Origin of the sequence: Gillisia hiemivivida, from assembly GCF_007997295.1 — a bacterium.
Taxonomy (GTDB): domain Bacteria; phylum Bacteroidota; class Bacteroidia; order Flavobacteriales; family Flavobacteriaceae; genus Gillisia; species Gillisia hiemivivida.
Window position 1 is genome coordinate 1 of record NZ_VORY01000022.1, and the last position, 54,353, is coordinate 54,353.

42 protein-coding genes, 1 tRNA gene and 2 pseudogenes are annotated in these 54,353 nt (G+C 35.6%); 20 read left to right on the top strand and 25 right to left on the bottom strand.

Translation table 11 applies throughout. The annotated features are described in order from the left end of the window. From ES724_RS16535 to ES724_RS14010, 9 genes and pseudogenes are all read left to right on the top strand, one after another. Positions 1-212, top strand: a pseudogene (locus ES724_RS16535) (hypothetical protein); the annotation flags it as partial. A gap of 428 nt (positions 213-640) precedes the next feature. After that, on the top strand, positions 641-2,158 hold the full coding sequence (gene kaiC / locus ES724_RS13975) for a circadian clock protein KaiC (RefSeq protein WP_146933927.1): 1,518 nt from the start codon (positions 641-643) through the stop codon (positions 2,156-2,158). Positions 2,159-2,164: 6 nt separating this feature from the next. Continuing rightward, positions 2,165-2,740 carry a chemotaxis protein CheB gene (locus ES724_RS13980; protein ID WP_146933929.1) on the top strand — a complete coding sequence of 192 codons (576 nt, stop codon included), beginning with the start codon at positions 2,165-2,167 and terminating at the stop codon, positions 2,738-2,740. Between the two features lie 237 nt (positions 2,741-2,977). After that, the gene (locus tag ES724_RS13985; protein ID WP_146933931.1) at positions 2,978-4,003 is read left to right on the top strand and encodes a chemotaxis protein CheB; all 1,026 of its coding nucleotides are present in this window, start codon (positions 2,978-2,980) and stop codon (positions 4,001-4,003) included. Between the two features lie 1,604 nt (positions 4,004-5,607). Next, positions 5,608-5,775, top strand: a complete 168-nt coding sequence (locus ES724_RS13990; RefSeq protein ID WP_146933932.1) for a BLUF domain-containing protein — start codon at positions 5,608-5,610, stop codon at positions 5,773-5,775. 518 nt (positions 5,776-6,293) lie between these two features. After that, complete coding sequence (locus tag ES724_RS13995) at positions 6,294-7,478, top strand: sensor histidine kinase (RefSeq protein ID WP_146933934.1); 1,185 nt, start codon at positions 6,294-6,296, stop codon at positions 7,476-7,478. Between the two features lie 17 nt (positions 7,479-7,495). Beyond that, a complete protein-coding gene (locus ES724_RS14000) occupies positions 7,496-7,936 on the top strand; it encodes a response regulator (RefSeq protein ID WP_146933936.1) in 441 nt (146 codons plus the stop codon). 22 nt (positions 7,937-7,958) lie between these two features. After that, positions 7,959-12,488, top strand: coding sequence for a PAS domain S-box protein (locus tag ES724_RS14005; protein ID WP_146933938.1), 4,530 nt, complete (start codon positions 7,959-7,961; stop codon positions 12,486-12,488). An 11-nt stretch (positions 12,489-12,499) separates the two neighbouring features. Next, positions 12,500-12,916: a response regulator gene (locus tag ES724_RS14010; RefSeq protein ID WP_146933940.1), complete on the top strand. Its 417-nt coding sequence runs from the start codon at positions 12,500-12,502 to the stop codon at positions 12,914-12,916. 507 nt (positions 12,917-13,423) lie between these two features. Here ES724_RS14010 and ES724_RS14015 read toward each other — a convergent pair. From ES724_RS14015 to ES724_RS14040, 6 genes are all read right to left on the bottom strand, one after another. Next, complete coding sequence (locus ES724_RS14015; protein WP_146933942.1) at positions 13,424-14,602, bottom strand: proline dehydrogenase family protein; 1,179 nt, start codon at positions 14,600-14,602, stop codon at positions 13,424-13,426. Further along, entirely contained in the window at positions 14,586-15,884 is a 1,299-nt protein-coding gene (locus ES724_RS14020; protein WP_170249904.1) for a cytosine permease, read from the bottom strand. Before ES724_RS14020 ends, ES724_RS14015 begins: the two co-directional genes overlap by 17 nt. 176 nt (positions 15,885-16,060) lie before the next feature. Then, positions 16,061-16,372 carry a cupin domain-containing protein gene (locus ES724_RS14025; protein ID WP_146933946.1) on the bottom strand — a complete coding sequence of 104 codons (312 nt, stop codon included), beginning with the start codon at positions 16,370-16,372 and terminating at the stop codon, positions 16,061-16,063. Between the two features lie 15 nt (positions 16,373-16,387). Beyond that, a complete protein-coding gene (locus ES724_RS14030; protein ID WP_146933948.1) occupies positions 16,388-18,067 on the bottom strand; it encodes a hydantoinase B/oxoprolinase family protein in 1,680 nt (559 codons plus the stop codon). A 2-nt stretch (positions 18,068-18,069) separates the two neighbouring features. Beyond that, on the bottom strand, positions 18,070-20,130 hold the full coding sequence (locus tag ES724_RS14035) for a hydantoinase/oxoprolinase family protein (RefSeq protein WP_146933950.1): 2,061 nt from the start codon (positions 20,128-20,130) through the stop codon (positions 18,070-18,072). A 241-nt stretch (positions 20,131-20,371) separates the two neighbouring features. Continuing rightward, a complete protein-coding gene (locus tag ES724_RS14040) occupies positions 20,372-22,771 on the bottom strand; it encodes a TonB-dependent receptor (RefSeq protein ID WP_146933952.1) in 2,400 nt (799 codons plus the stop codon). 159 nt (positions 22,772-22,930) lie between these two features. On the opposite strand from ES724_RS14040, the gene ES724_RS14045 reads away from it, so the two are divergent. Then, positions 22,931-24,232 carry a hypothetical protein gene (locus tag ES724_RS14045; protein ID WP_146933954.1) on the top strand — a complete coding sequence of 434 codons (1,302 nt, stop codon included), beginning with the start codon at positions 22,931-22,933 and terminating at the stop codon, positions 24,230-24,232. A 233-nt stretch (positions 24,233-24,465) separates the two neighbouring features. Here the strand turns inward: ES724_RS14045 and ES724_RS14050 are convergent. Further along, positions 24,466-24,547 (bottom strand) — tRNA-Leu (locus ES724_RS14050). 197 nt (positions 24,548-24,744) lie between these two features. Between ES724_RS14050 and ES724_RS14055 the strand changes: the two genes are divergently transcribed. Further along, positions 24,745-26,136, top strand: a complete 1,392-nt coding sequence (locus ES724_RS14055) for a dipeptidase (protein ID WP_146933956.1) — start codon at positions 24,745-24,747, stop codon at positions 26,134-26,136. Between the two features lie 137 nt (positions 26,137-26,273). On the opposite strand, the gene ES724_RS14060 is transcribed toward ES724_RS14055, so the two are convergent. Next, positions 26,274-26,852, bottom strand: a complete 579-nt coding sequence (locus ES724_RS14060; RefSeq protein WP_146933958.1) for a PhnA domain-containing protein — start codon at positions 26,850-26,852, stop codon at positions 26,274-26,276. A gap of 323 nt (positions 26,853-27,175) precedes the next feature. On the opposite strand from ES724_RS14060, the gene ES724_RS14065 reads away from it, so the two are divergent. Together ES724_RS14065 and ES724_RS14070 are read left to right on the top strand one after the other, a co-directional pair. After that, on the top strand, positions 27,176-27,541 hold the full coding sequence (locus ES724_RS14065) for a BlaI/MecI/CopY family transcriptional regulator (RefSeq protein ID WP_146933960.1): 366 nt from the start codon (positions 27,176-27,178) through the stop codon (positions 27,539-27,541). 8 nt (positions 27,542-27,549) lie between these two features. Then, positions 27,550-29,163, top strand: a complete 1,614-nt coding sequence (locus ES724_RS14070) for a M56 family metallopeptidase (RefSeq protein WP_246136884.1) — start codon at positions 27,550-27,552, stop codon at positions 29,161-29,163. Between the two features lie 1,059 nt (positions 29,164-30,222). Here ES724_RS14070 and ES724_RS14075 read toward each other — a convergent pair. The 6 genes from ES724_RS14075 to ES724_RS14100 all read right to left on the bottom strand — a co-directional run bounded on the left by ES724_RS14075 (position 30,223) and on the right by ES724_RS14100 (position 38,195). Further along, entirely contained in the window at positions 30,223-31,947 is a 1,725-nt protein-coding gene (locus ES724_RS14075) for a DUF885 domain-containing protein (protein ID WP_146933964.1), read from the bottom strand. Between the two features lie 128 nt (positions 31,948-32,075). Then, complete coding sequence (locus ES724_RS14080; RefSeq protein ID WP_146933966.1) at positions 32,076-33,077, bottom strand: metal-dependent hydrolase; 1,002 nt, start codon at positions 33,075-33,077, stop codon at positions 32,076-32,078. A gap of 6 nt (positions 33,078-33,083) precedes the next feature. Continuing rightward, on the bottom strand, positions 33,084-34,556 hold the full coding sequence (locus ES724_RS14085; protein WP_146933968.1) for a cellulose synthase family protein: 1,473 nt from the start codon (positions 34,554-34,556) through the stop codon (positions 33,084-33,086). Further along, positions 34,556-35,248: a glycosyltransferase family 2 protein gene (locus ES724_RS14090; protein WP_146933970.1), complete on the bottom strand. Its 693-nt coding sequence runs from the start codon at positions 35,246-35,248 to the stop codon at positions 34,556-34,558. Before ES724_RS14090 ends, ES724_RS14085 begins: the two co-directional genes overlap by 1 nt. A gap of 77 nt (positions 35,249-35,325) precedes the next feature. Further along, positions 35,326-36,903, bottom strand: a complete 1,578-nt coding sequence (locus ES724_RS14095) for a 4Fe-4S binding protein (RefSeq protein WP_146933972.1) — start codon at positions 36,901-36,903, stop codon at positions 35,326-35,328. Continuing rightward, on the bottom strand, positions 36,900-38,195 hold the full coding sequence (locus ES724_RS14100; protein WP_146933974.1) for an NAD(P)/FAD-dependent oxidoreductase: 1,296 nt from the start codon (positions 38,193-38,195) through the stop codon (positions 36,900-36,902). Before ES724_RS14100 ends, ES724_RS14095 begins: the two co-directional genes overlap by 4 nt. Before the next feature lie 117 nt (positions 38,196-38,312). Here ES724_RS14100 and ES724_RS14105 point away from each other — a divergent pair, with 117 nt between their 5' ends. Further along, positions 38,313-39,020 carry a DUF547 domain-containing protein gene (locus tag ES724_RS14105; RefSeq protein ID WP_146933976.1) on the top strand — a complete coding sequence of 236 codons (708 nt, stop codon included), beginning with the start codon at positions 38,313-38,315 and terminating at the stop codon, positions 39,018-39,020. Between the two features lie 67 nt (positions 39,021-39,087). Continuing rightward, entirely contained in the window at positions 39,088-40,071 is a 984-nt protein-coding gene (locus tag ES724_RS14110; RefSeq protein ID WP_170249905.1) for a glycoside hydrolase family 113, read from the top strand. Here the strand turns inward: ES724_RS14110 and ES724_RS14115 are convergent. The 8 genes from ES724_RS14115 to ES724_RS14150 all read right to left on the bottom strand — a co-directional run bounded on the left by ES724_RS14115 (position 40,061) and on the right by ES724_RS14150 (position 46,257). Further along, on the bottom strand, positions 40,061-40,747 hold the full coding sequence (locus ES724_RS14115; protein ID WP_146933980.1) for a TIGR04283 family arsenosugar biosynthesis glycosyltransferase: 687 nt from the start codon (positions 40,745-40,747) through the stop codon (positions 40,061-40,063). The two genes, ES724_RS14110 and ES724_RS14115, sit on opposite strands and share 11 nt — an antisense overlap. Before the next feature lies 1 nt (position 40,748). Next, complete coding sequence (locus tag ES724_RS14120; protein WP_146933982.1) at positions 40,749-41,558, bottom strand: DUF547 domain-containing protein; 810 nt, start codon at positions 41,556-41,558, stop codon at positions 40,749-40,751. A gap of 227 nt (positions 41,559-41,785) precedes the next feature. Then, on the bottom strand, positions 41,786-42,754 hold the full coding sequence (gene arsM / locus ES724_RS14125; RefSeq protein ID WP_146934006.1) for an arsenosugar biosynthesis arsenite methyltransferase ArsM: 969 nt from the start codon (positions 42,752-42,754) through the stop codon (positions 41,786-41,788). Between the two features lie 67 nt (positions 42,755-42,821). Further along, positions 42,822-43,634 (bottom strand): purine-nucleoside phosphorylase, encoded by an 813-nt coding sequence (locus tag ES724_RS14130; protein ID WP_146933984.1) that lies wholly within the window; start codon positions 43,632-43,634, stop codon positions 42,822-42,824. 5 nt (positions 43,635-43,639) lie between these two features. Continuing rightward, the gene (locus ES724_RS14135; protein WP_146933986.1) at positions 43,640-44,251 is read right to left on the bottom strand and encodes a TIGR04282 family arsenosugar biosynthesis glycosyltransferase; all 612 of its coding nucleotides are present in this window, start codon (positions 44,249-44,251) and stop codon (positions 43,640-43,642) included. Positions 44,252-44,266: 15 nt separating this feature from the next. Further along, a complete protein-coding gene (locus ES724_RS14140) occupies positions 44,267-44,776 on the bottom strand; it encodes a rhodanese-like domain-containing protein (RefSeq protein WP_146933988.1) in 510 nt (169 codons plus the stop codon). An 18-nt stretch (positions 44,777-44,794) separates the two neighbouring features. Continuing rightward, positions 44,795-45,853 carry an arsenosugar biosynthesis radical SAM (seleno)protein ArsS gene (gene arsS / locus ES724_RS14145; RefSeq protein WP_146933990.1) on the bottom strand — a complete coding sequence of 353 codons (1,059 nt, stop codon included), beginning with the start codon at positions 45,851-45,853 and terminating at the stop codon, positions 44,795-44,797. 68 nt (positions 45,854-45,921) lie between these two features. Then, on the bottom strand, positions 45,922-46,257 hold the full coding sequence (locus ES724_RS14150) for an arsenosugar biosynthesis-associated peroxidase-like protein (protein ID WP_026836552.1): 336 nt from the start codon (positions 46,255-46,257) through the stop codon (positions 45,922-45,924). A gap of 728 nt (positions 46,258-46,985) precedes the next feature. Between ES724_RS14150 and ES724_RS14155 the strand changes: the two genes are divergently transcribed. From ES724_RS14155 to ES724_RS14175, 5 genes are all read left to right on the top strand, one after another. Continuing rightward, entirely contained in the window at positions 46,986-48,005 is a 1,020-nt protein-coding gene (locus tag ES724_RS14155) for a helix-turn-helix domain-containing protein (protein ID WP_146933992.1), read from the top strand. 105 nt (positions 48,006-48,110) lie between these two features. Further along, on the top strand, positions 48,111-50,465 hold the full coding sequence (locus ES724_RS14160; protein WP_146933994.1) for a PAS domain S-box protein: 2,355 nt from the start codon (positions 48,111-48,113) through the stop codon (positions 50,463-50,465). Continuing rightward, on the top strand, positions 50,462-50,848 hold the full coding sequence (locus ES724_RS14165; RefSeq protein WP_146933996.1) for a response regulator: 387 nt from the start codon (positions 50,462-50,464) through the stop codon (positions 50,846-50,848). The genes ES724_RS14160 and ES724_RS14165 overlap by 4 nt, the downstream gene beginning before the upstream one ends. Positions 50,849-51,899: 1,051 nt before the next feature. After that, complete coding sequence (locus ES724_RS14170; protein WP_146933998.1) at positions 51,900-52,358, top strand: SRPBCC family protein; 459 nt, start codon at positions 51,900-51,902, stop codon at positions 52,356-52,358. 314 nt (positions 52,359-52,672) lie between these two features. Then, a complete protein-coding gene (locus tag ES724_RS14175; protein WP_146934000.1) occupies positions 52,673-53,062 on the top strand; it encodes a response regulator in 390 nt (129 codons plus the stop codon). Positions 53,063-53,246: 184 nt separating this feature from the next. On the opposite strand, the gene ES724_RS14180 is transcribed toward ES724_RS14175, so the two are convergent. The 3 genes and pseudogenes from ES724_RS14180 to ES724_RS17035 all read right to left on the bottom strand — a co-directional run. Then, the gene (locus tag ES724_RS14180) at positions 53,247-53,531 is read right to left on the bottom strand and encodes a GIY-YIG nuclease family protein (RefSeq protein WP_146934002.1); all 285 of its coding nucleotides are present in this window, start codon (positions 53,529-53,531) and stop codon (positions 53,247-53,249) included. Positions 53,532-53,619: 88 nt separating this feature from the next. Next, a complete protein-coding gene (locus tag ES724_RS14185) occupies positions 53,620-53,904 on the bottom strand; it encodes a GIY-YIG nuclease family protein (RefSeq protein ID WP_146934004.1) in 285 nt (94 codons plus the stop codon). A gap of 88 nt (positions 53,905-53,992) precedes the next feature. Next, a pseudogene (locus ES724_RS17035) lies at positions 53,993-54,214 on the bottom strand (GIY-YIG nuclease family protein); the annotation flags it as partial. Between the last annotated feature and the right edge of the window lie 139 nt (positions 54,215-54,353).

A 54,353-nucleotide genomic window follows, 5' to 3' on the forward strand; every position in this document is an offset into this window, starting at 1 on the left:
TAAAAAGTCTGGAAGGTAAAACAGAGAAACAAAAAAACCACTATAAGAAAAAAGAGCTAAAAAGATATGTTTGGGCGATAGCTAGACTTGGTGGTTGGAAAGGGTATGAAAGCAAAAGACATCCAGGGATAACAACCCTATGGATAGGATTGAAATATTTTAAAGCCGCAATGGAAGGGTGGACCATTCATAAAGATATGTCCACACGATAGGAAGTATCGGGACAGGTTGACGATAATTTGAAGATTATCATTCTCTCCCATTTTTTAATTCCAAAAGTTAAAACAACTATGGAGAAATTGTTGCTTACTAAAAAATTTTGGAACCCTGTTTGAAGTACAACGAGAGTAAAAATAATAATTTTTATTTCAAAGTAAGTGGAAGGAATTTAAAGAAAAGCTTAAATACTTTACCCAAAAAGAGATTCACAAAAGTTTTAAAGAACGTATTCCCCCCAATCAATCTGTTGATAAGAGGATGTATAAATTAATTTATAATGGCCTTCATTCATTTCAAACTTAAAAAGTTGGAAGAACAGCTAAAGAACCGATAAGCGTACTGCAATAATAATTTCGTAAATTTAGATTGAAAATAATTTTATGATAAGTCCATCTCAATAAAATAATAAAAAACTATCATAATGGCAAAAACTTCAAAAGTAGAAATTACGGCTAAGCCCAATAAGTTACTCAAATGCCCCACCGGTATCAAAGGTTTTGACGAAATTACCGAAGGCGGGCTTCCTAAGATTGGATCCACGTTAGTTTCCGGAAATGCAGGCTCCGGGAAAACGCTTTTTGGGGTTGATTTTCTAATCAAAGGCGCAACCGATTATAACGAGCCAGGGGTTCTCATGTCGTTTGAAGAGACAGAAGAAGAACTCTTTAAAAATGTGGCTTCTCTCAATATGGATTTGAAAGCGCTTGTATCTCAGAAAAAGATTGTGCTCCAACATGTTATTTTAGACCGTAAAGACATTCAAGAGACCGACTTTAATCTTGAGGGGATATTCGTTCTTTTGGAAGATGCTATTGATTCTATCGGTGCCAAACGTGTTGTTTTAGATTCTATCGAATCTATCTTTGCGGGCATTACAGATTTTGGCATTCTTCGCTTAGAGATAAAAAGACTTTTTAGGTGGCTTAAAGAAAAGAAAGTCACGGCAATCTTTACGGGGGAGGCCTCAAAAACCGGATCTTATACACGTCATGGTCTGGAGGAATACATCTCCGATTGCATTGTTCTTCTGGATAACAGAGTCAAAGACGAAATTGCCACCCGTAGAGTTCGCATAATTAAATATCGGGGGTCTCGTCATGGAACAAGCGAATATCCCTTTGTAATAGATGATGAGGGACTGTCAGTAATTCCTATCACGTCAGCAGGACTTGAACAACCGGGCACAGACAAGCGGGTTTCATCAGGCATTCCATCGTTAGATAAATTGTTCACGGGTAAAGGTTATACCAAAGGCAGCACCATACTGGCTTCGGGAACTGCGGGCTGCGGAAAAACAAGTTTTGGGGCGGCATTCGCAGTTGAAAGTTGTAAACGTGGGGAACGCTGTCTTCTCTTATCTTATGAAGAATCGGCAGGACAACTTACTCAAAACATGAAATCTATCGGCATTGATTTTACGCCTTGGATAAAAAAAGGGCTCTTAAAGATTGTGGCTCTAAGACCATCCTTTCTTGGTTTGGAGATGCATCTATTGACTGTTTATAAGCTCGTTGATAGTTTCAAACCAAAGTCTGTGGTGGTAGACCCATTAACAAGTCTTATTGGCGAAGGCGACGAGCGTGAAGTTGCATCGATGCTTACCCGTATGATTGACCTCTTAAAATCCAAGAGCATCACGACTTTTTTTACAAGCCTTGTTTCTGCTAATTTTAAAAGTAATACAAGTGGCGAAATTGGTGTTTCATCTCTAATTGACACCTGGATTGTTGTGAGAATGGTAGAAGATGATGAAGGCAGAAGACGCACCCGGGAAGTATTCATTGTGAAATCTCGTGGCACTAACCATAATACTGATGTGCACAAATTTACTATGAGCGATGATGGAATAAGCGTGACGCCTTATGATGAATCTACTTTTAACCGAAATGAAAAAAAGAATTTTGATAAGAATGTTGCTGAGAATAAAAAAAATAAATAACAATCAATGAAAACAGTGCAACCTATATTCATTGTTGGCATTGGTGGCTCAGCCGGAGCGCTAAACGCGTATAAGGTGCTACTGGATGCAATGCCGCTTGATACAGGTATGGCATTTGTTATTATTTCCCACATGAACCCAACCGCCCATAGTCAGTTGGCTAAAATACTACAGAGGCACACGAAAATGTCAGTAACCGTAGCTTTTGAGGCAATGCCTATTCTTGCGAATCATGTTTACGTAATTCCTACAGACTCGGATCTTACGATGGAAAATTATAGGTTCAAAGTAATTTCACCTCGCATTAGCAGGAACAAACAGATAGATATATTTTTTATTTCCCTTGCAAGTGAAATAGGTGTGCGTGCAATAGGCATTATCCTTTCGGGATATAATGGTGATGGCACCGAGGGCTGCAGGCATATCAAAGCTAACGGAGGAAAAACCTTTGTCCAGGACAATTCTGCCGAAGTTGACCACATGCCGATTAGCGCCCAGATGGCAGGCTGTGTTGATTTCGTATTACCACTTAAAAAAATTCCAGCTAAGCTGAAAAAATTAGCAGCGGCACTTAAAACTTAGAAACGATTTACAAACACGAAAATATTAGTTGGGAATTAAAAGTGTGTTATTAATTAACTTTGCTATGGCTTGACTTTTTTGTGATTTAAAATCCGTTATATCGGCAAGCCTGAAATATTGTACACCATTTAGGGAACCTTGCTAAAATAAAACCTACCGAGACACTTTTATTATCTTCCCCTTCGCTTTCAGATCAACCACGGCTGTATTCTTAATATTTATAAAAAATTTTAAAAAATGAAAGCACCAAAATTTATAATTGTAGTTGGCACTTCCGCGGGCGGTATGAATGCGCTGATTGAATTTGTTTCGCAGTTGAAAGAAAATATAGATGCAGCTTTTTTTATCGTGATGCACTTATCACGCACAAGTATCAGTGATTTTTTAGTGCATCGTCTTCAACCTCATACCTCTTTAAAATGTGAAGTAGCAAAAGAAGATGCTAAAATAGAAAAAGGGCATATTTACGTTGCTGCACCCAATCAACATTTACTCGTTAAGAAAAATAAAATTATTCTTGGCTGGGGTCCTGAAGAAAATCGTTGGCGACCTTCCATCGATGTATTGTTTCGTTCAGCCGCTGCCGCTTACAGTACAAGAGTTATTGGGATTGTATTAACTGGCTCACTAGATGACGGAACTACAGGTATGTTAGCCATTAAAAGAAGTGGAGGTACCTGTATGGTACAAGACCCTAACGAAGCAGAATATCCTGACATGCCCCTATCGGTTCTTAATAACATGGAAGTTGATTACTGCATTCCGCTCCATCAAATGGGTGAGACAATTTTTGAAATTAGTCAAAATAACCCCGAAGAAATTGCTGCCCCTCAAGATGTTATTATAGAATCTGAAATTGCTGAAAGAGTAGTGGTGGATTATGAGCATGTAAAACAATTAGGCGAAAAAAGTATTTATGCCTGCCCCGATTGCGGCGGTGGATTGTGGGACATCCCAAAACAAAATGTCGGCCTGAATGACAAAGTCGGGCAGGGAAATTCCGACCGTTACCGTTGTCATATTGGGCATTCGTATTCTGAAAAAGATTTGGTAGTGAAGCAGGGAGAAATATTAGAATCTACACTATGGATAGCTTTGCGTATTATGGAGGAACGCAGAACGCTCCTTAAGAAAATGGAAGATGATAACCAGAAAAAAGGATTGTCTAAAATGGCATCAAGCTATCAGGAAAAAGGAGAAGATATACAATTTCATGTTGACAAGATGAAAGAAATTTTATACGCGACTCAAGACACGTTGTAAATAAAGTCTTACCTCCGAATTTTTCTAAAAGCTTAAGAATAAATTCGTCTCCTGTAAATTTTAGCTGCATTAGCTGCAGAGTGCGAATCCGATGGCTCGGCTCCTAGAATTTTTAGAATTATTTTTCCCTGAACCCTTGTGATATACTTCAATGGCCGGCAACTAGGTTCTTGTTTGTAGTTACAGAAGACTTTTCTGCAATATTCGCTTGTTTTAATTAAAGCAAGTAGCGTGACAAGACATGCGTACCTGAAGATGTAGTCTCTAAAATAACATTTTTATTAAATATCTGCTTTTTTCGAGTCCAATGGGCAATTATGCTATTTGAAATGGTTGCGTCACCCTGAGACCCGTGATAAAAAAAATTATCTAGCGTAGGAAATTGACGTATGATGGTTCTCAGCAGATTTATTGTTTTAAGAACTTCTTTTTTGCAGTGTAGTGCTTCCCCAGCGTAAAATTTTCGAAGCCTTGGAGAAAATTTAGCTGGGGAAGTACGGTTCCAATTATGCGGTAGCATAATTGGAAACACCTACAAAAAAGTGTCCTTTTTTTGGTTCCGTTTTTTTGGACTAACAAAAAAATGAACAGTCATTAAAATTAATCAAAGCTTTATAGACCAAAGGGAGTGTTTTACAAATTCTTGGAATTACCTCAATGAGAACACAAATCGTATTAAAAACTTGCAAGGAATTAAGTTTGTTAATTACCTATAAATCAGCAACTTACAGAATACGTCAATGGTAACTTGTTTCAGGGTCTTATACCCACATAAATGAGATGCTGAAACGAGTTCAGCATGACGGAAACAATCTGTAATTAATTAGTTATAAACTACTTACTGGAAAAAAAGTGGACATACAAAAATAAATTTAAGTCTAATTTAACAAAAAATAATTAACTAAAATCTTAATTAAAACCTTTGGCTGTAGTTTAATCCATCGTTGTTTTAAAGTCCTCCCCTCAGGGGAGGATTTAGGAGGGGATGAGATTCCAATTTATTTTAACTCATTCCAACCCCAGCCCTTCCCCAAGGGAAGGGAGCAAATATTTATTATTATCAACGCTTCTCTAAACTAGAGCCAAACCTTTTAAAACTAGTATTGTAAAGACTTATATGGCATTTTAAAATATTGTTATCCTAGATAAGTTGGGGATTAAGTTCAATTATTACAATGCTGAATAGCTTTTTAAACATTACTAAAAGTGTGTTGAAGAATTATCTATTATCAAAAAAGTTTCTCTTTTTGAGATGTCCTATCTTTTGGCCCGCACTCAGCCGCAGTGCGGTCTAGAGGACTTCATTCGACTATTTCTCAGGATAAACTTCTCATTTTTTTGCATTTGTAATTTAATAAAAAGCTCCAGATTTCTCTAAAACTTATAGTGCTTCGAGAGGACTCGAACCTCAATGTAATCGCAAAAGGACATTGACACACATCAAAATTTAATAACTATTAACACTTGGATGTAATATTTTGCCAATTGTGAAATTATATTAATATTCGTAAGTTTTTTAGTCCTAATTTAATGTTTAGCAAAAATTATCCTTGAAGACCCTACAAAGGATAGTATTTCCCCCTTAAATTTTATAGACCACTATTATGAGATATGCTATTTCTTACGTGAGTACTGCAAACATAGATTTTCAAGATCAGGATATTGCAAATATGATGATTAAAACAAAACAATTTAATTCTGAAGAAAAAATAACAGGTATTTTGCTGTATAACGAAAGAAGTTTTTTTCAACTTATCGAGGGTGAAAAGTAAACAATTCAGAAACTGTACGAAAAGATCAAGCAAGATTCCCGACACAAAAATATTATTAAAATCTTAGAAAAACCGGTATTCGAACCTGCCTTTGATGGTTATTTAACTGATTTCATTACCGACACAAAGAAATTTGATGAACCTCAATTAAAACACTACTTACACTATATTGAAGTTTTAGATCCTGAATCGGAAAAGGGAATAAAACGGGTAATTGAGGTAATGATGGCTTAAAGAAATTTTTAGATTCGCTTTAATTATTTCTTTACCTACCATGTAAAAATTTTTAACAAATTAAACTTCCTTCATATTTGTTAAAGTATAGTTAAATATTTTATATTGTGGCGTCTATCAACGGATTAACATCACGGTTTTTCCGTTAAAACGAAGCAAATGTCACTTACGGGCGATTTATCAGGATTTACTTAAAAAAAATCGAATTTCCTGATCAAAATAAACATTCTGTTTAAGACTTTTCTGCATTCAGCGTTGGGAAAGCGATCTCAAAAATATTTAATATGGAAAGTAAAATTGATAAACATCCTAATTCATATAATGAAGAAAAAACAATGACTGCACTCGAACTGTCTGAGCAAGCATTGGAGGCAAAGGATGAGGAGAAAAATGAAATCGCCATTAAGCTGGCAATGGCCGTAAAAGAACTCTCTTTTCAAATTGAAGAAAATGGAAAAAGAGCAGAAGAACTAATTGTTGCAAATAAAGAACTCGCTTTTCAAAGCGCGCAAAAAGATAAACGCGCAGCAGAACTCGTTAGTGCCAACAAAGAACTTGCTTTTCAAAACGAGCAAAAAGATAAACGTGCAGCAGAACTAGATATTGCCAATAAAGAACTGGCTTTTCAAAACGAGGAAAAAGATAAACGTGCAGCAGAACTCGTAATTGCCAACAGAGAACTTGCTTTTCAAAAAGGGGAAAAGAAAAAAAGAGCTGTCGAATTAATCGATTCCAACAAAGAAGTTGACGAATTGGAAAAGAGGGTGAAAGAGCGCACTGAAGATTTAGAATCTTTTTCATATTCTGTATCGCATGATTTGCGCACACCACTTCGTGCTATTAACGGATACGCACAAATGCTAGGAGAAGATTACGGCAATGTGCTAGATGCCGAAGGAAAAAGATTGCTAGGGGAAGTGAGAAGCAATGCAAAAAAAATGGGTGTGCTTATAGATGACCTTCTTACATTTTCCAGATTGGGTAGAAAAGGAGTTAGAAAGTCTAATGTAGAGATGAATAAGTTGATTGAAACTGTTCTTGCCGAAATTAATCAAAGCCTAGCGCATAATGCCGAAATAAGGTTTAGCAATCTGCTTCCTGCGACAGCAGACTATATTTTATTGAGACAGGTAATCACCAACCTTCTTTCCAACGCCATAAAATATTCTTCAAAAAAAGAGAATCCGGTGATAGAAATAAAGTCGGAGCTAAAAAACGGAGCGCTCATATATTCTGTTAGCGATAATGGTGCAGGCTTCGATATGCAATATGTAAATAAATTGTTCGGGGTGTTTCAGCGACTACATTCCGATGAAGAATTTTCAGGCACAGGAGTAGGGCTTGCAATTGTACAACGAATTATTCATAAGCACGATGGAAAAGTATGGGCTCAAGGGATAGAAGGCGAAGGCGCAACCTTCTTTTTCAGCTTACCATTTAATGAGGAAAAAACAACAGAAAACGTATAGTTTAAATTAACCAAATTATGGAATATAATACAGTCGAAATCCTGCTCATAGAAGATAACATGAACGATGCTGAGTTGGCAATTCGTGCATTTCGCAAAGGCAATATAAGCAATAATCTTATCCACCTTAAAGACGGAGCACAAGCACTCGAGTTTCTTTTTGGAACTGGAAAGTTTGAAGGCAGGGACACTAGTATTAAACCAAAAGTAATTCTGCTCGATCTAAAAATGCCGAAAATGGATGGGCTGGAAGTACTAACTCATATAAAGGCAAACAAACTTACAAAAGCAATTCCAGTTGTGGTGCTTACTTCTTCCAAAGAGCATCCTGATATAGAACGTGCCTATTCGTTAGGTGCTAATAGTTATATTGTAAAGCCGGTTGAGTTCGATGAATTTACAAAAATCGTCGCAGACCTTGGTTTTTACTGGCTGCTGAAGAATCAACCTCCTGTTTAAATAAGCAATAAATCACTAGAAATTGAAAACTAAATTAAAAATACTCCATCTCGAAGACATTGCTACTGACGCGGAATTAGTGGAAAGAGAATTGAAAAAAGGAAATATTCAATTTGAGAAATTGGTTGTTGGTAATAAAGCAGCCTTTGAAAAAGCGCTTAATGAATTTAATCCTGAAATCGTACTAGCCGATCACACACTTCCTTCCTTTGATTCTTTAGAAGCAATAAAGATGATGAAGCAAAAAGGAATAAAAATCCCTATCATACTGGTTTCTGCAACTGTATCTGACGAATTTGCTGTGGAAGTAATGAAAGCAGGAGCAGATGATTATATTTTAAAAGACAGACTCCATCGCCTGCCACAGGCAGTGCTGAGTGCCATGGAGAAATATCGTTTAAAACGGGCAAAGGAAGTAATTGTAGATGAATTAAAAAGTAGTGAGCTTCATTTAAAAGAAGCGCAGGGAATTGCTAAATTGGGCAGTTGGGAAACAGACTTACAAACCTATAATGTAAAATGGTCGGACGAAATACACCGTATTTTTGAAACGAATCCAGAAACATTTCAAGTTACACATGAAGCCTTTCTTCATTATACACATCCGGATGATCGTACTAAAGTTAATGAAGCTTTTGAAAACTCGATTATCAGTCAAACACTCAATTCTGTAGAGCACAGGATCCTTACAGCAAACGGGACGCTGAAACACGTAATAGAAAATTGGATAATATTTCAAGACGATAATGGCCAACCTGTTCGTGCAGTAGGAACCTGTCAAGATATCACAGAAAGAAAACTTGCCGAGGAAGAAATAACTAAGTTATCACTTGTTGCTAGAAAGACCAGCAATGCCGTAGTTATTACCGATGCACAAGGTAAAATTCAGTGGGTAAATGATGCTTTTACCCGGATGACAGGTTTTGAGCTTAACAAAATTATTGGGAAAAAACCGGGTTCTTTTTTACAAGGGCCCGAAACTGATCAAGAAGTTGCTGATTACATGCGCAGAAAAATTAGCAAAAGTCAAGCTTTTCAGTGTGATATAATTAATTATTCAAAATCCGGCAAAAAATATTGGACTAATATAAAATGCCAGCCCGAATTTGATTCCACAGGTAAACTTACAGGCTTCTTTTCTATTCAAACAGATATAACTAAGGACAAAGAAGCTGAACAAGCTATAGCTAAATTAACCGAAAGGATGACTCTAGCTACCAATTCGGCAAAAATTGGAATATGGGAATGGGACGTTGTAAACGATCACCTTATTTGGGATAAAATCATGTACCAAATTTTCGGAGTTGTAGAAGATGAATTTAGTGGCGCATATGAAGCATGGGAAGCCATTGTTCATCCTGATGATATTGAAAAAGCTAACAAAGATTCAAATGACGCTTTAGCAGGCATTCGTGATTATGAGTCAGAATTCAGGGTTGTGTGGCCAGATAAATCTGTTCATTGTATTAAAGGAAATGCTACGGTTATGCGCGATCCTACAGGGAAACCTTTGCGAATGATAGGTACAAATCTCGATATAACTGAGAAAAAAAGACTGGAGAAAGCAGTGGAAACTGAAAGAGATCAATTCTTTGAAATATTTTCAAATGCTCCATCTGCTATAGGAATGTTGAAAGGCGCAAATCATGTTTTTGAAATGGCAAACCCACTTTATTTACAGTTAATAGGCAAAAAAGATATCATAGGAAAAACTGTAGCTGAAGTACTTCCAGAAGTAATTGAACAAGGGTTCGTTAGCCTGTTAGATCATGTTTACCAAACCGGCGAATCGTACACTGGAGCAGAGAAATTAGTTAAGGTAAATACGGAAGGGAATGGTGATTTTACTGATATTTATATAGACTTCGTTTATCAAGCTTATAGAAATGGTGAAGGAAATATAGAAGGTGTTTTCTTTTTTATTAATGATATCACCGAACAAATAGTGTCGAATAAAAAAATCGAAAAAAGCGAGAAGCAATATCGCCAGATTGTAGAAACGGCACAGGAGGGAATTTGGAAGGTCGATGAGTTCAACAAAACCAACTTTGTTAATCAAAAACTTTGTGAAATATTAGAATATACAAAAGGTGAAATGCTTGGAAAAGAATTTTATTATTTCATGGATGAAGAGGGCAAACAATTTGCAGAAAAATTAATTCAGGATAGGCAAAGTGGAAAGGCAGGAAATCATGATTTTAAATTTATTTCAAAAAGTGGAAATGAAATCTGGACCAGTATTTCAGCTAACCCCATTTTTGATGAAGCAGGTGTTTATAAAGGAAGCCTGGCTATGGTAACTGATATTACGGATCGAAGAATCACAAATGAAAAACTTGTGAACAGTGAAGCAAGATTTAGAGGTTTGATTCAGTCGCAAACAAATTATGTGATAAGAACAGATCTCGAGGGCAGATATACCTATGGCAACAAGAAGTTTAGAGATGATTTTGGGTGGATCTATGGGCAAAAGGATATCGTGGGCGAGCAATCCATGGTCTCTATTAATGAATACCATCACCCTCGCGTCCTAGCGACTGTCGAAAAATGCATGTCAAATCCAGGTCAGGTTTTTCAGATAGAAATTGATAAGCCGGCAAAGGGAGGAGGAGTAAAAACCACTCTCTGGGATTTTATATATCTAAAGGGAACTACAAATGAACCCGATGAAGTTCAATGTGTAGGTATTGATATTACAGATAGGGTCCAGGCAAATAAGGCATTGAAAAAAAGCAATACGCGTTATGAATTGGTTTCCAAGGCGACATCAGATGCTATTTATGACTGGGACCTCAAATCAAACGTTTTACTGTATGGGGAAGCATTTTATGCCATGTTTGGTTATTCCCAGGAAGAATTTTCTCCTACAATAGAAGCTTTTCTTGAAAAAATTCACCCTGAAGAAAAGCATCATATAACCGAAAGTCTGAATAACAGTATTGAAGGAATGGAAAGCCATTGGACAGCCGAATATAGGTTCAAAAAAGCAGATGGAAAGTATTCTTCTGTAATAGAAAAAGGATTTATTCTTCGGGACGAAAATGGCAAGGCCTTTCGTATGGTTGGTGCAATCCAGGATTTTACAGAGAGAAAGAAACTGGAAGAACTTTTAGACGAGGCCTCCAGATTTGCGCGAATTGGGAGTTTTGAAATAGATTGTGAAAAGGACACCCTGTTTTGGTCCCCGGTGACTAAAGAAATTCATGAAGTAACTTTGGATTACAACCCTACTCTTGAAAAAGGAATTCTTTTTTACAAAGCAGAAGAAAGCAGGAATGCCATGTCCAATGCATATATAAATGCTCTTAATGAAAACATTCCTTATGATCTTGAAATGCAGATAATAACAGCAAATGGAAATGAACGCTGGATTAGAAAAATAGGCCGGCCAACTTTTGTAGATGGGAAATGTGTGCGAATTAATGGGAGCTTTCAAGATATTACAAATATGAAAAATTCAGAACAGCAGGCCTTGAAAGCTTCAGAAGAAAAAGAGATTATTCTTGAGAGTATAGGAGATGCCTTTTTTATGGTTGATAATGATTGGAATGTGACATATTGGAATCAACATTCTGAAGACTTATTGAAATGCGCCAAAGCTGAAATAATAGACAAAAATCTTTGGAATGTTTTTCCTGATGATATCCACACACAATTTTATAGCTGTTTTCATAAAGCTGTTAGGGAAAAGTCGATAGAAAATTTTGAAGAATACTATGACAGGGTAAACAAATGGTTTGAGGTTACTGCTTATCCATCAAATAGCGGACTCTCAGTTTATTTTAAAGATGTAACTGAAAGAAAAGAATCGGAGTTGCAAATTATAGAACTCAATAAAAACCTAAAGGCACATACAGAGGAGCTTGTTGAGGCTAATAAAGGGCTCGAGCAGTTTTCATTTATAGTGTCACACAACCTTCGCGCACCTGTGGCCAATATTCTTGGACTTGCAGATTTAATTGGTAAAGAAGACTACACTCAAGAAGTGAAAAACGATTTTCTGGAGGCACTACTCGATAATGTGAAACGCCTTGATGTTGTGATTTCCGATCTTAATTCGATTTTACAAGTAAAAGTGGAGATGGATGCGAAGAAACAAACGGTAATTCTCAATGATCTTGTATACTCTATAAAGAGCAGTATTCAAAATTTAATCGAAAAGAAAAAAGTACAGATCACAACACATTTTGATGTGCCTGCCATCCATACCGTACAAAGTTACCTTCACAGCATCTTTTACAACCTCATAGTAAACAGTATTAAATATTGCAAGCCGGGAGTTCCTCCTCAAATAATGATAAGATCTGAATTAAAAGAAGGATCTGTGGTGCTCACTTTTGAAGATAACGGCATGGGAATTGATTTAGCAAAAAAGGGGAAACAGGTTTTTGGTCTTTATAAAAGATTTCATCACCAGATAGAAGGCAAAGGGATGGGATTGTTTCTCGTAAAAACCCAGGTTGAATTGCTCGGTGGTAAAATTTCAATAGAGAGTGAAGTTAATGCAGGGACAAAATTCACTATTACAATTAAGGAAACAACTTTAAATTAAATTTACTGAGAATGAAAAAGAAACTGCGCTATATGGTGGTTGATGATGACGCTACCAATAATATGATCTGTAAATTCACAATTAAACGCTTTGATGAGGAGGCAGAGATACTAATATTTAATGAACCCGAAGAAGCGCTCGCTTTTATAAGAGAGAATTACGGCAAAAATACTGAAGCAGTGCCCACGGTACTATTTCTTGACATTAATATGCCCACTATGACTGGTTGGGAGTTTTTAGATGATTTTGCGCAGTTTGAAGAATCGTTGAAGGAACAATTCACCATATACATATTATCTTCTGCAATCGAAGATTTTATAAAGGAAAAAGAAATATACCCCTGTATTCAGGGATTTCTTTCCAAACCTTTAAAAATAAACAATCTTGAGAGTGTAAAGGAGGAGCTATCCGAGTCACAGGTTTATTAGATCCTATTTTTGTTTTATGTTCGTCTTTAAAAGTGATCTCCTCAAATTTCAAATTTTGAGATTAGCCTACTAGGATCTATACCTCAATTTGTTTAAACAAAATTTTAAAAAAGTATTAGTCGGGTGGTTACCCATAAAATAAGCTCCAGATTTCTCTGAAGCTTTTTCTTTTTGGCCTGCACTGAGCTTGACGAAGTGCGGGCGAGAGGACTTCCTTCGACTACGATCAGGATAAACTTCATATCCTCTTGCCTTGCGGCACCAGATTCTAAGTCTAGTAGAAACCTAGCGTACGTTGATAAATCATTGGTAATGAGAGTCATCTAAATTAAATCCTAGGTAATATTTAAATGAATTTGCACTTATTTGAGCAATTAATATTGCTAAACAGTACTATTGCGTGAATTAACAAAACTGATTAAAATTAGACCGTGAATAAAACACTTTGCGAATAAGTCTAATGATTCCATAGAGTAAACTTTTAAAACAGCCGTTTTAATAAAATCGTTAAAAAGGCTTTAACAATTTCCTCCTTTTCATTTCATTTTTTATCAAATATAGCTCTCTTGAAGTCTGACCTGCTACGGAGGTGTTTTCTTCAGCTCTCCTAAGCAAATATGGCATTACATCTTTTACCGGACCATATGGTAGGTACTTTGCAACATTGTATCCGAAGTTTGCGAGATTGTAACTAATATGGTCACTCATGCCAAAAAGTTGACCAAACCAGATTCGTTTATCATTTTCTGCTATTTTACAACTCTGCATAATCTGCAATACTAAATAAGTGCTTTCTTCATTATGTGTGCCGACAAACAAAGCCATGTTTTCCAAATTCTTTATCATGTATACAAGTACTGCGTTAAAGAGTGCATCGGTCGTTGCTTTATCCTTGCAGATGGGATCTTGATATCCTAATCTAATTGCCCTTTCCCGTTCTTTTTCCATATAGGCGCCCCGTACGAGTTTCATACCTATCTTAAACCTACCTTCAGTTGCCTTTTGATGCAGTTCTTTTAGATAGTCCAATCTATCATGACGATAGAGTTGGAGGGTGTTAAATACAATTGCTGTTTCTTTATTATATTTAAACATCATACTTTCTGCCAATTCATCAGCAGCATCTTGCATCCAACTCTCTTCGCCGTCTATTAAAATAAGAACATTATATTCATATGCTTTCCTACAAACCCGATCGTACCGATTTTTAATTCTATTCCATTCAACATGTTCTTCTTGGGTCAGCTTTTTCCCCTCTGTCAATTTCTCATAAATCTCAAAACGGCCAAACCCTGTTGGTTTAAATACTATATAGGGGATGGCTTTATTATGTCTGGCGTATTCCAGAGTTTTCAGAATTTTAAACATCGCCTTGTCAAATTGCCCTTCTTCTTCTTTCCCCTCTACAGAATAATCTAACACAGTATGCACATTTTTTGAAAACATTCTATCAATTACCGGTAAGCAATCGTCTTCCGTGATTCCCCCACAGAAATGGTCAAAAACGGTAGAGCGAATCAATCCTTCGACGGGCAACCGAAATTTTAGCGCAAACTTGGTTACTGCAGTTCCTATTTTCACCAAGGTATCCCGTTTTATCAATTCGAAAAGAAATCGTGCTCTTTCAAGTTCTGAATCTGATTTAAGCGCTAAAGCTACTTCTGTATTATCAAATATTTTTCCCACTTAATTCTATATTTAGTATATTATTTAAAACAGCATATAGTGCACCTGAAACGATTAAAGATTGTACTGCTGGTATTCCAATAGGAAATTGATATTGTGTTAAATATCCTACTAAAAGACCCACCATAATACTTATTGTAGCCAACCAATTCCAAGATTTTTCTGTCGTAAACACAGTTTTGCTTACAAAAAAGTAATGCGCCATTATAACTCCGGCTATAACGGGAACTATTAACGCTAGCGTATAAAGGAAATTAACAAACTGGTCCATAATGCCTATTAATGCTAAAATGATTCCTAATACGGCGAAAACCAGCGTCATTGTTTTTCTACTTTTATTATCATGTAGATTAAACATATTGCACAACACCAGACCACCCGTATAATTACTTACCAATTGACTGGTCCACGTTGCGACCCATAACACTACAAAGCCCCAAGCAGGAAAACCAAGTTCTTGCATCACCTGTACGATATCCGAATTACCAGTACCCATAGACATTATACCACCGACTATAAACAGTGGGAAACCTACGATGATAATGCCCAACGGAATTAAAATATTGTCTCTCCATGTAGGCTTTGCAAATCTTGTATAATCTGGTGCAATTAACCATTGCGCAACATTAATACTGATAACCAGATTGATTGCCCCAATAAAAGACATTGAGCCTTCCGGGTTCCATGCGGTTATTTTTTCCCAACCCATATTATTTATGGATAAATAGAGCGCTACGGTTACCAGCAGCAATCCGGCTGGTATGGCTACATAATCTACCCATTTAATGGAAGCATATCCTAAAATGGAAGGAATCGCAAAAAGAAAACCGATACCCGCAGTACTTAAAATATATAACAAGAAATTTTCATCTTTATTAATGCCTACCAAAGCACTAAAAGCATCTGCGGCAACAGAGGTCTGTATGGCCCACCAACCTAAAGTCAAGGCTAAAATGACAATACCTACTATGATTCGTGATTGCTCTTTTCCAAAACTTAAAGATGCCAGTGCTGATGATGTTAAGCCTGTTTTTGCACCGATATAACCTTGTATGGCGTTACCTATCCATTGAAAAAATACAAGTGCTATCATTAAAATGCCTATAATTTCTAAAAGACTAAAATTGCCTATTAGAATACCTCCTATCAACAATACCGGGATACAAAACTCTAAGCCGCCAAAAATAAAAGCGGGCACATACCAAGGTTGTCTTGCATTTTCTGGTATAGCTTCTGATGCATAATCAGTATGTTCTTGTGAGTTTGTTATTGTATTTTCCAATTTTAATAATTTAGTGATAGGTTCTCTAATTCAGTTTATGCATAGCCGCTTGACGTCCTAATGGATATTCTGAATTTTGTAAATATGACCACCCTTTAGGGCTGGGGCAAAGACATATTCGGCTATGGGATATTAAAATTAACTTTTAGTAATGTATGCGGATATACGTTTCAGTTTTATGTTTCCTTAAACAAAAAGAAAAGGATTTTACTATCCTCCAAGGTTTCTGTTTTGCGGATTTCGTCTTTATTTAAATAAATTAAATCACCTTGGTTCATGACTTTTTCGTTTCGATCTTTGGTAAATACCTTTAATTTTCCTGAAATTAAATAGGTTATTTCATGAGCACCTAGTGTCTTAAAAGGAAGAACCTGTCCTTTCTTTAAAACTACTGAACCACAATCTACAGCGACTCCTTTTTCTTGTTTTTGAATGATATATTTTAAATAATCATCATTTTCTGGATAACTTAATTTTATTACTTCCATATCTTAAGCAATTAGTTATAGTCCTGCCATTTTAGGGTAATGTTCCAAGGCCTGTTCTTTGGTAATGAAGCCGTTCTTTAAATCTCTCTGAATTTTCTCTAAAGGTCTGTTTTCAGGATTACCATAACCACCACCTGTAGCGGTTACCAATTTTACTCTATCGCCTTTATTCAGCTTGACATTTGTTACAACATTATAGGTCTCTTCTGTACCATCTGTTCTTATTACCGTAAAGTAGTTGTAGCTTCCTTCTTTTCCTTCAAAAAGTCCCCAAGTAGGAATTGAATATCCTAGAAAAGCCCCAGTTAAGAAAGCCTCTTCAGACAATATTTTAAACGTTAGATATTGGCCATTCCCACCTTGAAATTCTCCGTATCCACCTCCTTCGTTATGAAATGCATATTCTTCTACAACCACTCCGTATTTTCTTTCTCGAGTTTCTGCTGGAATGTTGTAAGACTCCCCGTGTGCATAAGAGAATTGTCCGCGATTCCCATCGTGAGTTGCGCAACCTCCCCAACCTCCAGAAAGTGGTTCTGCTTGCACATAAAACTCATTAGTTACGGGATGAACACCAGAAATATAAGTTACACATACCGATCTAAAATGTCCAGCAGGTAATTTATCTGGAACAACAGGGCCTAATGTTTTTAACAATAGATCTATGGCCGCCAAGAACACTTCATAATAAACAGATATTGGTGCAGGTGCTTCTGCACTCACGATTGTCTTTTCTGGACAAATTAATTTAACATGCTTAAAAGATCCATTATTAGCAGGTAATGTTGGTGTGGTTATAGATTTGAAAGCTGCTCTAACTGCAGTTTCTAAACCAGTTCTGGATAAATTCAGCGGACCTTTTAACTGTTCGTGAGACCCTGTGAAATCACAGGTCATATTCTCATCTGAGATTGTTATTTTTAATTTTATTGGAAAAGGGCCATTTCCAAAACCATCATTTTCTATCCATCCTGTATTTTCATAAACTCCATTCGGAATTTTTTTCAACTCTTTTAAACTAATTCGTTCCCCATATTCCATGAATTCTTCAGCAGCTTGTTTGTAAGCTTCCAAACCATATTTATCTATGAGCTTTATAATTCTCTCTGCTCCTACATCATTAGCCGCAATACCCGAAAACAAATCCCCTAAAGTACTTTTTGGCAATCTTACATTGGCTTCTAACATCTTAACAAGGGCTTGATTTAGTTTACCTTCTTCTTTAATTTTAACAAAAGGAAAATGAATGCCCTCTTGATAAATTTCTGTTGATACTGTTGATACCGAACCTGGATTTGTACCGCCAATGTCTGTCCAATGCGCCTTATTTACAGTAAAAGCTATACGCTCACCTTTATAAAAAATAGGTGTAATTAGAGCTATATCCGATAAATGTGTTCCACCTCCGGCATAAGGCGTATTGGCAATAATGACATCGCCCTCTTTTAATGGATTGTCCTCCCCAAATCGTTCTAATGTTTCTTCTACCACAAGGCTCATTGCAGCTAAAAAAGTAATTACTCCATTACCTTGAGCTAGTAATCGTCCTTCCCCGTCCGTAATTCCAACAGCATAATCTAATGCCTCATAAATGATAGGGCTCATACTGGTCCGCTGAATGGTTTCAAACATGGCCTCACCAATTGAGATTAAGGAATCCTGAATGATATCTGATGTAAATTTATTTAAACCCATGATTACTGTATTTTACTGATAATAATATTTGCATACTCATCAATTCTAAATTGATACTTTGGCGGAACAACTGTTGAAGTAGATTGTTCTACAATAATTGCAGGGCCTTCAATCGTCATACTTGGGTCTAATTTATCCCTATCAAAAAAGTTGCTGTCATGGATACCAGACACATCAAAATCTACTTTTTCGGTAGTAATTAATGCATCTTCTACAGTATTGCCCTTTGATTCAATTTTACCAATAACTGGCTTGTTTACGATGACCTCTGCAACAAGATGATAATTAACAATTTCAATATTTGTGTCCGAAAGGCTAAACGCATATCGCTTCTTATGTAGTTGATGAAAATTATTTTCTATTTCATCCATTTTCAAATTGGATAAACTGGCTAAACCGAGTTTTACCGAATGTTCTTGCCCCTTGTATCGTAGATCTAAATAGTACTCGAACTTGATATCTTCTTTTTGATACCCATCTCTTTCATAAGCTTTAATGGCTTCGTTTTTCATTTCTTTGAAAACATTCTTTAAAGCTGAAAACTTATCCTCATTCAAGTCCATAACGTCTGTACGAATGTAATCTCTTCTCAAATCTGACATTAACATTCCAAAAGCTGAAAACACACCGGCATTTAATGGAACTATGACCTCGGGCATTTGTAGTTCTTCGGCCAAATATGCTCCGTGCATGGGGCCACCACCTCCAATAACCACTAAAGTAAAGTCTCTTGGATCATAGCCTTTGTTTACAGAAACACTTTTCAGGGCATTGACCATATTAGAATTGGCAACGCGAATAACACCACGTGCCACTTCTTCAATAGTCATATCCAATTCTTCACAAAGGGGCTTTGCCGCTTTTTGCAAACTGTCAAAATCCGGTTTTAATTCACCCCCTAAAAAGTAGTCTTTATGTATCCGGTTACAAACAACGTTGGCATCTGTTGTTGTAAAATCAGAACCGCCTTTACCATAGGACGAAGGTCCTGGGTTGGCAGCAGCACTTTTCGGTCCAACGCGCATCTTACCACCATCATCTAACCAAGCTATACTCCCACCGCCATTTCCAATTTCCACAATATCAATAACTGGTGTAAGAATGGGAAAGCCAGCTTGGGTTTTTGTCTTTTCAATATTATAAGTTGTTACTATTTTTGGTGTTCCATTTTCAATCAAGGAACATTTCGCTGTGGTACCTCCAATATCCAACACCAATAAATTTTCTTTCCCTATAGTTTTACCTAATACTACTGCACCAAGCATACCACTTGCTGGGCCAGATTCAATTAACGTTATTGGGTTTGCCTTTACATCTTCAACAGTGGTAATTCCACCATTGGATTGCATGATGTACAAATCATTTTTGTATCCTAACTTTTGTAAATGATGGGTTAGGTTATTTAAGTATTTTGTAGCTAATGGTTTTACGTAAGCAGAAAGCACAGTGGTGCTTGTGCGCTCATATTCTCTCCATTCCCTAGTAACTTCATGCGAAGTTATGACTTCGAATTGTGGGTATTTAGCACGAATATAAGTCGCCAATTGTTTTTCATGAATAGGATTTTTATACCCATGTAAAAAGCAAATTGCAATAGCTTCTACACCTTCTTTTATAAATGCTTCTATATGTTTATCTACAGATGTCTCATCTAATGGCGTGATAATTTCTCCTAAATAATTGATACGTTCTTTTACTTCTTGCCTTAAGTAACGCTCTACAAACGGTTCTTCTTTTTTAAAGTTGAAATTGTACAAGTCTGGTCTTGTGCCTCTGGCAATTTCTAGGACATCTCTAAAACCTTCGGTGGTAATCAACGCTGTTTTAGAGCCTTTCCTTTCTGTAATGGCGTTGATGACTACGGTTGTACCGTGGGCGAAAAAATCAATGGTATTTAAGTCTAAATCTATTTTTTTAATCGTATTGAGAATTCCTTTTTCAAATTCACCAGGAGTGGTACTCGATTTAGAGACCTTTACTTCCTTTACTTCCTTGTTTTCCTTATCATAATCAAAGAAAACAAGGTCTGTAAACGTTCCTCCTATATCTGTTGCAACGCGCATATCTGTATATTTAATTAATTTTTACTTGGATTTTATCTATCAAAGCTTCGGCAGAATCAACTTAAGTTTGCACTTCGCCTACACTGGATGTTTCAATGACTATATGTACACTAATGCTCAATTCTCAGGAAGTGATTTTTACTTTTTAGTTTAGATTGAACAAAGCGTTTTAGATACTATTCACCCACTTAATTCTATAAGTATTAAATGGAGGGAATAGTTTTGAAAACGTTTAAAACATTTAAAAGCGATAGCTTAAATCGACTCCAAATGTAGTTGGTGTATGAGGGAATCTTAAATTACTAAATCCAAATTCTGCAGTAGGAAAAAATTCAGGATTATAAGCGGTATTCAAAATGTTGTTGGCCCATAGGCTTACTCCTACTTTATCAAATTTCAGATTAATCCTACCGTTAAGTAAAGTATATGGCTCTTGTTTATATTCCTCTAAAGGATCCCAATATTGTGTTCCTCTATGATCGGCATTGATGTAGATTCCAATTTTTGAAGTCTCTCCCAAATCAAAATTACCGTTTGCACCTATTTGAATAGTGCTTTCTACAGTAAATGGTGAAGCATTACCGCTTACATCTACCACCTCAAAGGTTTCATAATCAAAAGCAGCTGCATTGGTAAGACGATTATATGTGCCTTCTAGTATTTTGCCTTCATTAATTCCTATGCTGGCAAAGAAGTCAATGTTATTAGTTGCTTTAAATTTGATTTCTGACTCAAAGCCTCTAATTTCAGTTTTATCAAAATTGTAGATACCAAGGATGGATGGAGTAAGAGGTATAAATGTGTATTGTTGTTGGTTCTCAAATTCAATATAATACACTGCATTATTGAAGATGATTCTGTTATTTAAGAAACTCGTTTTTATACCTAACTCATAATTATTGGTAAATTCAGGTTCATAAGTTCTATCAAATTTCACTGTCTCTTGAGAGTTGAATCCCCCACTCCTATAACCTCGTCCATAATTGGCGTAAGTTAGGATGTCCTCTGTAAAGGCGTAAGCTATAGAAAATTTAGGTTGCCAAACTGTAATGTCATTCTCTAAAGTTGTGTTAGAAATACGAGATTCATTTTTTAGTCTATCATAGTCAACACGAACCCCAGCAGATAAGGTCAATTTTGGTGTAACTCTATAGTCTAAAAATCCAAAACCAGCTAAGGTTTCTACTGTATTATCATCATCATTACCTACAAGAGGGTCTTCGCTGTAGTTGGCATTAGCAGCAGAAGCATCAACAAATCCTCCTTCATAAAAGGTTTTATTTAAGAACGTGGATGTATTAAGGTAACGTTGGCTGTTTTGGTATAAGCTTCCAAAAGTATAGTCAAAATTTGAATCTTTATCGGTCTTGGAAGTTACACGTATCTCCTGACTAAAGGTATCGGAATCTGACGTTTGAGACACTTTACTAAACGCATATTGAGAATAGTCATTTTCTCCAATATAATAGCGTTTTGTAGCATTAAAGGAAGTCACCGATTGGATATTCATATTCTGAAGTTTACCTTCAACTTTCAAACTACTTAGAGAGTTAGATAGATCGGAATCCCCTAATACATCACCAAAAACATCATTGGAGTAATCATCATCTTGAAGCGGTGGAATGGAAGGATCAAAAATATCTGTCTTGGTGATATAGTAGTTACCTCCAGCTTGTATCCCAAAATTATCCTGAACTAAAGTTGCAGACCATCTTGGACTAAACTTATATTTTAATTTAGCTCTAATATTGTATTCATCTGAAAAATCAACTTTTTGATTCAAAAATGTGTTATCGATTAACCCATCAAATGTAGAATACCGACCTGTCACACTGTAGTAAAATTTGTTATCTACAAAGGCACCAGAAGAAGAAAGACCAGCTCTTAACAAACCACCATTACCAGCAGAAAATGTAGCTTTCGTTTTATTCTCATTGGCAGGATCTTTTGTGATGATGTTTATAGCACCCGCAATAGCATTTTTACCGTAAAGTGTACCTTGTGGACCTTTAATGAATTCCATTAATTCGATATCATAAAGCGACATATTCATGGCACTGGCATCTGGTAATGTCATACCATCTATCACAACAGCCACAGGAGACTCTGCATTTCTAATTTGTGAAATACCACGAACAGTAAGGAAATTCACTCCTGGTTGTTGTGCTTGAGTAAAAGTCACGTTTGAAATTACAGAGGTAAAATCTTGAATATCTTGAATACCACTCGCCTCGATTTCTGCTGAACCTAAAGCTACGGTAGTTTCAGGCAAATCCTGTATGGCTTGTGTTCTCAATCGAGCATTAGTAGCTACAGAGGTAAAGCCTTGTACAGTCACCGCATCTAGTTGATCGGCTTTAGGCTCTAATTTAATAGTTAAGTAGGAACTTGTTATCGGTACAACTTTAGTCTCGTAGCCTAGAAAGGAAACTTCTAGTTCTTTGGAAGATTCCGCTACCGCTATTACGAATTCACCATCAAAATCAGAAATCACCCCATTAGTTGGGTTTGATTTATCAACTATTGTTGCTCCTGCAATCGGGTTTCCTGACGAGTCAACTACAAGACCGCCAACGTCTTTTGATTCTTGGCTAAAACATACTTGTGCGAGTAAAGCGAATAATAAAAATAATTTTTTCATAATCGAGTTGTTTGTTAGCTTTTCTTTAAGTAATTGTTAGCCAATATAGAGAGATTCAATGCTAACTGGAATTATTCCTGTTAACTTAATATTTAATTTTTAAAATAGGAATTTAAATGGAATTATAGTATAATTGACCTAATATAAGCACATAAGACAATGATTGCAAGAGGAATTGAACTTACAAATAATTTCTACCTTGGTTTACATAAAGAACTTTTAGAGCTTTTTTCCCAGCATAATTCCATAGAGCTTAAAACCTTAACGGTTTTTCAACTATATGGTTTTGGCAATTACGATGAGGAAGCGGCGAACCTTAAAAGCTTTATCACCGAGAAAACAGGCAAATGGATTAACGGGAAATATTTATATAATAAAAAGAGAGAAATAGATGCCGGCCACAAGACAAAAGTTAAGATAAGAAGGGACTATTTAACAATTTTAATAACAGCAGCGGGCTACAAAGGCTACAACGACTATCTGCAGAATTCTACTTACATCAGTGCCGATGTTAGGGAAGTAGAGCAAGCAATACTGGAAGGTTCCGTTCAGAATGAGAACGTGCTATACTATGTAGGTTACTATGTCGAGGATAGGCAGTATTATATCAAATCAAAGTTCACAATATACCAAATGAAATCTGCTTCTTGGGAAATATTATATTGGGAAAAGGACAAAGAGCCTACCATATATAGCTATTTTGGGAAATGTGTTCCAACGGGAGGTAGTGCCTTATCTTTTTATTTTAACAAAGAAGATTCCAGTTTGAACAAAGAGTGTTTTGTCAATTTGTTTTATGGTAATAATATGAATAATAAACCTCTGCTCTTAGGAGCATATTGTGGTTTTGGTAGAAGTAATAATCCCGTGATAGGCAAAATCATTTTTGAAGAGGTAGTCAATGCGGAAGCGCAGAATGAAAAAGTAAGAACAGATGAGATAAACCCAATATTTCATCATCACCTTTATTCGCAAAGATTAGAAGTAGACGGTATTTTGCCCCATAAGGATTCTGACTTATCCGTTTCAATCAATCGCTTGGAGATAATTAATTTTTTGATTGGTAGTTATAGAGGGTATTATTTAGATAGGAATCAGTATCTCATTCACATTACTTTTCATGTTATAAATGAGCTGGGGGAAATAAAACTTAAAATTAATAATACTAATTTCGAGGGTATAGGGAGATTAAACAAAACAGAAAACTATTTGATTTCTGAATTTAACGAAAAGAATCAAACTTCTTATTCGCAATTTTCTTTACAAGTTCAGCCGTTAGAAAAGGATTTGTTCGTTAGTCATATGTTAGTTTATACGGGAGGTAGTGTAATTAATGGAAAAGGTCTATTGTGGAAGGTGAACGAAAAGAACTCAAAAGGAATACCTCTGACTAACGAATTCTATATAAATAAAAGCGATATAGATCCCCAAAAGGTCGAAAAAATCGAGCAATATCTCTGAAATTGACCTGACGTATTTTTTAATATTTGCCGGATAAAACCATTTCGTTTAAACCAAGGCTTTTGAAAACCTGGAATTATCTATTGAAGGTCATTTAATAGAATATAGATTCAAAACATATCAAAATATAGAATTATATATTATCCCATAGAAAACGACCAAATGTCGTACCTGACTTTTTTCAGAATAAATTAATAAAAAAAGCTTCAGATTTCTCTGAAGCTTTTAGCTTGTGCGGGCGAGAGGACTCGAACCTCCACACCTTGCGGCACTAGATCCTAAGTCTAGCGTGTCTACCAATTCCACCACGCCCGCCTTATTTTTTGCATAAACTTGCTTTTCGGTTGATTCCGTCGGGCAAGCCCGCATTTCCATTTTACAACACTTAGGATCCGCTGTAAAAATACTTACCTAGATAAGCGGCTGCAAATATACATAAATGTTTGAATATTCAAATAGTCCAGCAAGAAAATATCAATTTATTACCTTTACCTGATTTCAAAAAAAAAAGCATGAAAAATTTAGATAAATATGTTGAAGAAAATAAAGATCGGTTTATAGAAGAGCTGATAGAATTATTGAAGATCCCTTCGGTAAGCGCAGACCCTTCCTACAAAAAGGATGTTTTGAAAACAGCAGAAGCCGTGAAGAATGCTTTGAAAGAAGCTGGATGTGATTCTGTAGAAATATGTGAGACTCCTGGATATCCAATCGTTTTTGGAGAAAAAATAATTGATAAAGAGCTTCCAACAGTTTTGGTTTACGGTCATTATGATGTGCAACCAGCAGATCCTGTTGAACTTTGGGATAGCCCACCTTTTGAACCGGTAATCAAAAACACAAAAGTTCATCCTGAAGGAGCCATCTTTGCTCGTGGAGCCTGCGATGATAAAGGACAAATGTATATGCATGTAAAAGCATTGGAATATATGACCAAGACTGGGAGCCTTCCTTGTAATGTGAAATTCATGATAGAAGGCGAAGAGGAAGTTGGAAGTGAAAGTCTAGGTTGGTTTATAGAGCGCAATAAGGAAAAGTTAGCAAATGATGTGATCTTGATCTCAGATACCGGAATGATCGCAAAAGACACACCTTCAATCACCACAGGTTTACGCGGATTGAGTTATGTGGAGGTAGAACTTACAGGTCCTAACAGGGATCTTCATAGTGGATTGTACGGAGGAGCGGTTGCAAATCCTATTAATGTGCTTACAAAGATGATCGCTTCATTAACCGATGAAAACAATCATATAACTATTCCTGGATTCTACGATAAGGTAGAGGAACTGAGTACAGAAGAACGAGAGAAAATGGCAGAAGCACCATTTTCATTAGAAAAATATAAAGAAGCTTTGGATATCGAGGCTGTATATGGCGAGAAAGGATATTCTACTAATGAGCGTAATTCCATTAGACCAACATTAGATGTAAATGGTATTTGGGGTGGATACACTGGCGAAGGGGCAAAAACGGTAATTGCTAGTAAAGCATTTGCTAAGATCAGTATGCGATTAGTACCAAATCAAGATTGGCAGGAGATCACAGAATTGTTCAAAAAACAGTTTGAAAGTATTGCGCCTAAAGGGACCAAAGTAAAAGTGAAACCGCACCATGGAGGACAGGCTTATGTTACGCCAATTGATACTGTAGAGTACCAAGCAGCGAGTAATGCATATAAAGAATCTTTTGGAAAAGAACCAATTCCGCAACGAAGTGGGGGAAGTATCCCAATTGTGTCACTTTTCGAAAAACAACTGAAAAGCAAGACCATTTTAATGGGCTTTGGATTGGATAGTGATGCTATTCACTCGCCAAATGAACATTTTGGGATCTGGAACTACTTGAAAGGAATTAAGACGATTCCGTTGTTTTATAAGCATTTCACCGAGATGACGAAGAAGTAGGTTACCTATTGAATTGAATAAAAACATCCCGCAGATCGCACAGATTTACGCAGATTTATTTGCGTTTATCAGCGTAATCTGCGGGATTATTTTTTGATGTCATTTCGAGCGGATTCGAGAAGTTATAAGAGTAAAATCTATAATTTCTTCACATATTGGGTGATAATAACAATTTGCTGCCCATCTACTCTACCTTCAATATATTCGGCATTTTCATGATCTAGTGAAATTCTGCGTACTGCCGTTCCTTGCTTGGCAACCATACTACTTCCTTTTACCTTGAGGTCTTTAATTAGTACAACACTATCTCCAGCTTCAAGGATCACTCCATTGCTATCTCTATGAACAATCGTTTTTGCTGCTGGATTTGCAACTTCAGTAGCTTTTGCCCATTCTTTCACATCCTCTTCCATATACATCATGTCCAAAAGATCTTGTGGCCAACCCTCATTTTTAAGTTTGCTGAGCATTCTCCATGCAACCACTTGCACTGCAGGAACTGTGCTCCACATGCTATCGTTTAAACATCTCCAATGGTTAGCTTCAACTTTTTCAGGATCTTCAAGTTGTTCTTTACAAGTATTGCAAGCAAGAATTACGCTGTCGGCACCCTTGGTTGGGCTTTCCGGCACTTCGTAGATCTGAGGATCTTCTGTTGAATTACATAATTCACATTTTGATCCGCTACGCTGAAATAATTCTTGTTCTACACTCATTGTTATTATATTTTGGAGGTAAAGGTAACCGATTCTTTAAAATACAGAAATGGATTAGGTATATCCTTTTTTTGTTGAAACAATTATTTCGTCACCCTGAATTTATTTCAGGGTCTCTATTAAATGTTCTAATCTACTGTATTTTAAGATTCTGAAACTCCCGAAGACTCGGGACAGAATGACGCCCCTATAAGTTTAAGATACTTAACGGAAAATCAAAACGGAATTTTTCTTAAGGAATTAAAATAAAAAAAGTTGCTCTATGTTTGTAGAATTAAATATTTATTCTACATTTGTAGAACAATCTAATAATTCAATATAACATGCAATTATCAAATTCTGAAGAACAACTTATGCAGATCCTTTGGAAACAGGAAAAGGCATTGATGAAGGATCTTATTGAAGCTTATCCAGAGCCTAGACCTGCAACCACTACCGTGGCTACTTTGTTGAAAAGAATGCAGGATAAGAAATTTGTAGATTATATCCAATTGGGGCGTTCCCGGGAATATTTTGCTTTAGTGAAAAAGAAAGATTATTTCTCGAAACAGATGAACGGGATGATCAAGAATTTTTTCAATGATTCCGCTTCGCAGTTCGCTTCCTTTTTTACCAAAGAAACCAATTTGAGCAAAGAGGAACTAGAAGATTTAAAAAAGCTTATCGATAAAGAAATTAAAAGCAAATAGTTATGGAAATGTATTTATTAAAATCCGCTGCCTGCTTAGCTATACTGTTGCTTTTCTATAAGTTTTTGCTAGAGAAAGAAAATATGCACGGTTTTAAACGCTTTTACCTGTTAATGTCCGCCTTGGTAGCCATTGTGATCCCATTAATCACCATAAAGACGTATGTGGAACCTACTTCAGAAAATCTAAATAGCTTTATTTATTCTTCGGAAGTTTCTCCGGAAATAGTCGTAGAAAGCAGTGATTATTTTCCCTATATTTTCTTCGGAATTTACCTTTTGGGAGTTTTGTTTTTCAGCATAAAGTTCTTCAGAAATTTACGAAGCTTGATAATTAAGATCAGAACAAATCCAAAGCTGAAATCAAATAGTTTTATAAACGTATTGCTTTCAGAAGAAATCCAACCTCATACCTTTTTCAGCTATATATTTTTCAACAAAGAGAAATATCTGCAGAATGAAATTCCGAAGGATGTGAAAATACATGAAGAAGCTCACGCAAGGCAAAAGCACAGTCTGGATGTTCTTTTTATTGAGCTATTTCAAATAATCTTCTGGTTCAATCCATTACTCTTTATTTTGAAAGATGCAGTAAAATTAAATCATGAATTTTTAGCTGACAAGGAGGTTATTAAAAATGGCATAAGTACTTCCGGTTATCAGCAAACACTTTTAGAGTATTCATCACGGGATTTGCAATGCGACCTTGTAAACCCAATCAATTATTCATCAATCAAGAAACGATTTACAGTTATGAAAACAAAAACATCAAGAAAAACAGTTTGGGTGCGAAGTTTATTGCTTCTCCCTTTAGCAGCTACATTATTCTATGGTTTCAGCACAAAAGAGGTAATAGAAAAGGAAGTTATTAATCCTAATCAAATAGTTGATAGTTATGAAATCCTGGAGTTAATGGTAGATGAAGATGGGCAAATCTTTAGGAATAATAAAAAAGTTAGCCTTTCTGAAATTGAAAACCTCGATTGGGAAAAATTTACTGATTATTCAATAAATGCTTCAGGCAATGCTCCCAAAGAAAATATACAGGAACTGATTGAAATGATCATGGCTAAGCGGAAAGAAAAAGAAGGAAAAATTACATTGTGCACGTATGGGCCATCTGAAAGTGAGGATAACGTTTTAAACGAAATTTTCCAACAGGTACCACAGGAAAAAGCTACACCCAAAATGGTTTCGGAATATAATAAACTAGTCAGATACTATAATTCGATGCCGAAAGATAAGCGCATGGTAAAGCAAGAAGATATAAACAGGATGATGGCAATCCTTAGTAACATGACTTCGGAACAAAAAGCTAAGGCTGAAAAGATTAATTTTGATGTTCCGCCACCACCGCCTCCTGCTCCAGAAGCAGTTCATCCTGCACCGCCGCATTCAGAAAAAGGAAAGCTAACTCCACCACCTTCCCCTCCAGTTCCAACAGAACACATGAAAGAGCTTGCGACCAAGGGAGCAGTATTCTATTTTGAAGGCAAAGAAATCACAGGAAAAGAAGCTATTCAAATTGCGAAAAAAATTAAAGCGATACATATTCAAGTAAAATCTCAAAATTCTAAAAAACCAATTGTAAAATTATCTAAAGATCCATTTGTAGCGGATTGATCATATCGTTTTAATCATAAAGATTTTTCGATTCATCCGGATGCTTTAAAAAAAGAAGAGATTTCTCAGTCGGCAAAAGCTCCTTCGAAATGACACATGGTTAAGCATGATTTTGAGTTTATCATCTCGAGTATTGGGAGAGATCTCAATGGATCTGGTTGCTTCAAGTAAAGTAGAGATTTCTCAGTCGACAAAATCATTGAACCTGAAAAAGCCAGAAATCTAGTGGAAGTTCAAAAAACTGTAAACGTTCAAATATCATATATGAACGAAGAAAAACCTACAGTAAAATTAACCGATAAAAAAGGTAATGATTAACAATATTGCTAGCGCGGATTTCAAATCCGCGCCAACCAATTTCAAATCCGCGCCAACCAATCGGGATTTCTCAACTTCGCTCGAAACGACACTTTATTGAGCATGATTTTTTGAGCTTGTCATCCCGACCATCGGGAGAGATCTCAATGGAAGTAAATCTTTGTATCAAAGCAAAGATTTCTCAGCCGCGAAAAGCTTCTTCGAAATGACACGTGAACCACGCAAAAAATATTGCTAGCGCGGATTTCAAATCCGTGCCAACCAATCGGGGCAAAAAAGGGGTTTCTCAATCGACAAAATCATTGAACCTAAAAAAGCCAGAAACTTGGTGGAGGTTCAAAAGAGCGTGAACGTTCAAATAACTTATACTGACGAAGAAAAACCTCTAGTAAAATTATCCGATAAAAAGGATAAAGATTAACAATATTGCTTGCGCGGATTTCAAATCCGCGCTAACCAATCGGGGTTTCTCGAAATGACAATTTGTTGGGCATGCTCTTTTGAGTTTGTCATCTCGACCGTTGGGAGAGATCTCAATGGAAGTAAATCTTTGTATCAAAGCATAGATTTCTCAGCCGCGAAAAGCTTCTTCGAAATGAACTGTGTTAGCGCGGATTTCAAATCCGCGCCAAACAATCGGTTGCTTCAAGTAAAGTAGAGATTTCTCAGTCGAAATAAGCTCCTTCGAAATGACAGTAAATAATAAAAAAAAGGTTCTTTTAACTAAGAACCTTTTTTTTATTATTGAATTTTTTTCTCGTTTTGAATATAATCATCTACCAATTTTTCCATGATCGCTAAGGTCACTGTGCCTTGAGAAAGGATAACTTCATGAAAATCGCGGATATCGAAATTCTCCCCTAATTCCTTTTCGGCTTTTTTACGTAATTCCCGAATCTTCAACTCTCCAATTTTATAAGAAACCGCTTGTCCCGGCCAAGAAATATATCGGTCTACTTCGGTATTGATCTCATGAAAAGATAAAGCGGTATTAGTTCTTAAAAAGTCAACTGCTTGTTTCTTGGTCCAGCCTAAAGCATGAATTCCTGTATCTACTACCAATCTGCAGGCTCGCCATTGCTCGTAAGTGAGTTTACCAAACATTTCATAAGGAGTTGTATAAATGCCCATTTCTTCGGCTAAAAATTCCGAATATAATCCCCAACCTTCCCCGTAAGCGGAAAGATAAAAGCGTCTTCTAAATTTTGGAATGCTATCTCCTAATTCAGCATTTAGTGAGATCTGTAAGTGATGTCCAGGCACTGCCTCATGCGCTGTAAGCGATGGCAGCACATAAAGCGGCCTACTAGGTAGATCGTAGGTATTCACCCAATAATAGCCGGGCTGAGTGTCTTCTTGTGGAGAAATATATCTTCCTGTGGTATATTTTGGAGCAATGGCATCGGGTACTGAGGTAACGCCATAAGGTTTACGTGGTAACTTTTTAAAGAATCTTGGTAACTGTGCATCGATCTTTTTTGAAATGTTCCGAGCTTCTTTTAAAAGTTCTTCGGGAGTATTTGCATAAAATTGAGGGTCGGTTCTTAAGAAGAGAATGAATTCTTCGAAGGTACCTTCAAAATTCACCTCCTCGATAATTTGTTTCATTTCTGTATTGATGCGCGCTACCTCTTTTAATCCAATTTCATGAATCTCTTCTGCAGTTAGATCTAGGGTGGTATAATAATTCAGTCTATTCTGATAAAATTCTGGTCCGTTGGGAATTTCTGAAACTCCTAAACTAGTTCTCGTTTTTGGTAAATATTCTTTATCGAAGAATTTCTTGATCTTCTTAAATTCGGGTAATACAGATTTCTTTATCGCTTTTTCTGCAGCATCTAAAACTGAATCTTTTTGGGATTCAGATAAACCGGAAGGCAGATCATTAAAAGGGGAGTAATAGTAGCTGTCCTTATAATTTTTAACTAGCTGATCGTTATAGGTGCTTTCATAACCTTCAAAGATCACTTTGGGTTGAGTGATACCTAATTCCAATCCTTTTCTGAGTAAAATGAGATGCTGACCTACATACTCCGGAATCGCATTCAATTTGTTGAGGTATGTTTTTACCTGAGAATAGTCTGCAAGTTGGGTGACATTATAAGGCAAGCTCAAATGAAATCCAGCGTCTGATAGCAAAGGGTTCAGGTATAATTTATATTCAAAAGTATCAATTGTTTCCTGAAGTTTATATTTTAAAAGCTCCAGAGAGATCATGTCTGTTTGGGACATTTCCGAAGCATTTAATAAATTCACCTTTTTTAATTGCTCACTTGCAAAAAGTGATTCTCTGCGATAGTGATCTTCTGTATAGAGACCCAACGGGAATTCCTTAACCTCATAACTTTTATGATCTTGAACCTGCTCTATGACATTATGAAGTTCTTCGGACTTCTGCTGAGAAAAAAGTGTTTGAAAAGAGAAAAAGCAAAAAGATAGCGTAAATAATAATTTGAAGCCTTTCATATAGGGATATTAAGTTATTCAGTCTTAAAGATATAATATACTAATGAATAGAGAAAATCGGATTAAATAGTTTGTTTAGGCCTAAGTTCCATAGCCGTCCAGAGATTCTTGATTTTAAAAGCTTCAGTTTAGTTCCCTAATATTCGATTCCCTAATTTCTTTATCACAGTCTTAGCTTCTTCAGGATCTCTAGGGGCTTCCTCCACAATTAATTCACCATTTTCTTGCTTCAAAATATAGCTAAACACAAATTTAGGATCTTCAGCTTCAGAATTAAAAGCACCAAAACGCAGGTCGTTGAAGTACAGATTTTCATCTCTTTGTGAAATGGTATACCAGCCTTGAGAAATAGCAATTAATCGGTCTAGCTTATTTTCACCATCAAAGGAGTCGACTAAAAAATGATTTTTAGGGATGCTTTTAAAAGTTATTGGTTGGGAATCGAAGATGGAATAATCTCCAATTAAATAAGCATTTTCCAATTCTACATTTGCAGACCACATAATGGTGTTAAATGGGCTAGGTCTGGTTTGGAGTTGCAGATAGGGAACATTTTGGGTTTCTAAAGCGTCTTTGAATTTGTAATAAGTTATTCCTTTTAAACCGATGGCACATAGCATGTATGCACTGCTTATAATGAGACCAAGATTATTATATTTTGTTCTTTTTTTAGATCCGCGTTTGGATCGCATTGCGAGGATTACGAAGATTAGAAAAGGAAGGGTGTAGAGTGGGTCTATTACAAAGATATTCTTATAGGCGAGTCTAAGGTCTAATGGCCAGAATAGCTGCGTGCCCCAGGTAGTATGAGCATCTAATAACGGATGCGTCAGAAAACCCCAGAACATTAGCCAGGACCAATCTTTCCAGCTAACTCCGGTTTTCCTTTCTATTTTAGAAATGAGCCAACCAAAAATAGGGGCGAAAAGTATGGAAAACACAATGGAATGTGTGAAACCTCGATGGATCTCTATAGCAGTAAGAGTATCTGTAAAAAGAGGCGCGAATGAATCAAGATCTGGAATGGTGCCGGCAATAGCACCATATAGTATTGCTTTATTCCCAACTTTTTTGCCCAATACGGCTTCTCCAATGGCTGCTCCTAGAACTATTTGCGTAAGTGAATCCATCTGAAATTAAACTTTTGAAAGTAATGACTTGAAAACAACATAACCAAACCCAGCAAACAGCATCAGATGAAATATAATAAGTCCAAAATCTTTCAGCACAAAAGCACTGTAGATGGCAAATCCAAAGTATAACCAAAGTAAACCTTCTATCATTGTGCTTAAGGATAGATTTTTTGATAAATACTTGTTGCCTTTCCAAGAATCTTTTAAATTATTTATATTGAATTTTGGCGTGCGAATGAAGTCGCTTTTTTTTCCGAAGTGGCCTTCCAAAACCGCAAGCGAATTATGTACAGAAAACCCCATAGCTACAGAAAAAAAGGTAAGGAACATTCCAATAAATTTAAAGAAACTGCCGATGCCCTTTCCGTGGATCTTTGCATAGGTAACCCAATAGCAGATAAAGAAAATAAGCGTACTTATTGCAAAAAACGCGATCACATTAAAATAATTGCTGAATTGAGGATTTGTGTTTTTAATATATAGCACAGGCACGCTCAAAACAGATAAAAGCAATATCAACAGGAACATACTGGAATTCAGTAAATGAAAAAATCCGTGGAATTTTGTTCCGGCTGTTAGCGTTTTGTCAAAAAGCAATTTAGAGTAATTTTTCTGAAAATTCTCTGCTGCTCCCTTATTCCATCTAAATTGTTGAGATCTTGCGGCACTTATCACTACTGGTAATTCTGCTGGAGTTTCTACATTTTCCAAATATTTGAACTTCCACTTCTTCATTTGCGCCCTATAACTTAGATCTAGATCTTCCGTTAGGGTATCTCCACTCCAGTTACCAGCATCCATAATGCATTCTTTCCGCCATATTCCAGCCGTACCATTAAAGTTGATAAAATGCTTTCCGAAATTTCTGCCGACTTGTTCCAGAATAAAATGAAAGTCTAATGCGAAAGCCTGAATTTTAGTTAATAGGGAATAATCTCTATTAATATGGCCCCATCTGGTTTGTACCACTCCAATATTATGATCTTTAAAAAAAGGCACTGTTTGAAGAAGCCAATCTGATTTCGGCATAAAATCTGAATCGAAGATCGCTATGAATTCTCCTTTAGCGATTTTAAGTCCTTCTTTTAAAGCTCCGGCTTTAAAACCCGTTCTATCTTTCCGGGTAATATGTTTAATATCTAGCCCGTTTTTCTGAAGTTCAAGGATCTGTTGGGCTGTAGATGTTATAGTTTCATCTGTAGAATCGTCTAAAACCTGAATTTCAAGTTTGTCTTGTGGATATTCTATTTTAGAAATATTTTCAAGCAATCTTTCCACTACATACATTTCATTATAAAGTGGTAATTGAATTGTAACTAGTGGAACCTCTGAAGAATTTGTAAAATCAAACTTAAGGCTAGTATCCTTTTTTTTGATCGATTTAAGGTAATTTAAGAGCAAGCTCAACTGGGAAAGGCTGTAAAAAAAAATAAGCACTAGCGAGAGGGTGTAAATAAATATAATCGCAAAGTCCATTATTTAAAACTGTATTTAAAAATCCAACCTAATATTTTAATTCCTGCAAAGATAGCCCCTTTAATGGTTCCTGAAACTTTTGAGACACCTATCCTGTTCTTGTAGTGCACAGGGACTTCTATATAAGTAAAATTCTGTTTTATGGCTTTAAGCTGCATTTCTACTGTCCAGCCATAAGTTTTATCCTGCATATTAAGCTGAAGCAATTTATTATATTTAATTGCTCTAAATGGTCCAAGATCTGTAAAATTAGCATTGAAAAATAACTTCATCAAAAAGGTAGCAAGTCCGTTTCCAAACCGCTGAGGAAAAGTCATAGAACCTTTTTCTCTCCATTTACTAACACGAGAGCCAACAACAAAGTCATAATTATCCTCTTGTATTGGCGCTACAAGCTTTGAAAGTTCCGCAGGATAATCGCTATAATCTCCATCCAGAAAAACAATGATACTTGGTTTTTCGGATTTTTCAGAAATATAATCCATGCCTTTTAAACAAGCGTAACCATATCCTTTTTTGACTTCAAATAGCACGGTGGCTCCAGCATTTTTAGCAACTTCCGCAGTGCTGTCCGTAGAATTATTGCTAACCACAATGATCTCTGAAACTATCTCCGGGATTTCCTGAATTACTTTACCAATAGAAGCTTCTTCATTAAAAGCCGGGATAATAACAATGATTTTTTCAGACATTCAGTGGGATCTCTTCTGTGTAATTTATTACTAGAACAAGGGTAGGTTCGAATACAAAGGTAGTTACTTACAGAATATTATTTCTGATTCAGTAGATCCATCAAATTAACATCGTTTCCTAGTAAGACTTCATTCGAATTTATTCTACCATCCAGAGAATCATTTTCTAGTTTAAGTACTCCTCGTGGGCATACAGCAGCACATATTCCACATCCAACACAGCTGGATCTTACAATACTTTCCCCTTTTTGAGCATAGGCTCTTACATCTATTCCCATTTCGCAGTAAGTAGAGCAATTCCCACAAGAGATACACTGTCCGCCGTTGGTAGTAATCCTGAATTTTGAAAATAAGCGTTGCTGCATTCCTAAAACTGCTGCCATTGGGCATCCAAATCTACACCACACCCTATTGCCAAAGATGGGATAAAAACCAACTCCAATCACCCCAGAAAATGCTGCTCCTATTAAGAAGCCGTACCACGAGCGCAACTGGTATGCCTGAAAAAAGAAAATTTCAGAATTCCCGCTAAAATAGTTGATCCCAATAATAGCCATAATGATCACAAAATATCCAATAGCTCCATATTTGGCATCTTTGGCAAGTTCCTGTCTTTTAAAGATCATAATAAGTGCAAAGAGCAAGGTTAAAATTCCGGCCGATCCCCAGAGGAAAACATCTTGTGTGAGCCAGGTAACTTTGGAATCATCTCCCAAAAAGGAGTATACCACCGCGATGGTCATAACTACAACAAAAACCAATACACTATGGATCACCCAACGTTCTACTTTCCAGGCAAATTGCGATTTATCTGATAAGTGTCTATAGGGGTCCCCGGCAGTTTCTGCTAATCCGCCGCAACCGCAAACCCAGGAACAGTACCAGCGTTTTCCATATTTATAGGTTAAAATAGGGGAGATCACAAATATTGAAAGTATTCCAAAAGCGAACATCATCAAACCTACAGAGCCGGAAGAAAAGAATTCATCTAATTTATACCCTGCGAAAAGGTCATAGTTCAACGGCCAGAGATTCGCGGGATTGAAATACGGCTGATTTAAACGGATAAGGATCTCCGGAATCAAAAATGCAAATCCCAGCTGAAAGAACATAACAGAAAATGTCCTTAAGATCTCGTAGTTATTATTGCGGTATTTCAGAATAAATTTATAACCAAAGATGAGGATGGCAAGCGTGTAGAGCGTTCCATAAACAAACCACTGGCTGGCCGGATTACCACTTATAAGCTTACTAAGAGGGTCAAAAAGGGAAATAACACCGGTATTTTCTCCTTCGCTATTTAATCCCAAATACTCCGGAAACCAATAAAGGACTATATAAAAAAGCGTAAGCCCGATCCCTAGAAACCAGGCCGATAATCCGCGATTTGTTAATGATTTAAACCAGACTCCGTCGTTTTTAATACCCACGGGTTTTCCCCTATATGCATCGTTCGCAAAAACGATAGTTCCTCCAGCAATTAGCCCTAGGGACAGACTAAGAAACAGGGTTTTGTTAGGAAAATTGACATTGGTAAGAGCCAGTAAAAGAATGAATAATCCCAGCAGGCCCAAAGCCGAAGCTATTTTTTGAGTTGTGGAAATTGAAGCCGGGGCATCTCCGGTCATGGACATATTATGTTCTATTTTACTCATAGCTGGTGCTGTTGAAGGTTTTCCTTAAAACTTTTAAAGATCTCTTTTTCGTGGTGTTTATAAAATTCAGGGTCAAAATTGGCTTGCTTTAAGTGATCTATCACATAATCTACAGTTCTTTCCTCTGTAAGCCATTTATCAAAGGTTTCTTGTCTCATTCTAATTCCGAAGGTGTTAATTCCTACAAACTTCCTACTTCCTTCTTTATAATTTATGGTGATGCATTTTCTGCCAGCTTTGTGCTGCCAATGAAAATGTGCTTCTCCTTGCCTTGGTTCAGGAAAAACCCAACCATAAGTTTGATATTCTATATCAAAGAATTTTGCACTATTAAACCAATGTCCAGGATTGTATTCCATAGGGTTTCCACAAATTGTTTGAGCCACCACTTCGCCCATCATTCTGCCGGTATACCAAACTGCTTCAACAGTTTTTCTTTCGCCTATTCCCTCATGCTGCTCTGCACAATCGCCAATAGCATAGATATTATCGTAATTTGTTTGAAGCGATCTATTCACTTTCACACCTTTACCGAGTTCTATTCCAGAATCTTTCAGAAAATTAATATTTGGGGAAACTCCTGCGGTAAGACCAACCAGATCGCACATAATTTCTTCACCAGTTTCTTCTACAATAACACTTTTTACTCGACCATTTTCGTCGGAAACTATTTCTTTTAAATTGGAATTTAATCTAAGTTCTATATGATGTTCTCGAATATGATTGTTGATTATTTCCGATTCTCCCGGCGGAAGTACGCCATTCCAAAAACTGGATTCCCTAACAAGTAAGGTCACAGGAATATTTCTAGTGCTAAGCATTTCTGCAAGCTCAGAGCCTATAAGTCCGCCTCCTACAATGACTGCCTGTTTACAATTTTTGGTGTTTTCTTCTAAAAGTTCTATATCCTGTTTGGTAACCATTCCTTGAACCCCTTTGAGATCCTGACCTTTCCATCCAAATTTGTTATAATTGGAACCTGTGGCTATAATCAATTTATCGTAAGCCATAATTTCTCCAGATGAGAAAGTGAGCTGATTTATCTCAGGTTGCACCTGAGATACGAATGCATTTTTAAGTTCTATTCTGTTCTTTTCCCAGAACCAATCTTCATAAGGCTTTAAGTGATCCCATTTCATATGCCCCATATACACATACATAAGAGCCGTGCGAGAAAAGAAATGATCACTTTCTGAAGAAATTACTGTGATCCTTCTGTCAGATTGTTTTCTAATGTGTCTGGCGGCGGTAATTCCAGATATTCCATTGCCTATAATGACAATATGATCCATATTATTCCTTATTTTTAGAAGATTGATAACAATCGGGTTAGTAGTTTTCTCAAAATTCGACTTAGACTTAATTCGTTTGGTCGCAGATTTGCGTATAACCTTTTATAAATTAAAAAAATGAAATATTTTTCCTTATTAATACTTCTAATTTCCAGCTTTTCATTTGCTCAGGAAACTTCAAAATTCTTTGATGCTTCCGATTCTTTTTTTAAGCAATATGTTAGTAATGGTAGGGTAAAGTACGCAGAAATAAAGCAGAATCCCAAGAATTTGCAGGAATTGTTGAGCCTTGCGAAACGAGTAAAAATTTCCACTGAAGACCCAGATGTCTATAAAGCTTTTTGGATTAATGCTTACAATATTGCCGTGATAAGTGGTATTGTTAAACAATTTCCCGTAAAATCTCCAATGGATATTGAAGGCTTCTTTAATAGAAAAAAACATAGTTTAGGGCAAAAATCGGTAACCTTAGATGATATAGAAAAGATACTTTTATTAGGGAACTACCCTGATGAATCCAGGTTTCATTTTGTGCTGGTTTGTGCTGCTAAAGGATGCCCTCCTATAATTGCTGAAGCATATAGGCCAGAAACTTTGGAAAAGCAATTACAACAACAAACCGTAAAAGCAATGAATTCTTCGGACTTTGTAAAGATCCAAAAGGATACGATATTGCTTTCAGAATTGATGAACTGGTATCAAAAAGATTTTACAAAGGAGGGTGTTAGTTTGATAGATTATATAAATAAATACAGGAAGACAGCAGTTCCTCCTAATTTAAAAATCGAATTTTATAATTATAATTGGGAGTTGAATGCACTTTAGATCTATTTCAACATTCATTAGGAGAAGGGCTTTAAATCTTCAATTTATCGTAATCATTAGCTTACTGATGGTGATAACATCCTGCCAAGGGCAGAAGCAACAGGAAAAATTCAATGGGGTAAGTTTAGTGGCTTCCCGAGAATCTATTTCAAGTTCTCATATTAAACCTATTTTAGAGATAAATTCTAATGCTGTAGCCGTTATGCCTTTTGGATTTATGGAAAGTTTATCCAGCCCCGACCTTAAATTCAATATTGAGCGGCAATGGGAAGGTGAGCGATTGGAGGGTGCTAGAAAAACCACTCAGTTGTTACATTCTCAGGGTTTAAAAGTGATGATAAAACCACAGATCTGGATCTGGAAAGGTGAGTTTACAGGGAATATAAAAATGACTTCTGAAGAAGATTGGAAGAAATTTGAAACGAACTATGAGGAATTTATTTTGTTGTATGCAAAAATGGCTGCTGAAGAAAATGTGGAACTTTTTTGTATAGGTACAGAATTATATGAATTTGCGAATGAAAGAAAAGAATTCTGGGAGCAACTAATCACTAAAGTTAGAAAGATCTATAAAGGAAAACTCACTTACGCCGAAAACTGGGATAAAGTGGAAAAGGTTAAGTTTTGGAATCGATTAGATTTTATTGGAGTAGATGCCTATTTTCCTTTAAGCGAGGGGAAATCTCCAAATATTGAAGAATTACGGGCTTCTTGGAAACCTTATAAGAGCCAATTAAGAGAGCTGTCCAATAAATATGATAGGAAGATCTTATTTACAGAGTATGGTTATAGAAACACCAATTATGCTACTCGACAACCTTGGGATTCTTCGAGAGAAGAAATTTCTATGAATTACGAATTGCAGTCTAATGCACTATCTGCCTTATATCAGGAATTTTGGAGGGAAGATTGGTTTTCTGGTGGATTCTTATGGAAATGGTTCCATAATCATGAACAAGCAGGCGGATTGGAAAACAATCAATTCACACCCCAAAATAAACCGGCTTTAAAAGTGGTAAAAGGTTTTTATGGAGGAATGGTCAGGGATTGATTCTACGTTTATAATATTGATGTAATTCTTCTGGAGAGGCTCCCCTAAGTCGTTTAATATAAATAGCGGCAAAACAAAACTGTAATTTCCAAACCCCAATTTCTTCATATCTGCGCGCCGAGGTGGTAATTAATTTTGGAATTACTTTAAATTGGTTTTGATTGTAAAGCCTGCCAATAAATTCATTATCCTCATAAACCACAAAAGTTTCGTTGTAGCCACCGAGCTCCTTAAATAAGCTTTTGGTGATAAACAAGGATTGATCTCCTCCTCTGCAAGCCTTATGATTAAATTTCGTGAACCATCCCATCAAATTGAGCCACCAATGATCCATATCAAACTTCATTTGAAAACAACCCGCTTTATTACCGGAGTTTATTTGATCCAGAATAGATTGGTCAAAGTTAGGAGGAGGGAAACTATCTGCATGTAAAAAATAAAGGACATCAAATGTTGCTTTTTTCGCCCCTGTATTCATTTGTTTTGCCCTTCCTTTTTCAGAAGTAACATAAAAAACTCCGGAATACTCTTTTACAAGTTCCGGAGTTTTATCTGTGCTTCCGCCATCTACAACAATAATTTGATTATTGGTATAAGCAGAATTATTTTCAAGATAATCAAGTAGCCTTATAATTCCGGTTTCTTCGTTTAAAACAGGGATAATAATGCTGATCATTTTATTTTTGTTCGTTTAGATTCCAGTTATAATCTTTGTAAGTTACTGTAGTTCCATTAGCTATTTTCACATCAGAATATTTGTTGACGTAATCTATTATAGTTACCCCATCTTCAATAAAATCTTTTTTGTACCAGTCAAATATCGAAGACAATTTAGCTGAATTTTTTGAGATCTCATTCTTATCTGAATTAATAAACTCCTTTGTAACTCTATCTAATTGCTCATTGATTTTAGCTGCGGTATAAGCTTCATTCAATAATTTAGGACAAGAAATAGCGGCACAGTTAATTGCAAAATGTATTCTGGGTTCATTCATTTTTCTTAGAATACTGTTCTCTATACCACTCAAGGAAATTTTCACATCTCCGATAGTTATAATGTCTTTTGTCCAATTTCCATTGATGTCTTTAATGCTTTTTGTGGGATAGTTATTTAGAATAAGATCTACCGTATACGCATTATAAATATTGATATAATAAGCCAATTGTTCTTGAACAGACCAGTCTTTGGTAGGTTTTATTTTTGCGAGTTTCGAGAGATATGCATTTAGCTGCTCTCTATCTTTCATAAAACCTTTATAATCTACAAGTCCCTCTTTGGAAACGTGCTTTTTAAGCAAAGAATTCCATTCACTGTGGTCTACATTTACTTTAGAATTTACTGTTGTAGATGATAATTCTGAAGGAGCTTCATTTGTAGGCAAGCCTTTACTCGACAAACCTGCTGAAGAAATTAAATTGCAACTACTCATGGTGGTTACCAAAGCCGCAAATGCAACTAAAAGGGTATAATATTTAGACTTTTTCATAAGTATGTTTTAAACATTAATAAAATTCGCTTCTTTTCACTATCGGTAATCTTGTTGAGGAGCCTTGTAAATAAGACATTTCGACAAGCTCAGTGTGACAAGTATAATAAAATGTCATTCCGACAAAGGAGGAATCCCTTAGAATCTAGAGATTCTTCACTCCATTTCATTACGTTCAGGATGACAAAAAAAGTTGTCAAGCTGAGCCTGTCGAAGCTTATTTATTTCTAACAACATCCCCCACCATCATAGTGGAAAGTAGATTCGCTAAAGTAGATATCATCTCTTCCTAAATCCTGTAAGGCAGCAGCAGTTTTATCGCAAATAGCCAAAGGCTGATTTTTTAGTAAAATGTGTCCTTTTTTATCATCAAAAAATGCTTCATCACCATAATAAATAGCAGCTTTTCCTGTAAAGATACAGGGTCCGTCTTCTGGCATTGGATCTTTAATAGCAGCGACTTCTATAGATTCTATATAGATCAATTCTTGTGTTGGGTAATTTTTTGGGTCTAAAATTCTGTAAGGCTTACGAGCTCTAATTTCTATAGTTCCAAAACCAGCATCAGTAAGCGCTTTTACATATTCAGCAATAGGTAAACTTCCACTTAAACACAAAGCTCTTAGTCTAGAATCGTTTCTTAATTCCTCATTCATTGGTTGCTCACAAGTAGGATCGCTCATCACCAATTTTCCATGTGGCTTTAAAACCCGGTACATTTCTTCAATGGCTTTTTTGAGATCTTCAGCTTTAAAAATATTGAATAAACAGTTTTGAGCTGCTACATCTACCGTATTATCTTCTACCGGTAAATTAAGAGCATCTCCTTTTTTCAAGGTTACAAAATCACTTTTAAACCAAGGGTTAGCAGCTTCTGCTTCAACAAAATTCTTGCGAGAAGCTTCCAACATTTCGTCTACCATGTCTATCCCGATAACACCACCTTTTTCACGATTAAAATATGCGAATTGAAGTAATTCCATTCCACCACCAACGCCTACATATAGCATTTTTGGATTATTAGAAAGATCTCTTGCATGCACAGTACTCCCACAACCATAGTTCATTTCCTGCATAATTTTAGGGATCTTTAAACCAGGTAATTCCCAAACAGGATTTGTTGTACAACATAAGCCAACATCTGGTGTTAAGGCTGCCTCTTTATAAACATCGTAAGTAGTATCTAGATAACTCATTTCTTCTCTTTTATTAGGGTGATTCATTTTTAAGTAAGTTGTAATTATTCAGTTTTAATTACAAGACTTAAATGTTTTTAATCAATTCTTTAAATAACAAGATCATATCTGGCTCTGCTTTTTCTGCCATGGCGATGATCTCACTTATATTTACGGGTTTTAAGTCGTCTGGGTTTCCTTCATCCGTAATTACTGAAATGGCAGACACCGGAATATTTAGATGATTAGCTACAATTACTTCTGGAACTGTACTCATTCCTACAGCATCGGCTCCAATAATTTTTAAGTAGCGGTATTCTGCTCTGGTTTCTAATTGCGGACCAAGAACTGAAGCATACACGCCTTTATGAAGCTTTATAGCGTGTTCTTTCGCAATCTTTTCTATAGCTGCATTCATTTTTGCATCATAAGGTGCACTCATATCTACAAAACGTTCTCCTAATTTCTCAACCCCTTTAAATGCTAATGGAGATCCTCCTTGAAGATTAATATGATCATCTATCAACATTAATTCTCCCTTTTTGAAATCTAAATTTATAGATCCAGAAGCATTAGAAACCAATAATTTTTTAATACCTAAACGTTCCATTACTCTTACCGGAAAAGTTACATCTTGTAAAGAGTAACCTTCATATAAATGAAAGCGGCCTTGCATTACAATTACTTTCTTTCCTTCTAAATTTCCGAAGATCAATTTTCCTTTGTGAAACTCTACGGTAGCAGTTGGGAAATGAGGAATATGATTATAGCTGACTTCAGCTAAAATTTCTATCTCATCAGGAAGTTTCCCTAATCCAGTTCCTAAAATAACTCCTATCTCGGGAGCATAAAAACCTTTATCTTTTAAGTAATCTGTAGTTTCTTGTATTTGATTCGTCATATTCTCTATTGAAAAAATTGTTGAAAAGCGCTATGTTCTTTGATATCACTAAAATAATCTACATCATTTTTAGCCTCTAAAAGGACTTTGTTCTCTTTGTCTAAATCTTGTAAAGTATCTTTTAATACGGTATTGGTTCCCCATTCTTTATTAGCAAATAGAGCAGGTTTCAACTTGCTCATTCCTAATAAATAATAACCGCCATCTTCCGCAGGTCCAATTACAAAATCGTTATTGTCTAATTTTTTGAAAGCTTCCATTAAGTCTTCGGAAGTGATATCGTACATGTCACTCCCAATAATTATAATATTAGAATATCCATTTTTAAACCCCGCAGCAAATGCATGTTCCATTCTCTCTCCAAGACCTTGTCCTACTTGTTGCTTCTTATTGTAAATGGATGCATCCCAGATATCATTCTCATGAATTTGTTCTGAATAATAAACTTCTTTGGTGATGGGTAAAGATTCGGTAATCGAAACAGTATGGTCTAATAAGAATTTGTAGATATCTAAAGCAGTTTGATCTCCCAGGTCTTTTGCAAGTCTGGTTTTTACTTTGCCTAACTCAGGATTTCGGGTAAAAATGAGGAGTAAATTTTTTTGATCCAAATTCATTAGAATTTTAAAGAATTATGGTTTGTAAACCTTTTCGCCTTTGTTCAAATATTTTGTCCAATGCTTAGAAAAGGCATGGATTTTTTGAGTTTCATTATTAGAAGAATCGTAGACGCTGTAGCCTTTGTTCATCCATTCAAAAATCCCTCCATAAAGGTTCTTTATGTTTGTATATCCTGCATCTTTAAGTTTTTCTGAAATATTTTCAGACCTAATCCCTAAAGAGCAATAAACAACAATTGGAACACTCTTATCTTTAATTTTTGAAGTAACATTTTTAGCTGAAAAATTATTATAGCCTACATAAATTGAATTTTTAAGATGACTTACCTCAAACTCTTCTTTTTCTCTAGCATCTAGAATAAAGACTTTTTCATTATCACTTTGCATCTTTAGCTCTTCCACAGAAATATAAGGAATACTGTGAGAGTTATATTTAGATAATAATTTATCCAGAGATTCCTGAGCATTTATTAGCCCGAGTTGAAATATGAAAAAGAGTAAAAAGCCTTGTTTTATGGTCATATTAATATAAAACTAAGATTATGTAACTGTTCCTTGACAACTACTTCCTGCACCTGCAGTACAACCATAGCAGTGTTGGGAAATAATGATATTTCTATCATTTAAAAGATCTTCATTATAATCGCTGATATGTTGAACTTTACTGTCCACTTTTAGACCTAACATCTGGTTGAAATCACAATCATATAACCAACCATCCCAACTAATAGAAATAGTATTGGTGCACATTACATTTTCTACAGCGGTGGGGTTGTAGGCTTCAACAAGTGCATACATATAATCTTCATAATTTTCTGAAGCTATTAGATATTCCAAAAATCTACTGATAGGAAGATTAGTAATTGCGAATAAACTATTAAAATCTATATTGAAATCTTCTTTTAACGCAACTTTAAAGTCATTTTGTAAGGCTTCTTGATTTGTTGGCAAAAACGCTCCTGAAGGATTATAAACCAAATCTAACTTTAAACCAGTTCCTTCTTGAGCATATCCAACAGCGTTAAGCATTTGTAAAGCTTTTATGGATTTATCAAAAACACCCTCTCCACGTTGCTTGTCTGTCTTATCTCTTTTATAAAAAGGAAGAGAAGATGCCACATGAACTTTGTGCTTTTTGAAAAATTCTGGCAGATCGTGATATTTCTTATTGGCCAAAATAATGGTAAGGTTGGATCTTACAATAAAATCTTTAATCCCTGCTTTTGAAGCTTCTTCTACAAACCATCTAAAATTAGGATTCATTTCCGGGGCACCTCCAGTAAGATCTAGTGTATGCGCTCCTGTATTTCTAATAACCTCAAGACATTGCTCCATAGTTTCTATAGTCATGATCTCTTTGCGATCTGGGCCAGCATCTACATGACAATGGGAACATACTTGATTACACATATAGCCTAAATTTAACTGGAGAATTTCCAGTTTTTTAGGTTTTAAGGGGAAGTGATCTGTTTCGGCTATTTTATCTTTAAACAATGGCAATTCTCCTTTTTTGAAGATTCCGTTGCTTAAAAATTTTAATTGGTTGGCAGGGTTAGAAAGATCGTCTTCTCTCGCTGCCAATGATTTTAATAAAGCCATATATTTTTTAATTCACTATTATAAAAAAACAAACTGGTAGGAATAATTAAAATGCTGCACCCAGCAAATTACATGCTAAGTTTATCGTATTTATTCATCATTTGAACTCCATGAACCAAGGTGGCGCCACTTTTAATTGCAGCTCCAACGTGCACAGCTTCCATCATTTCTTTCTTATCTATACCTCTTTGCAAACCGTCCTTTGTATATGCATCTATACAGTAAGGGCATTGTACTACATGGGAAACAGCTAAAGCAATTAATGATTTTTCACGAGCAGAAAGAGCGCCTTCTTCAAAAACTTTTCCATAATAATCGAAAAATTTAGTGCCTAACTCTTCATTCCATTCGGAAATATTTCCAAATTTTCTTAAGTCGGCAGGATCATAATAGGTTTTAGACATATTTATATTTTATAGCATGTTTAATTAATCGTAAAGGCTACGATATACTTACGAGTTTTTGGTAACATTGGTTTCAATTAAAGGAATTAGGATTTTAAAAGCTCAGTAATATCTATAATTATTCTGAAATAAGCCAATTGGCAATTTTAAAATTAAATTAATGATTTGAGACTTCTGTGGGTCTAAACTTTTATTGGTGACCTTATCAATAAACTTCCGCAACAAGGTATTTAAAAAATAAGTGGATAAAAAAATTATGAAATAAGATTATGAAGTAATTATGACCAAATAACTGTTAAATGGTAATTTTAAGAAAGGTTTAATTGTTTTTACGAATTAATACGATGGTTACAAATACAACAAGTAAAACTTCCAATGCTAATAAGATAAATACTGTGGTCATGTAAAAGTTATAAGTGAATGGATAATTCTATATAAGAATTTATTAGTGGAGCGAAGTTGGATTTAATAAAGCTGAGTTATGGACGTTTTTGCAAAAAAAATTAACGCTAATCCTGAATAAATTAACTTTTCTTAACAATTTTAGTTTTTAGGCTAATAATTTTATGAATAACGTTATTCTCATTAATCTTGCTGTTATTTGTTAATTACATTGTATTATCTGAAACCTTGACTTATTTTTGGTTGCCTATTTTGTTTAAATAGTATTCAGGATTTTAATAATTATGGGAACTAAAATTTTGGCTTTAATATTATAAAATTGTTTTATGAAAATTGCAGTAAAGACCTTACCGGTTAATCAGATCATACAGGATATTTCTGAATTTTTAAATGCTTCTCTAGATATGGATGGTAGCGAACAAATTTTAAATATTCCAAAAGAATTTGGCGAGGGCACTATAAATGCTTCGAGTTTTGATTCTGGGATTGGGGTGATCTCTTATAATTGCAAATTCTATGAAGACGTTGAAATTCATTTTACCTTAAATAGTATACATCCCCTAAAATTTATTTTTTGCTCTGTAGGGGAAGTTTCGCATTCATTTCAAGACACAGAGAAACTGAACAGTATTGAAGCCTATCAAAATATTATTGTTTCCAGCAGTGGATACAATGGACATGTACTTTATTTTAAAGCGAATGTGCAAACGCATGTATCTAGTTTAGAAATAATACGCGCCACTTTTTCTCATAGATCGAACTATAATTTTCAAGATCTGGACGATACTTTAAAGACTCTTTTTAAAGATGAGGTTTCTAAACATCAATTTTTTTATCAAGGAAACTATAGTATAAAAGCGGCAAATCTCATGGACCAGATGAATAGCAAAGAGCATTCAGGATTTTTGAGATCTCTTTTTCTTGAAGGAAAATCTTTTCAGATGTTAGTAGTACAGATTGCACAATATCAGGATGATGAAGCTGAGGATAAATTACCTAAAATATTAAGAAAGTCTGATATTCAAAAAGTAGATTATGTTACTAAAAGGATAGCTGGTGATTTAGCCAGTAATTTAACAGTAGAGAATTTAGCAAAGGAAGCGGGTACTAATGTGAATAAGCTTCAGGAAGGATTTAAATATGTGTACGATCTTACAGTAAATAAGTATATTCAAAATATAAAGTTAGAGGCTGCAAAGGATATGTTGATGAATTCTGAAAAAAACATCTCAGAGATCGTTATTGCCATTGGGTTGAACAATAGGAGTTATTTTTCTAAAATCTTCAAAGAAAAGTATGGAGTAAATCCAAAATATTTTTTAAAATCCTCAAAAAGTGATGTCTAAATAGGCATGCTTATTGACCTCTTTATTAATTAACTATAACTAACCGTTATAGTTTTTAAATATATATATTTATCGGGATTTATAAAAAAATACACCCTACTACAGATGAGCCGCAATAAGGGTTCTTTCAGTTTCAAAAGCAATTTCCTTTCCCGGCCAATTCTGGCAGGTGTTTTTTCGTTTGTCTTTCTTTTTTTATTAGGTTTTTTTCTTCTTTTCCAGAGTTATCAGATTATAAGAGAGTCTGAAGCAAGGGAAATGATTAATGTGATGGACCTTGTGGAAAAGAACCTGAATAATTCTTTAAAGGATAGTTATTCTGTTGCATTAAGTATGGGCTTAATTATAGATGACGAGGGAAACATTAGAGATTTCGAACAATATGCTCCACTTTTATTAGAGCAATATCCTGTGATAGATGTAGTCCAAATGGTTCCGGGAGGGGTGATTCGTAAAGTTTATCCATATCAAGCCAATAAGGCAGTTATAGGATACGATATTTTAAAAGATCCTAAAACTCGAAAAGAAGCACTTAAGGCAATAGATGTTGGAAAAATGTATTTTGCAGGTCCTTTTGATCTATTGCAAGGAGGGACAGCAGTTGTTGGTAGGTTACCTGTTTTTAAGAATAATAAGTTTTGGGGCTTTTCGGCAGTCATAATAAAGCTTGAAAGTTTATTAGAGCAGGCAGAATTAAATAAACTGGCTGGAGAGAAATATATTTTTCAATTCTCTAAAATAAACCCAGAATCTAATGAGGAACAATTCTTCCTTCAGAATGATTTAGATATAGAATATAATATTTCAGAAACCATTCTTCTGCCAGACGGAGATTGGAAATTTTACATAGCGCTTAAAAACCCAAAAGAAGCATTCTACGAGCTTATACCAATGGCATTTTTTATTCTTTTAATCGCCAGTTGGTTGGGATGGGTGGTAACTCTCCTATTTAAACAACCTATTAGACTACAGGCCTTGGTGAATTCTCAAGCTGGGGAGTTGGCTGCAAGTGAATTAAAGTTTAGGACAATTTTTAACCAAGCAGCTGTTGGAATGGTAAGAGTGGAAACTGCAACCGGAAAATTTTTGGAGACCAATCAAAGATTTAGAGAGCTAAGTGGTTATAGTGCATCAGAACTAAATGGAATGAATTTTAGAGAGATTTCTCATCCTTCTGAAATTAATGAGAATTTAGCATTAATACAGCAATTATTAAATGGAGACATACGAGAATACAGTTTAGAAAAGCGACTCATTCAAAAAAGCGGTAATGTCTTATGGGTTAAGCTGTCCGTTTCTCCACTTTGGAAAAAAGATACTTCCGGGAGTACCCATATTGCAATTATTGAAGATATTTCAGAACGAGTAGTTGCACAGAATGAGCTAATGAAAAACGAAAAAAGGTATCGTGCATTAGTAGAAAATGGGGGTGAAGTTGTTACTATTTTCAATAGAAAAGGGCAAGCGATCTATTCTTCCCCTGCAATCCAAAAAATAGCAGGTTATTCTGAAGCAGAAATAAACTCAGTAAATCTTAGTTCCTTAATCCACCCTAAAGATATTGCAGAATTGGATAAGCAAATTTTAGAAGCCATGAAATTTCCATCTAAACCCATTTCTGGTTTTACAATTCGGGCAAAGAATAAAAAAGGCGAATGGAGATGGGCAGAGTCCACAATCACAAATTTGCTGGAAGATTCTTCTGTAAAAGGATTTGTAGGCAATTTTAGAGACGTAAGTGAGAAAAAGGAAGCCGAGATAAATTTAAATAAATCTTACCAAATGGTAATGGAGCAAAATAGGAGGTTATTAAATTTCTCCTACATAGTTTCCCATAATTTAAGGTCTCATTCCAGTAATATTCAGGCAATTTTGAACCTGTATAATACAACCAGTGTTGAAGAAGAGAAGCTTAACTATATAGGCTTACTCTCAAAAGTAGGGAATGCTTTAAATCATACTTTAGAAGATCTCAATGAAGTTGTATCTATCAGTACTAATCTCGACCTGAATATAGAGTCGTTACAAATCAATGCCTTTTTAAATAAAACAATAGACCTCTTAGAAATGCAAATTAGCGACAAAGGTGCTATAATTAAAAGGGATGTCCCAGATGAAATGATCGTTAAATTTAATGCAGCCTATCTGGAAAGTGTGCTTTTAAACTTTCGCACAAATGCAATAAGATACAGGGAGCAAAAAAGGAAATTGGAAATTTCAATTCTTGGCTATAAAGAGAACGGAGATTGGATTTTAGAGATTGCCGATAATGGAGTTGGGATAGATTTGGAGCGTCATGGCGGCAAGATTTTCGGCTTGTATAAAACATTTACACAAACTCCCAATTCTCGAGGAGTTGGATTGTTTATTACCCGCAATCAAATAGAAGCTATGGGAGGAAGCGTAGCAGTGGAAAGTGAAGTTGGCGTAGGAAGTGTATTTAAAATATATTTTAAATGAAAAAGAGCATTTGTGTAATAGACGACGATATGATCTATCAGATGATCATAAAGAAGATCATTGAACGAACAGCTCAGTTTGAAACCATCAAATTCTATAATGATGGGATCTATGCGCTAGAAGATTTCAAAGATCTTGACGTTGTCCTCCCGGAATTGATTTTATTGGATATCAATATGCCACAAATGGATGGCTGGCAGTTTTTAGAAAGCCTGATAGAACATCGCCCAACTTTTAAAAATGAAACTATTATTTATATAGTTACTTCCTCTATAGCTAATTCCGACAGAGAGAAAGCAAATTCTTTTGATGAGATATCTGGATTTTTAAGCAAGCCTGTAAGTGTAGACTGTCTTGAAAAAATAATTAAAGAACATAGATAGAAGCGTGTTTAGTCTTTTTTAATCCCTCATTGAGGGTTTAATCCGCCTGACCGGCTGGGCAGGTTCCCCGAGGCCTGCCCGAAACATTCAGGCGGGCTTGCCTCGATTTTTTAAAAGTATTTTCCTCCCGAACCATCGGGACATACCTCCTGGGCTTGCCCCGAGGTTCTTGATTTTTACAGGCTATTTATTTATAATTAGTATTGTCCGGTAAAAAAAATTCTGGATTTCGGTGAGGCTAGAAGTAACGTGGATTAAGACTGTTTTCAATGTTTAGGAGCTTGCTATTGGAACACAGAATTATTTTTTCCTTTTTGAAAAATTCACGCAGATTAAAATATTGATTTTCAATTAGTTGAAATGAAGTCTTACATCTTGAATCTAGCAGCGCAGCGATCTTATATCTTTTGTCGGACGACAATGATTTATAATATATGCTATAACTCTCTCTCTTTTCTTATATGTATAATTTGAAGTTGTTTTCTACATCAAGCATATTTCTCTGCTTATAAAATTGTTCCGCTAATAAGTGCGGCATAGTTTATATTCAGCGATAAAATTTTTCTCAATTGATCATGGCATCGGATAAAAAAACAAATTCATCGCCAATATTTCCTTCTGAGAATTTAGTGTTGATAACTGAAAATTTCACTGATCTTGATTAATTATAGATATAAACAATTCTTAATATTTGTTTTTCACAGGTAATTTAACATATCGATAACTTAATAAAAGTTTGATTTCTTTATTTTTAAGAGAATTGATTCTTCTTGCTAAAACATTGTTTATGAAAGGTATGGAGGAGCGGTATGAAGTTGTCTACTCAGATAATTGGAGTGATGATTGGAATATGGTTCTCGATGCAATGGGTGATATGCTGAGGTCATTAATATTGCACTCCTGCTATACTTTGCTTTATGTGTTTAGAGAAAGACTTGTACTAAACTGAATCAAAAAAGGGTGCGATCAAGGCCAATCTTTGCGGTTCTATTGGTAACCATTTAAAAAGAAGTAAAAGAAAAACAGCAAAAAATTAATTAAAACAAAAGTTATGGATAAGAATAAGGAATTATCATTTGAGGTCGAGAAGGAATTTGAAGTGCCGGTGAAGGAGTTGTATAAGGCCTGGATAGATCCCAAGTCATTGAAGCAGTGGTGGAAGCCAATGGGTAATTCCCTTACTAAAGTGGAGAACAATGTCACTCCCGGCGGATCAGTCCTTTATGAAGCAGGCGGGGAAGGGGAAGAACCAATCCTTCTTATCAAGGGGGAATACGAGAAAGTTATCGATGATGAGCTGCTGGTTTACAGCTGGAACTTTAATTTGCCGAAAAATCCTGTAGAGGAAAGCCTGTACAAGTTGGAGGTGAAATTTTCTGAAACTTCCAACGGAAGCCGCATCCACGTAAATCAGAAAAACCTGAAGGATGAAGAAGCCTTGGTGGTACATCGCGAAGGTTGGGAAAAAGGACTCCAGGATCTAAAATCGTACTTGAGTTCAAAGGCCTGATCCAGATCCGGCTTCGATCTTGCCTGTGTCAACTTAGCATTATACTCTCGGGCTTCATTTTCAGGTGTTTTTACTACTGAAACTTTCAATCATGTTTTAGAGGAGCTCTATTAAGTAGTAAATAATAGTACTAATCTGGAGATAGGATAGTTTTGGAGCGGAAGGCTGACAATTTTTTCGGTTTGTATAAAACACTTACCCAAATTTTCAAGAAGTTGTATTATTTATAACTCATATTCAAATGGATGTTATGGGAGTTAGTGTAGAAGTGATAAGTGAATTTGGTGTTGGAAGTGTATTTAAACTATATTTTAATGAAAGAAAGCATTTGTGTAATAGACGATGACCAAATTTATCAACTTATTATAAAAAAGGTAGTTGAGCACACCGGTGATTTTGATTCCATCTCTTTTTATAATGACGGGATTGAAGCTTTCGAGGATTTTAAATCCCCTGAAAAATCACTCCCGGAAATTATTCTACTGGACATTAATATGCCAAAGATGGATGGATGGCAATTTTTAGACAATTTAAAGCTTCATAGACCAAATTTTCATCAGAAAACCATCGTTTATATAGTTACATCTTCCATAGCGCATTCAGACAGAGACAAAGCTAAATCATATAAAGAAGTCTCAGGTTTTTTGAGCAAACCTTTAAGTGTAGAAAAATTAAAGGAGATCGCCGATAAGCATCGAAAATAGATTTTTAGGGCTTTATTGACTTTAGTCTCTAGCTTAATATCGAAATCCCACAACTTTTGGACTTGATCCACAATTAGGCTTGATCCGATAATGCATAGTGTATAAATTAAAAAAACCCCGAGACAAATGTCAAGGGGTTTTTAAGGTGGTGCCTCCAGCCCCGAAGCATCGGGGGAACCAGGAACTATTTTGCTTTATTTAAAATCTCAGGAAGTACTGAAGGCTCAGAAATAACTTTCTCAATAAACTTTTTGCTTTTCATTTTTTTGATAAATCGTTCCAAAAAGATTGCTTCATCTCTGGTTCTTGTTTTAAACTCTAATTTGATGATCCAATCTTCAGCCGCCTTTGTAAAGTTATTTTGAAAATAGTGGCTATTATGTTGTATTAATCTATGCTCTGGATCTGGACTTTCTCCGGTGTAATATTTATTAAGTTTTTCAGAATAAATAATATAGAGATAATGCATAGTGTATAAATTAAAAAAACCCCGAGACAAATGTCAAGGGGTTTTTAAGGTGGTGCCTCCAGCCCCGACTATTCGGGGGAACCAGGGACTAATTTGTTTTCTCTAAAATCTCAATAAGTATCGCTGGCTTTGAAATAATTTTCTCAATGAATTTCTTACTTTTCATCTTCTTGATGAATCTTTCTAAAATAATGGCATCTTCTTTTGTGGTTGTTTCAAACTTCAATTTGATAATCCAATCGTTTCCTCCTTTGGTATAATTATTTTTAAAATAATGTGAATTATGCTGCTCTAATCTACGATCAGGATCTGGACTTTCTCCGGTGTAATATTTATTAAGTTTTTCAGAATAAATAATATAGAGATAATGCATAGTGTATAAATTAAAAAAACCCCGAGACAAATGTCAAGGGGTTTTTAAGGTGGTGCCTCCAGCCCCGACTATTTGGGGGAACCAGGGACTAATTTGTTTTCTCTAAAATCTCAATAAGTATCGCTGGCTTTGAAATAATTTTCTCAATGAATTTCTTACTTTTCATCTTCTTGATGAATCTTTCTAAAATAATGGCATCTTCTTTTGTGGTTGTTTCAAACTTCAATTTGATAATCCAATCGTTTGCTCCTTTGGTATAATTATTTTTAAAATAATGTGAATTATGCTGCTCTAATCTACGATCAGGATCTGGACTTTCTCCGGATCATGACTAATTGTTGTGTTTATGCAAAAATTGTGGTTAATCTGTAGAGGAAGAATTCTACATTTTTTACTCCTCTGAACTGTGCTCTAAAGGCTTTTATTTTTGCGTTGAATGATTCTGCTGA

Bases quoted from the DNA above. Each gene is read 5' to 3' on its own strand.
- arsS (WP_146933990.1), bottom strand. From the start codon at position 45,853: ATGGCTTTATTAAAATCATTGGCAGCGAGAGAAGACGATCTTTCTAAC.
- ES724_RS14000 (WP_146933936.1), top strand. From the start codon at position 7,496: ATGGAATATAATACAGTCGAAATCCTGCTCATAGAAGATAACATGAAC.
- ES724_RS14085 (WP_146933968.1), bottom strand. From the start codon at position 34,556: ATGGACTTTGCGATTATATTTATTTACACCCTCTCGCTAGTGCTTATT.
- ES724_RS14155 (WP_146933992.1), top strand. From the start codon at position 46,986: ATGAAAATTGCAGTAAAGACCTTACCGGTTAATCAGATCATACAGGAT.
- ES724_RS14165 (WP_146933996.1), top strand. From the start codon at position 50,462: ATGAAAAAGAGCATTTGTGTAATAGACGACGATATGATCTATCAGATG.
- ES724_RS14160 (WP_146933994.1), top strand. From the start codon at position 48,111: ATGAGCCGCAATAAGGGTTCTTTCAGTTTCAAAAGCAATTTCCTTTCC.
- ES724_RS14110 (WP_170249905.1), top strand. From the start codon at position 39,088: ATGGTGATAACATCCTGCCAAGGGCAGAAGCAACAGGAAAAATTCAAT.
- ES724_RS14045 (WP_146933954.1), top strand. From the start codon at position 22,931: ATGATTGCAAGAGGAATTGAACTTACAAATAATTTCTACCTTGGTTTA.
- ES724_RS14080 (WP_146933966.1), bottom strand. From the start codon at position 33,077: ATGGATTCACTTACGCAAATAGTTCTAGGAGCAGCCATTGGAGAAGCC.
- ES724_RS14055 (WP_146933956.1), top strand. From the start codon at position 24,745: ATGAAAAATTTAGATAAATATGTTGAAGAAAATAAAGATCGGTTTATA.
- ES724_RS14035 (WP_146933950.1), bottom strand. From the start codon at position 20,130: ATGCGCGTTGCAACAGATATAGGAGGAACGTTTACAGACCTTGTTTTC.
- ES724_RS13995 (WP_146933934.1), top strand. From the start codon at position 6,294: ATGGAAAGTAAAATTGATAAACATCCTAATTCATATAATGAAGAAAAA.
- ES724_RS14135 (WP_146933986.1), bottom strand. From the start codon at position 44,251: ATGAATTTGGATCAAAAAAATTTACTCCTCATTTTTACCCGAAATCCT.
- ES724_RS13980 (WP_146933929.1), top strand. From the start codon at position 2,165: ATGAAAACAGTGCAACCTATATTCATTGTTGGCATTGGTGGCTCAGCC.
- ES724_RS13985 (WP_146933931.1), top strand. From the start codon at position 2,978: ATGAAAGCACCAAAATTTATAATTGTAGTTGGCACTTCCGCGGGCGGT.
- kaiC (WP_146933927.1), top strand. From the start codon at position 641: ATGGCAAAAACTTCAAAAGTAGAAATTACGGCTAAGCCCAATAAGTTA.
- ES724_RS14170 (WP_146933998.1), top strand. From the start codon at position 51,900: ATGGATAAGAATAAGGAATTATCATTTGAGGTCGAGAAGGAATTTGAA.
- ES724_RS14140 (WP_146933988.1), bottom strand. From the start codon at position 44,776: ATGACCATAAAACAAGGCTTTTTACTCTTTTTCATATTTCAACTCGGG.
- ES724_RS14090 (WP_146933970.1), bottom strand. From the start codon at position 35,248: ATGTCTGAAAAAATCATTGTTATTATCCCGGCTTTTAATGAAGAAGCT.
- ES724_RS14100 (WP_146933974.1), bottom strand. From the start codon at position 38,195: ATGGATCATATTGTCATTATAGGCAATGGAATATCTGGAATTACCGCC.
- ES724_RS14095 (WP_146933972.1), bottom strand. From the start codon at position 36,903: ATGAGTAAAATAGAACATAATATGTCCATGACCGGAGATGCCCCGGCT.
- arsM (WP_146934006.1), bottom strand. From the start codon at position 42,754: ATGAGTTATCTAGATACTACTTACGATGTTTATAAAGAGGCAGCCTTA.
- ES724_RS14040 (WP_146933952.1), bottom strand. From the start codon at position 22,771: ATGAAAAAATTATTTTTATTATTCGCTTTACTCGCACAAGTATGTTTT.
- ES724_RS13990 (WP_146933932.1), top strand. From the start codon at position 5,608: ATGAGATATGCTATTTCTTACGTGAGTACTGCAAACATAGATTTTCAA.
- ES724_RS14025 (WP_146933946.1), bottom strand. From the start codon at position 16,372: ATGGAAGTAATAAAATTAAGTTATCCAGAAAATGATGATTATTTAAAA.
- ES724_RS14075 (WP_146933964.1), bottom strand. From the start codon at position 31,947: ATGAAAGGCTTCAAATTATTATTTACGCTATCTTTTTGCTTTTTCTCT.
- ES724_RS14030 (WP_146933948.1), bottom strand. From the start codon at position 18,067: ATGGGTTTAAATAAATTTACATCAGATATCATTCAGGATTCCTTAATC.
- ES724_RS14120 (WP_146933982.1), bottom strand. From the start codon at position 41,558: ATGAAAAAGTCTAAATATTATACCCTTTTAGTTGCATTTGCGGCTTTG.
- ES724_RS14150 (WP_026836552.1), bottom strand. From the start codon at position 46,257: ATGTCTAAAACCTATTATGATCCTGCCGACTTAAGAAAATTTGGAAAT.
- ES724_RS14105 (WP_146933976.1), top strand. From the start codon at position 38,313: ATGAAATATTTTTCCTTATTAATACTTCTAATTTCCAGCTTTTCATTT.
- ES724_RS14175 (WP_146934000.1), top strand. From the start codon at position 52,673: ATGAAAGAAAGCATTTGTGTAATAGACGATGACCAAATTTATCAACTT.
- ES724_RS14115 (WP_146933980.1), bottom strand. From the start codon at position 40,747: ATGATCAGCATTATTATCCCTGTTTTAAACGAAGAAACCGGAATTATA.
- ES724_RS14130 (WP_146933984.1), bottom strand. From the start codon at position 43,634: ATGACGAATCAAATACAAGAAACTACAGATTACTTAAAAGATAAAGGT.
- ES724_RS14070 (WP_246136884.1), top strand. From the start codon at position 27,550: ATGTATTTATTAAAATCCGCTGCCTGCTTAGCTATACTGTTGCTTTTC.
- ES724_RS14185 (WP_146934004.1), bottom strand. From the start codon at position 53,904: ATGCATTATCTCTATATTATTTATTCTGAAAAACTTAATAAATATTAC.
- ES724_RS14065 (WP_146933960.1), top strand. From the start codon at position 27,176: ATGCAATTATCAAATTCTGAAGAACAACTTATGCAGATCCTTTGGAAA.
- ES724_RS14010 (WP_146933940.1), top strand. From the start codon at position 12,500: ATGAAAAAGAAACTGCGCTATATGGTGGTTGATGATGACGCTACCAAT.
- ES724_RS14180 (WP_146934002.1), bottom strand. From the start codon at position 53,531: ATGCATTATCTCTATATTATTTATTCTGAAAAACTTAATAAATATTAC.
- ES724_RS14060 (WP_146933958.1), bottom strand. From the start codon at position 26,852: ATGAGTGTAGAACAAGAATTATTTCAGCGTAGCGGATCAAAATGTGAA.